The following is a 54722-nucleotide window of genomic DNA, read 5'->3' on the forward strand; positions in this document are numbered from 1 at the left end:
TGCCCAAGGTAGCCTGAGCACAACCGCACAAATTGCACCCACCGATTGAGTCCGCCTAGGGAATTCGCAGAGCTTGAAGCCTAAAGCAGGGCGGCGCGGAACGGGCGGCGCGGCACGGAGGGCTGGACCTGGGGCGGGCCTGCCTACCGGGCCTCGCAGATCGCCTTGATCTCGGCGATGCACGGCTCGTTCTGCAGCGAGGTGGTGTCGCCCAGGGTGCTGCCCTCGAACAGCTGGGTCAGCAGCCGGCGCATGATCTTGCCGGAGCGGGTCTTGGGCACGTCCGGGACGAACACGATCTCGCGCGGCTTGGCGATCGGGCCGATCTGCACCGCGACGTGCTCGCGCAGGGCGGCCACGGTCGCCGCAACCCGCTCTGCGGGCGCATCCGGGCCGATCAGCGACTTATCCAGCGGCACCACGAACGCGGTGGCGGCGTGGCCGGTCTTGGCATCGAACGTCGGGCACACACCCGCCTCCACCACGGCCGGATGGGAGACCAGCGCGGACTCGATCTCGATGGTGGAGAGCCGGTGCCCGGAGATGTTGATGACGTCGTCCACCCGGCCCAGGATCCACACGTCCCCGTCCGCGTCGAAGCGGGCGCCGTCCCCGGCCAGGAACCAGCCCTGTTCGGCATACTTGCGCCAGTAGGAGTCCAGGTAGCGCTGCGGGTTGCCCCACACGGTGCGGGCCATCGCCGGGCCGGTCTTGGTGACCACGATGTAGCCCTGCACGTTGGCAGGCACGGTGCTGCCGGCGTCGTCGACAATGTCCACGGCCAGGCCCGGCAGGGCCCGGGTGGCGCAGCCGGGCTTGAACGCTGCGTCGTCCTGGCGCGGCGAGAGCACGGTGGCGCCGGTCTCGGACTGCCACCAGGTGTCCACCATCGGCACGCCGCCGGACGTGTCGCGGCCGACCTGGCTGCGCAGCCACTTCCACGCCTCCGGGTTCACCGCCTCGCCGACGGTGCCGCAAAGCCGGATCGAGGACAGGTCGTGCTCCGCCGGAATGCCCTCGGGGAACCAGCCCATCAGCGAGCGGACCAGGGTGGGCGCCGTGTAGTACGAGGTCACCTTGTAGCGTTCGATCACCTCGAAGTGCCGGCCCGGATGCGGGGTGTTCGGCGTGCCCTCGTAGATGACCTGGGTGACGCCGTTGGAGAGCGGGCCGTAGATCTCGTAGGTGTGCGCGGTGACCCAGGCCAGGTCGGCGGTGCACCAGTGCACGTCCTGCTCCCGCCGGGCCGGATCCGGGTGCGAGAAGAGGAATTCGTGGCTCCAGGAGGCCTGCGTCAGGTAGCCGCCCGAGGTATGCACCAGGCCCTTGGGCTGGCCGGTGGTGCCGGAGGTGTACATGATGAACAGCGGGGTTTCGGCGTCGAACGCCTCCGGTTCGTGCACGTCCGGGGCGGGGCCGACGACGTCGTCCCACCACAGGTCCCGGCCCTCGACCCAGTTGACGTCCTTGTGGCCGGTGCGGTTGATGACCAGCACGTGTTCGATGGCGTTGTCCCCGGAGACCGCCTCGTCCGCGTTGGCCTTGACCGGGACGGCCGTTCCGCGGCGGAACTGGCCGTCGGTGGTGACCAGCAGCTTGGCGCGGGTGTCCTCGACGCGGAACTTCAGTGCCTCGGCCGAGAAGCCGCCGAAGACCAGCGAGTGCACGGCGCCGATCCGGGCGCAGGCCAGCGTGATGACAATCGTCTCGACGATCACCGGCAGGTAGATGATCACCCGGTCGCCCTTGCCGATGCCCAGGGCGAGCAGCGCGTTGGCGGCCTTGGCGACTTCCTTCTGCAGGTCCGCGTAGGTGACGGCGCGTCGGTCGCCCGGTTCGCCCTCGAAATACAGGGCAACCTTGTCCCCGCGGCCGGCGGCCACATGGCGGTCCACGCAGTTGTAGGCCACGTTGAGCTTGCCGCCGGCGAACCACTCGATCCGGGGAATCGTGTACTCGGCGTCTTCGTCGGACACTTCGGGGCCGCTCAGCCGGCGGGCCGGCTCGAAGGTGTGCGCGGTGTGCCACGGTTCGGCCCAGTCCAGCCGGCGGGCCGCGTCCTCCCAGAACGCAATGCGTGCCGCCTCGTCCGGTGTCTGAACCTCTGCCGCTGCTTCGATGCCGGCAATTGCGCCCATGTGTATTCGACCGCCCATTTCCTCTAGCCGTTGACTGTGTCCCGAAGCTGCCGGTGAAGCAGTCGGTCCCTGCGCGCGGGCCGCAGAAGGGCCCGCCGCGGCGGCCGGAAAGTCTCCATCGATCCTGGCGGTAGCACCCTCGCTCCCAAGGGGAGGGGTTGCTGCGGCGTCGCGGAGCCAGGTCTCTTAGCCGCTCGGGATGGTTCCCTCAAGGAAACGGCATGCTGCGGCCGATGGTCAAACCGGTTCCTCACGCACCGTAACAAACGGCCGGTCCGCGTATAGCAGGATAGAGGGTGTGCCGGCCCGGTGTTCCCCGGGGCGGCCGGCAACGGGCTGGAGGGTGCGGATGGGCAGGGGGCAGTCCGGAATTTTCCGCGCCGGGGAAATCGGGGGACAACGACGCCGGTGACCGCCCTCCAGTATCTCTCCGTCGTGGTCCTGACCGCCTTGGGCGGCTTCGACCCCGCGCCGGCGCTGATCGCGGCGGCCGCCCTGGCCGCCGGCTTCCGGCGCCGGCACGTGCTGGGGTTCGCGGCCCTGCTCATTGGCGGCACCGCCGCGTGGGGCCTGGTGCTCACCGTGATCGGCGGCGCGCGCCTGGGCCGCGTGGACTGGCATGCCCTCGCCCGGGGCGGGGCCGTAGCCGCCTGGGTGGAGCTCGCCCTCGGACTCGGCGGCTGGGCCCTGTACCGGGCGCTGCGCCGGCGCCGCCCGGAGTCCAGCCGCGAGGTCCGCTCGCCCTGGGGGCTGTACGCGACGGCAGCGGGCTTCGTGGCCATCGTGGTCTTTGACCTGCCGTTCGACGTTATGGTGGTGGCCTCGGCCGGGCAGCCGCCGGTGCTGGCCGTCCCGGGCTGGGTGGCGTGGGCAGCGCTGTCCCAGGCCCCGCTGACCCTCCTGGGGGTGGCCGTGGCCGCGGGCCGGCACCGCAGCGCCGTAGCCCGCCTGAACCGGATCTGGTCCCGGTTCGCCCCGGTGGCGGGCACCGTGGCGACGGCGTGCCTGGCTGTAGCCGCGCTGGTGCTGCTCGCCGACGCCGCGCAGTTCCTGGTCCGGGGACACTTCCTGGTGCCGTAGGGGTCTGGCACTGTTCCGCATCCCGTGCGCTCTCTAGGCTGGCGGTATGGCACATGTCAATGATCCCGAAGTCATCCGGCGGCTGCTCACCACGCCGGCGCGCTGGGCCGTCGTCGGGCTCTCCGCGAACCCGCACCGGGTCGCCCCCGGCGTCGCCCGCTTCCTGCGCGACGGTCTCGGGATGGAAATCGTTCCGGTGAACCTCAGGGGCGAGGAGTTCGACGGGGAGGTCGGCTACCGGACGCTGGCGGAGATTCCGGGCGGCGTCGACGTGGTGGACTGCTTCGTGAACTCACAGAAGGTCGGTCCGGTCGTGGACCAGGCGATCGAGGCCGGCGCGAAAGCCGTCTGGCTGCAGCTGGGCGTGGTGGACGAAGCGGCGGCCGCACGCGCCGCGGCGGCCGGGCTCGACGTCGTGATGGACACCTGCCCGGCGATCGAGGCCCCGCGGATGGGACTTTAGCGCGCATACCCTACGGCACGGCGCCGGTGCGCCCGCTTTTTGTGGCGCCGCGTGACTTGTTTTGAAATGTGACGCAAACTGTTTCCCACTCCGGTCCCGGCCCGGGCAGACTGGCTGCGTAACCATCCAGAGCGGCTGAGAGACCTGGCTCCGTGACGCCGCAGCAACCGCCCCCTTGCGGGGAAGACGGTGCTAATGCCAGGGCCGATGGAGTCTGCCCAAGCCCTCCCGTTGGTCCCTGCCGTGCCCTGCGCGGCCGGCCCGGCTGTGCCTGCGGCATTCCTCGGTCATGACCGAGAGGAGCCTTCGATGGCTATTCAGGAATCCGAGGGGTCCCGTGCCCCGCGCCGCGTCCGCCGGCTGCAGGCCGCAGCGCTGCTGGGGGCCGCCGCGCTGCTGCTGACCGCCTGCGGCGGCAACGCCGGCGGTACCACCCAGTCCGCGGCCGGCAGCAGCGAGCCGGTGAAGGGCGGCACCCTGGTGTACGCCGAGGTCACGCCGATCAACAATTTCCAGACCCAGTCCGCGCGGTTCTACGAGAAGGCCAACGTACTCAACAGCGTGCTGGACCGGCTGACCTATTTCGACGCCGAGTCCGGCAAGCTGGTGCCGTGGATCGCCTCCTCCTTCAAGGCCAACGGGGACAACACCGAGTTCACCTTCGACCTGAAGCCGGGCGTGACCTTCAGCGACGGCACGAAGCTGGACGCCGCCGCCGTCAAGGCCAACCTGGACGCGCTGGGCAAGGGTGTCGAGAAGGCGCAGATCCAGCCGAACGTGGACTTCTCCGCGTACAAGTCCGCCGAGGTGGTGGACCAGGACACCGTGAAGGTGCAGCTGAAGAGCGCCGACGCCAACTTCCTGCGCGCCACCTCGTCGGTGGCCGCCGGTCTGGTCTCGCCCAAGACGCTGGAGCTGGACAACGCCGGGCAGTCGGACATCAAGCAGATCTCCGGTTCCGGCCCGTTCGTCTACGAGTCCGAAAAGCCGGACGAGGAGGTTGTGCTGGCCAAGCGCGCCGACTACAAGTGGGCGCCGGAGACCGCCAAGAACCAGGGCGCCGCCTACCTGGACAAGGTCGTGGTGAAGTACCTGCCCGAGGTCGCCCACCGGGCCGGCGCCGTGCAGAGCGGCCAGGTGGACCTGGTCCGCGGCCTGCAGCCGGCCGACGAAGCCGCCGTCGCCAGCAGCGGCAACCAGGTGCTGCCGGCACCGGGCATCGACCTGACCGCCAACACGGCGGCGGTGCGCATTGGCAGCGGCAAGCTCGCCGACGAGAAGGTGCGCCGGGCCCTGCAGGTCGGCATCGACCGGCAGGCGCTGAAGGACACCGTGCTCTCGGACAGCTACCAGATCGCCGGCTCCATCCTCAACCACAAGGCCCCCGGCTTCGTGGACCTCTCGGCCGACCTGGCCTACAACCCGGAGCAGGCCAAGAAGCTGCTGGACGAGGCCGGCTGGGTCCCGGGCGCGGACGGCATCCGGGCCAAGGACGGCCGGAAGCTGGAAGTCACCGTCACCACCTCGAACAACTCGGTGGTGATCAAGCCGGCGTTCGAGCTGATCGAGCAGCAGTGGCGGGCGATCGGCGTTAAGCTGGTCAACCGGGCGGCCGACAACACCTTCCTGGCCACCGCGCTGCAGGACCCCAAGGTCGAGTTCTTCGGCACCCGCCAGTTCGCCTACGGCGGCCTGGGCCCGGTCTTCGGCCCGGAGACCAACACCCAGACGCTGAACGCCGACAAGGAGCTTAACGCGCTGTTCGCCGACGAGCGTGCCGCCGCCGACGCGGACAAGCACAAGGAACTGGTGGCCGAGGAACAGCGCGCGCTGGTCACGGACAAGGCCCTGGCCCTGGTGCTGTGGGACGAGGTCCAGGTCTACGGCGCTCACGAGGGCACCCACGTCGAGTTCACCTCCGGCACCGCGCCGATCTTCCAGGGTGCCTGGAAGGCCAACGGGTAGGTAAGGCCATGGGACGCTACGTCGCACTACGGATCGGGCAGGCGCTGCTCGTTGTCTGGCTGGCCTACACCGTCATCTTCCTCGCCGTGCAGCTGTTGCCCGGCGACCCGGTGACGATCTTCCTGAGCACGGATGCCGCCGTGGACCAGGCCACCATCGACAACATGAAGCGCCAGTACGGCTACGACCAGCCGCTGCCGGTCCAGTACTTCGCCCAGCTGGGCGGCCTGCTCCACGGCGACGTCGGCTACTCCCTGGCCTCGGGGGAACCGGTGGCCGCGCGCATCGGCGGGGTCATCGGTTCCACCCTCGCGCTGGCGTTGTCCGCCTTCGCCACCGCCGTCGGGCTCGCCCTGGCGGTGGTGGCGGCGGCCACGCTGACCCGCTCGGCGGCGCTGCGGAAGCTGCTGACCAACCTGCCGCCGCTGTTCGCTGCCGTGCCGGTGTTCTGGCTGGGGCTGGTGCTGCTGGAGCTGCTCTCCATCCGCTGGGGCGTAATGTCCCTGTTCCCGGACGGGTCCTTCCTGTCCCTGGCGGTGCCGGTGTTCGTCCTCGGCGTGCACGTTTCGGCCCCGATCGCCCAGGTGCTGCTCAAGAGCATCGACACGGTCTACAACCAGCCGTTCATCGATGTGCTGCGGGCCAAGGGCGCCTCGGCCGCCTGGATCTTCTTCCACCATGCGCTGAAGAATGCGGCCGGGCCGGCGGCGACGATCACCGGCATCACCGTCGGGACGCTGCTGGCCGGCTCGGTCATCACCGAGACCGTCTTCGCCCGCTCCGGCCTCGGCGCCGTGGTGCTGCAGGCGGTGACCACCCAGGATGTGCCGCTGGTGCAGGGGCTGGTGCTGCTGACCGCCACCGTCTTCGTCGCCGTCAACCTCCTCGTGGACCTGCTCTACCCGCTGCTTGATCCGCGCATCCTCAAATCCAACGGCCAGGGCTCCCCGCGGGCCCTGGGCGTCTGAGCGAAGCGAGCCCGCCATGACCCTGCAGTTCAACGAAACAGAAACAACAACGACGACGACGGCGGGTCCCGTCCGCGGCGCCGCCCGCCGTGCCGGCGCCGGCCGCGCCCGTCTGTGGCTGACCGCGGTACCCCTGCTGCTGGTGCTGTGCTGGGCCCTGTTCCCGGCCCTGTTCAGCTGGCAGGACCCGATCGCCGGGGTCGGCGCCGAGAAGTTCCAGCCGCCCAGCGGCGGACACTGGTTCGGCACCGACCACCTCGGCCGCGATGTCTACACCCGGGTGGTGCACGGCACCTCGCAGACCCTGCTGACCGCCGGGCTCGCCGTGCTGGTCGGCCTGGTCGCGGGCACCGCCGTCGGCCTGGCCGCTGCCACCGCCGGGCGCGCCGCCGACGCGGCGACCATGCGGCTGGTCGACGTGCTGCTGGCCGTACCCGGCTTCCTGATCTCGCTGATCGTGGTCACCGCGTTCGAACCGGGGCCGGTCTCCCTCGGCGTCGGGGTGGGGATCGCCTCGATCGCCTCCTTCGCCCGCGTGGTCCGGTCCGAGGTGCTGCGCGTGCGCAACCTGGACTTCGTCGAGGCGGCCTTCCTCAGCGGCGGCACCTACCGCACCGTGATCCTGCGGCACATCCTGCCCAACGCCACCGGGCCGGTGCTGGCGCTGCTGGCGGTGGACCTGGGCGCCGCCATCCTGGCCATCTCCGGCCTCGGCTTCCTCGGCTTCGGCGCCCCGCCGCCGACGCCGGAGTGGGGCCTGCTGATCGCCGAAGGCCGCCAGTACCTGGGCAGCGCCTGGTGGATGACCAGCCTGCCGGGCCTGGTCATTGTCGCCACCGTCGTCCTGCTGGCCGGGCTCGGCCGCCAGCTGCTGAAAATTTTCCGGTTCTAGGAGGACCCATGGGCACCATCACCACCGAGCCGGCCGCCCCGCTGCTGGCCGTGCGCGGGCTGCGCGTCGAGTACGAACCCGGTCGCGCCGCCGTCGACGGCGTCGACCTGGACCTGAAGCCGGGGGAGATCGTGGCGCTGGTCGGCGAGTCCGGCTCGGGCAAGACCACGCTGGCCAGGTCCATCCTCGGCCTGCTGCCGGCCACCGCCCGGATTGCCGCCGGCAGCATCGACTTCGACGGCACGGACCTGGCCGGGCTGACCGAGAAGCAGCTGACCCGGATCCGCGGCCGGCGGATCGGGCTGGTGCCGCAGGACCCGGGTGCCTCACTGGACCCGGTCCGGACCATCGGCTCCCAGGTGGCCGAGGTGTTCCGGCTGCACCGGGACGGGCGCCGCCGGACCCGGCGCGAACTGCGCGCCGAGGTCATCCGGCTGCTCACCATGGTGGGGATCGACCGCCCCGAGGAGCGGCTGCGGCAGTACCCGCACGAACTCTCCGGCGGCCTGAAGCAGCGCGTGCTGATCGCCATCGGGTTCAGCCTGCGCCCGCAGGTGCTGATCGCCGACGAGCCGACGTCGGCGCTGGACGTCACCGTCCAGCGCACCGTGCTGGAGGTCTTCGACCGGCTGGCCAAGGAATTCGGCACCGCGGTCGTGTTCGTCACCCATGACCTGGCCGTCGCCACCGACCATGCGGACCGCATTGTGGTGATGCGCGGCGGGCGCATCCGCGAGGACCGCGCCGTGGCCGAGATCCTCAGCCGGCCCGAGGACGAGTACACCGTGCGGCTGTTGGCGGAGGCGGCCCCGGCCCGCGCCGCTGCCCCGGCCGCGTCCGCGGAGGAGGGCGGGCCGGCCCCGGCCTTCGCCCTCGAGGCGCGCGGGCTGGTGAAGGTCTTCGGCCGCGGCGGCATCGAACATCGCGCCGTCGATGCGGTGTCCTTCGGCGTCCGGCCGGGCACCACCTTCTCGCTCGTGGGCGAGTCCGGGTCCGGGAAGTCCACCACCGCCCGCATGCTGATGCGGCTGCTGGACCCGACCGAGGGCAGCGTCCTGGTCGACGGGCGCGACGTGACCGGGCTGGACGGGCGCGGCAAACGCGACCTGTGGCGCACCCTGCAGCTGGTCTACCAGAACCCGGACTCGGCGCTGGACCCGCGGCTGCGGATCCGCGACATCATCGCCGAACCGCTGCTGAACTTCGGCCTGGGCGACCGGGCCGCCCGGCGGGAGCGGGTGGCCGAACTGCTCGAACAGGTCAACCTGCCCGACCATGCCGCCGCAGCCCGCCCGATGGAGCTCTCCGGCGGTCAGCGCCAGCGCGTGGCCATCGCCCGCGCGCTGGCGCTGGGCGCGAAGGCGCTGGTCCTGGACGAGGCCCTCTCCGCGCTGGACGTGCTGACCCAGGCCCAGATCCTGGCCCTGCTCCAGGAACTGCAGCGCGAACTGAAGCTGACCTACCTGTTCATCTCGCACGACCTGCACGTGGTCGAACGCATCTCCGACCAGGTCGGCGTCATGCGCGGCGGCCGGCTGGTCGAGACCGGGCCGACCGCCGGCATCTTCGGCGACCCGCAGCACGAATACACCCGTCTGCTGCTGGATTCCAACCCGGGCCACCGGCTGCGCGGCCTCGCCGGCGCCACCAACCATTGAAAGGACCACGTATGAGCACCACCGTCACCGAACCGGCCACCCGCCCCGCCGCAGCACCCGATGAGGCCCGCTACGCCGCCCTGGCCCAACGCTTCCGCCCGGTCTTCGCGCGCATCGCCGCCGGTGCGCTGGAGCGCGAGCAGCAGCGCATCCTGCCGCACGAGCAGGTCCGCTGGCTCAAGGAGGCCGGCTTCACCACACTGCGGCTGCCGGCCGAATTCGGCGGCGACCCGGTCAGCCACGAGCACCTGTTCCGGCTGCTGATCGAGCTGGCCGAGGCCGATTCCAACGTCAGCCACCTGCTGCGCTCGCACTTCTCCTTCGTGGAGACCATCGCCCTGCAGCCTCGCGCCTTCCAGCAGCGCTGGTTCCCGCGCGTAGCGGCCGGCGAGATCTTCGGCAACGCCGCCACCGAGCGCGGCGGCAACGCACTGGGCAGCACGCAGACCAAGCTGCGCCTGGTGGACGGCCGCTGGCTGCTGGCCGGGGAGAAGTACTACACCACCGGCTCGATCTTCGCCGACTGGGTGGTGGTCATGGCCAGCACCGAGGGCGTGGAGGGCCGCCAGTACGCGCTGGTCCGCACGGACGATCCGCGCGTGCGGATCCTCGATGACTGGGACGGCTTCGGCCAGCCGTTGACCGGCACCGGCACCGCGGTGTTCGACGACGTCGAGGTGGCCGCCGAGGACATCATCGCGCGCAAGGTCTCCAGCACGCTGGAGCCGGCCTTCTTCCAGCTGTGCCTGCTGGCCGTGCTGGTGGGCATCGGCCGGGCCGCGCTGAATGACGCCGCCGGGCTGGTCCGCCACCGCACCCGCACCTTCAACACCGGCTCCGGCCAGCTGTTCCGCGACGACCCGCTGATCCAGGAGCACGTGGGACTGCTGGCGGCCAAGGTGTACGCCGCCGAGGCGGTGGTCACCGCCGCCGCCCGCGACCTGGATGCCGCCGTCGACCCGCAGTTGGGGCTCGACGCCGAGGCCGCCTTCCTGCGTGCCGAGCTCGGCGTGCAGCAGGCCCACGTCACGGTGCCCTCGCTGGTGCTTGCCGCCACCGGCGAGCTGTTCGACGTCACCGGTGCCTCGGCGACCAGCCGCGGCAAGGCCCTGGACCGGCACTGGCGCAACGCCCGGACGGTGGCCACCCACAATCCGGTCGCGTTCAAGGCCCGCTCGGTGGGCGACTTCCACATCAACGGCACCATCCCCACCGGGCTGAACAGCATCGGCGAGGCCCCGGCGTCGCACGCCGGACGTGACGGGGGAGCGGCCTGATGGCGGACGCACGGCCCCGGCTGCTGCTCAGCGCCTTCCTGATGAACACCTCCAGCCACATCCTCGGCGGGCAGTGGCGGCATCCGGAGGCGCAGCAGCACCGCTTCCACGAGCTGCCGTTGTGGACCGACCTGGCCCGGCAGCTGGAGGACGCCAAGTTCGACGCGATGTTCTTCGCCGACGTCGTCGGCCTCTACGGCAACCACGAGGGCGGCTGGGCCTCGCTGGTGCGCAAGGGCATGCAGGTCCCGGCGCACGATCCGCTGGTGCTGTGCTCGGCGCTGGCCGCGGTGACCCGCGAGATCGGCCTGGCCATGACCAGTTCCGTGATCCAGTCCGACCCGTTCCAGCTGGCCCGCCAACTCTCCACCCTGGACCACCTGAGCGGCGGCCGGGCGGCCTGGAACATCGTCACCAGCGTGCTGGAGAACTCGCACCGGAACTTCGGCGCCGACGGGCTGGCCGCGCACGACGACCGCTACGACTGGGCCGACGAATACGTGGAGGCCGCCTACAAGCTCTGGGAAGGCTCCTGGGCGGACGATGCGGTGCTGGCCGACAAGGCCAGCGGCATCTACGCCGACCCGGCGAAGGTGCACAAGATCCACCACCGCGGGGCGCGCTACTCGATCGAGGGCCCGCACCTGGCCATTCCCAGCCCGCAGCGCACGCCGTTCCTGTTCCAGGCCGGCAGCTCCACCCGCGGCCGGCGCTTCGCCGCGGCCAACGCCGAGGCGACCTTCCTCTTCGCCCCGCACACCGACTACGTGCGCAAGCAGGCCGCGGCGGTCCGCGCGCTGGAGGCGGAAGCGGGCCGGACGCCGGGCGACGTGAAGATCTTCGCCGGGCTGTCCTTCGTCGTCGGCAGCACCGAGGCCGAGGTCCGGCGCAAGGAGGCCGAGTACGACGAGTACCTGGACCTGCACGCGATCATCGCCCACATCGGCGGCGGCATCGGCGTCGACCTCGGCGGCCTGCCGCTGGACACGCCGCTGGGCGAGGTGGCCACCGAAGGCGCCCGGGGCGTGCTGGAGGCCGCGATCGCCTCGGTGCCCGGCGGCAAGCCGACCATCGGGGACCTGGCCCGCTACCGGGCCAAGGCCCAGCAGATCGCCGGCACCCCGGAGCAGATCGTGGATGAGCTTCAGCGCTGGCAGGACGCGGGGATCGACGGCGTCAACGTGATGAACCAGATCCTGCCCGGCTCCTACACCGATTTCATCGAGGGGGTGCTGCCCGAACTGCGCCGGCGGGGCCTGGCCCAGACCGAGTACCGTCCGGGCACGCTGCGCGAGAAAGTCTTCGGCCGCGGGCCGCTGCTGGAGGACTCCCACCCGGCGGCCAGGTTCCGCGGGGCCTTCGGCCAGTACGCTGCCGCCGCCACCGAACGGCCGCCGGCAGCCGCCGGAGCGGGTTACCGACTGTGACATCGGATTTCGTGTCCGCCCCGGTCAGGGTGTCCAATGAAGAGGTAACCATCCCGAGCGGCTGAGAGACCTGGCTCTGTGACGCCGCAGCAACCCCCTCCTTCACCGGAGCAAGGGTGCTACTGCCAGGACCGATGGAGAAGCACGAACTTTTCGTTGGTCACCGCGGCACCTTCGGGTGCCGCGGAACCGGCGTGCAGGCTCTTCACGGTCGGATCAAGAGGAGTCTGACATGACAGCAGCGGCAGCCCAGCGCCACGTCCGTTTCAACGCCTTCGACATGAACTGCGTCGGGCACCAGTCCCCGGGCCTGTGGCGCCACCCGCAGGACAAGTCCGCCGACTACAACACCATCGGCTACTGGACCCATCTGGCCAAGGTGCTGGAGAAGGGCCTGTTCGACGGGCTGTTCATCGCCGACGTGCTGGGCACCTACGACGTCTTCGGCGGCACCAACGAGGTGCCGCTGCGCACCGCCGCCCAGGTCCCGGTCAACGATCCGTTCCTGCTGGTCTCGGCGATGGCCGCGGTCACCGAGAACCTCGGCTTCGGCGTCACCGCGGGCACCGCCTACGAGCACCCGTACCCGTTCTCCCGCCGGCTGGCCACCCTGGACCACCTGACCAACGGCCGCGTCGGCTGGAACGTGGTCACCGGCTACCTGCCCTCGGCCGCGCGCAACATGGGCCAGGAGGACCAGCTCGAGCACGACGAGCGCTACAACCACGCGGACGAGTACATGGAGGTCGTCTACAAGCTCCTCGAGGGCTCCTGGGAGGACGACGCCGTGGTCAAGGACCGCGAGCGCGGGATCTTCACCGACCCGGCCAAGGTCCACGAGATCCGCCACGAGGGCAAGTACTTCAAGGTTCCCGGCATCGCGATCACCGAGCCGAGCCCGCAGCGCACCCCGGTGATCTTCCAGGCCGGCGCCTCCCCGCGCGGGATGAAGTTCGCCGCGCAGAACGCCGAGGCCGTCTTCGTCACCTGCCCGACGAAGGAAATGCTCGCCGCCACGGTGAAGAAGATCCGCGACGCGGCCGAGGCAGCCGGGCGCGACCGCTACGACATCCGCATCTACACCATGCAGACCGTGGTGACCGGCCCGGACAGCGCCACCGCGCAGGCGAAGTTCGAGGACTACAAGTCCTACGCCGACATCGACGGCGCGCTGGCCCTGATCTCCGGCTGGATGGGCGTGGACCTGTCCACCTACGGCCCGGACGACGTGATCGGTGACAACGTGAAGTCCAACGCCATCCAGTCCTCGGTGGAGACCTTCCAGAAGGCGTCCGGCGACACCGGCAAGCCGTGGACGATCCGCCAGCTGGCCGAATGGGTCGGCGTCGGCGGTTTCGGCCCGATCACCGTCGGTTCCGGTGCCGAGGTGGCCGCCAAGCTCGTCGAGTGGGTCGAGGAGACCGACGTCGACGGCTTCAACCTGGCCTACGCGATCACCCCGGGCACGTTCGAGGACATCGTCGAGTTCGTGGTGCCCGAGCTGCAGAAGCTGGGCGCCTACCCGACCGAGTACGCCCCGGGCACGCTGCGGAACAAGCTGTTCGGCCGCGGCGACAAGCTGCCCGAGAACCACCGCGCCGCCAACTACCGCCTCGAGGCCCTGGCGAAGCTCTAACGGCACCCCGGCTCCGGGCCCGCTTACATCTTGCCGTAGCGGGCCCGGGCGCCCAGGTACAGGCCGTAGCAGATCAGTCCCAGCGCCACCACAATCAGCGCGGCGTCGCCGAAGGGCTGGTCCCGCAGCCCCTTGAGCGCGCCGTCCAGCCCGGTCGCCTGGGCCGGATCGTGCCTGACGGCGGCCACCGCGAAGAGGATGCCCAGCACGACCAGGGCCAGTCCCTTGCCGATGTAGCCGGCCGTTCCGGTCCAGGTCACGGCCCGGCCCAGGGTCCCGGCCGGCAGCTGCCGCAGGTCGTCACGGAACTTACCCCGTGCACCCTTGACTACGTAAAAGACGCCGGCGGCCGCGATCCCGGCGCCGACCAGGAACAGCAGCACCGCGCCTGCGGGCGCCTGCATCAGGGCCGTGCTGGCGTCCTGGGTCTTTTCCCCGCTGTCGGTGCCGCCGCCCAGGGCAAAGCTGCCGAAGGTCGCGGCCAGTAGGGCGAAGACGACGGCGAGGCCCGCCGACTTGACCCGGTACTTCAGCCGGTCCCGGCCCTCGAACCGTCTGCCGCCGAAGACCGCCTCGCTGACCTGCCACAGCGCCAGCGCGGCCCCCGCGGCCAAACCGGCCCACAACAGGACCACGCCGCCCGGGGTTGCGGCCAGCTGGCCGACGGCGCCGGACTGGTCCGCCTCGCCGGCGTGGCCGAAGGCCAGCCGGAGCGCGATGTAGCCGATGAGCAGGTGCAGCAGGCCATTGGCCGCCCAGCCGCACCGGGCCACGGCCTGGAAGGCCTTGGACTGCTTGGCCCGCTCTGCCGCGCCCGAGACCTCGCGGGCTGCCTGCATGCCCCGCCCTTCGGCACCCTCCGTGGCATCGTCCACGCCGATCCTCCATCCGCCTGCCGCTGTTGTCCCCGCGGCACCATCGTCCCACTTCAACGTCCCGCTGGACAGCCGGTCCGGGTACCGGCCGGCACGGTGCGGGAGTACCCTCGAACTGTGGACGGATCCTCCCTTCGCTCGTTCTGCCTGTCGCTGCCGGGCGCCTTCGAGGACTTTCCCTTCGGCCCGGACGCCTCGGTCTTCAAGGTCCGGGCGGGGGCCTCGGCCGCGCGCATGTTCGCCCTGTCCGACCTGGGTGCCGAGCCATTGAGCGTGAGCCTGAAGTGCGAGCCGGCCCTGGCCCAGCAGCTGCGTGCGGCCCATCCGGAAATTACCGGCGCGTACCACATGAACAAGACCCACTGGAACGGGGTGCGGCTGGACGGGAAGCTGCCCGACGGCATGGTCCGTGACCTGATCGAAGACTCCTACGACCTGGTGGTCGCCGGCCTGCCGCGGCAGGACCGCGAGGCCCTGGGCTGGCAGCGGCTGGCCGAGGAGGGCCGGTGATTCCCCAGGAACGGCTGAACGAACTGTGGGATTCCTCGGATCCGCACGGCACCGAGCAGCGGCTGCGGGACGCGGACACCAACCAGTTCGCGCTGCGCTCGGACCGGAACGAACTGGCCACCCAGATCGCCCGCGCGCTGGGGCTGCAGGGCCGCCACGACGAGGCCCTGGACATGCTGGCGCGGATCGACGACGACGCTCCGGTGGTGCGGCTGCGGGTGCTGCTCGAGCGCGGCCGGATCCTGCATGCCCTGGGCAGGCACAGCCAGGCCCTGCCCCTGTTCGAGGAGGCAGCCCGCCGGGCCGGGGACTTCGGCCATGACTTCCTGGCGGTGGACGCGCTGTCCATGGCGGCGCTGGCGGACCCGCACCGGGCCGGGGAGCATACCGCTGCGGCGCTGGCCGTCCTGTACCGCTCGGACGACGAGCGGGTGCGCCGGCTGGCCATCGGACTGTATGCGAACCTAGGCCAGGTACTGCTGGACAAGCACGACTACGTCGGCGCCCACGAGCAGTTCCAGCTGGCCGAGGACGCGGCCCGCGCCCACGGCGGCGAGGACGAGCTGCACCGGGCCCGCTGGGCGGTGGCGCGCAGCCTGCGCGCGCTGGGCCGGCATGACGAGGCGCTGGCCATCCTGCACCACCTGGCCGAAGCCCGCCCGGATGATCCGGACGTGCAGGAGGAACTCCGCCTCCAGGAGCACCACCCCTCCTAACCGACCTGACACTTAACGCCCTTTTCACCGCTGAAACGGTCGTTAAGGGGCAACCCGGTCCGGGGTAGGCTCGGAGGATGGAAGGATCCGGCCTGACCTATACCGAACAGGGCCTGACCCGGCAGCACCAGGCACCGGACGGCTACCGGGTCGCCCGGCACCGCATCGCCGTCGGCCGCGGACCGCGGGCCTATGCAGCGTTGGCCGAGGGCATCATGGGCTGGCAGCTGCACCGGCTGGCCGGGCTGCGGGTGGACCCGGCGACGCCGCGCGCGGCGGCGGGCGTGCGCATGGCCTCGCGCTTCGGTCTGGGTCCGCTCCGGCTGCGGATTCCCTGCCAGGTAGTCTGGGCCGAGAATGACGAGCGGTCCGGAGCGAGCCGGCGCACCGGCTTCGGCTATGGCACTCTGCCCGGGCACCCCGAACGCGGGGAGGAAAGCTTCGTCGCGGTAATGGAACCGGACGGCACGGTCTGGTTCGACCTGTTTGCCTTCAGCCGGCACGCGAACTGGTTCTTCCGGGCCGGAGCCCCGGTGGCCTCCGCCTGCCAGGCACTGGCCACCCGCCGCTACCTGCAGGCCGCCCGGCTCCTGGCATCTGGCAGGATGGAGCCATGATTTTCATCGTGGTCAAGTTCAAGGTCCAGCCCGAATACGCCGACAACTTCCCGGAGCTGGTGCGGGAGTTTACCGAGGCCACCCGCGCCGAGCCCGGGAATCTTTGGTCAGACTGGTCGCGCAGCGTAGAGGACCCCAACGAGTACGTGCTCGTCGAGGCCTTCAAGGACGACGCCGCCGCGGCGCACGTCAACAGCGCGCACTTCAAGAAGGCGATGGCCGAGCAGCCGCAGTACCTGCAGGCAACCCCGCGGATTATCAGCCGCCAGATCGAGGGCGAAGGCTGGGACGAGATGGGCGAAATGACGGTGGCGTAGGCCCCTCGAATCGTACCAGTGGATTGATCCGTGCGGTGGGCCTTTGACGCCCACCGCACGGATCATATTCCTTGTAGGGCAAGCGGGTAGAGGCTAGGCTACTCAAAGTCCAAATCAAAATTTTGATTTGGAGCAAATTTGGAGTTGGAGGACCCCGGGCATGAAAGCGGCGGCGGCCCCTTCGCAAAGGGGCCGCCGCCGTTACCTGTTCCTGAAGCGGAAGGTTAGGCGAAGTACTTGGGCAGGGTGCCCTCGTGCGCTTCCTTCAGCTCGGCCAGCGGCAGGCTGAACTGGCCCTGGAAGTCCAGCGCCTCGTTCTGCGTGTCCACCACGCCGATCCGCAGGTGCGCGAAGCCCCGGGCAGTGCACATGTCCTTGAACCGGACCTCTTCGCTGCGGGCCACGGCGACGACGGCGCGGGCCTGGGATTCGCTGAACAGCGCGGTGAACAGGTCCACGCCGTCGCGTTCGCACAGCTCGCCCAGGCCGATCCGGGCGCCGACGCCGAAGCGCAGGGCCATCTCGGACAGGGCCGCGGCGAGGCCGCCCTCGGACAGGTCGTGCGCGGCGTCGATCATGCCGTCGCGCGAGGCGTTGATCAGCAGCTCGCCGAGCAGCTTCTCGGCCGCCAGGTCCAGCACCGGCGGCTTGCCGCCGAGGTGCCCGCGCAGGTTGGCCCATTCGGAGCCGTCCAGTTCGTCCCGGGTGGTGCCCATCAGGTAGATCGCCTGGCCGTCCTCGCGCCAGCCCGACGGCGTGCGGCGGGCGACGTCGTCGAACTTGCCCAGCACGCCGACCACCGGGGTCGGGTGGATGGCCACGCCGCCGGTCTGGTTGTACAGCGAGACGTTGCCGCCGGTGACCGGCACGCCCAGCGTCATGCAGGCGTCGGAGAGCCCGCGCACGGCCTCGGCGAACTGCCACATCACCTCGGGGTCCTCCGGGGAACCGAAGTTCAGGCAGTCGGTGACCGCCATCGGCACGGCGCCGGCGGTGGCGACGTTGCGGTAGGACTCGGCCAGCGCCAGCTGGGCGCCGGTGTACGGGTCCAGGTAGGCGTAGCGGCCGTTGCAGTCGGTGGACAGCGCCACGCCCATGCCGGTGGTTTCGTCCACGCGGATGACCCCGGCGTCGTCGGGCATCGCCAGCGCGGTGTTGCCGCGCACGTAGCGGTCGTACTGGTTGGTGATCCAGTCCTTGGCGCACATGTTCGGGGAGGCCATCAGCTCCAGCACCGCAGCCTTGAGCTCCTCGCCGGAGGCGGGACGGGAGGCGTCGGCGGCCGAGCCGGCGAAGGCGTCCGCCTGCACGCCGTCGAGCCACTCGGGGCGGTGGTATGGGCGCTCGTAGACCGGGCCCTCGTGGGCCACGGTGCGCGGATCCACGTCCACGATGGTCTCGCCGTTCCAGTCGATGATCAGCCGGCCGGTGCCGGTGACCTCGCCGAGCCAGGAGTACTCCACGTTCCACTTGGCCAGGATCGCCTCGAACGCCTCGACGTTCTGCGGCGTCACCACGGCCATCATGCGTTCCTGCGACTCGGACATCAGGATTTCGCCCGGGGTCAGGGTCGGGTCACGCAGCAGCACGGAGGTCAGCTCGATGTGCATGCCGCCGTCGCCGTTGGAGGCCAGTTCGGAGGTGGCGCAGGAGATGCCCGCGGCGCCGAGGTCCTGGATGCCTTCCACCACGGAGGCCTTGAACAGCTCCAGGCAGCACTCGATCAGCACCTTCTCGGCGAACGGGTCGCCCACCTGGACGGCCGGGCGCTTGGCCGGCTTGGAGTCGTCGAAGGACTCCGAGGCCAGCACCGAGGCGCCGCCGATGCCGTCGCCGCCGGTGCGCGCGCCGAAGAGCACCACCTTGTTGCCGGCGCCGGAGGCGTTGGCCAGCCGGATGTCCTCGTGCCGCATCACGCCCACGGCCAGCGCGTTCACCAGCGGGTTGCCCTGGTAGACCGAGTCGAAGACCACTTCGCCGCCGATGTTGGGCAGGCCCAGGCTGTTGCCGTAGCCGCCGATGCCGGCCACGATCCCGTGGACCAGGCGGGCGGTGTCCGGGTGGTCCACGGCGCCGAAGCGCAGCGGGTCCATCACGGCCACCGGCCGGGCACCCATCGAGATGATGTCGCGGACAATGCCACCGATGCCGGTGGCGGCGCCCTGGTAGGGCTCCACGAAGGACGGGTGGTTGTGGGACTCGACCTTGAAGGTCACGGCCCAGCCGTCGCCGAGGTTGGTGACGCCGGCGTTCTCGCCGATGCCCACCAGCATGTCCTTCTTCATCTCCTCGGTGACCTTGTCGCCGAACTGGCGCAGGTGCACCTTGGAGGACTTGTAGGAGCAGTGCTCGCTCCACATCACCGAGTACATCGCCAGCTCGGCGGCGGTGGGGCGGCGGCCGAGGATCTCGACCACGCGGTTGTACTCGTCTTCCTTCAGGCCCAGTTCGGCCCAGGGCAGCGGGGTGTCCGGGGTGGCCGCGGCGTGTTCGACCGTGTCGATGTTGAACTTGCGGCCCTCGATATGTTCGACGGCGTCGGCCGGGCCGCCGAGGTGGTGCCCGTGCTCGTTCCGGGCCTCGGCGGGGGTCTCCAGCCGGCTCTGGACTCGCTGGTTAAGGTCGCTCATCAGTTGGCCCCCACGATCTTCTTCAAAACAGAGGTGAACATGCCCAGTCCGTCGGTACCGCCGCGCACGCCGACGGGGCCGAAGGCCGAGGAGTCCGGGCCGTAGCCGGCCTCCACCGCGTGCTCGGGGTGCGGCATCAGGCCGACGACGTTGCCCGCGGCGTTGGTGATGCCGGCGATGTCGCGGCGGGAGCCGTTGGGATTCACGTCCACGTAGCGGAACACCACGCGGCCCTCGCCCTCGAGCTCGTCCAGGGTCTTCTCGTCCGCGACGTACTGGCCGTCCTGGTTCTTCAGCGGCACCACGATCTCGGACCCGGCGGCGTACTCGGCGGTCCAGGCGGTGGAGTTGTTCTCCACCCGCAGCTTCTGGTCCCGGCAAACGAAGTGCAGGTGGTTGTTCTTGATCATCGAGCCGGGCAGCAGGTGCGCCTCGGTGAGGACCTGGAAGCCGTTGCAGATGCCCAGCACGGGCAGCCCGCCCTTGGCGCCGTCAACGACCTGTTCCATTACCGGCGCGAAGCGGGAGATGGCGCCGGCGCGCAGGTAGTCGCCGTAGGAGAAGCCGCCGGGCAGGATGACCGCGTCCACGCCCTGCAGGTCATGGTCGCCGTGCCAGAGGCTGACCGCGGTGCCGCCGGCCAGCCGCACGGCGCGGGCGGCGTCGGCGTCGTCGAGCGTGCCGGGGAAGGTGATGACGCCGATCCGGGCGCCGGACAGGCCCGCGTCGGGGGCGGGCGAGAAGTCGCCGATCAGGGGAGTCTCGCTCATTACTCGCTGACCCCGATGGTGGCGTCCTTGACGACCTCGACCCGGGTGACGTCCTCGATCACCGGGTTGGACAGCAGCGTGACGGCCGCGTGGCGGGCCTGCTCGAGGACCTCCTCGGTGACCTCGCCGTCCACGGTCAGTTCGAACCGCTTGCCCTGGCGGACGGCGCTGAAACCCGTCTGGCCCAGGCGCTGCAGCGCACCGGCAATGGCCTTACCCTGCGGATCGAGGATTTCGGGTTTGGGCATGACATCGACAATGATCCGGGGCATCCGGTAACTCCTGTGCGTGGGGCAGTGTGGATCTTCCAGGGAAGCTGGGCAGTCCCATTCTACCGGGCCTACCATAAGGCCATGGCCGAGAGACCTAAGTCACTTCTGCTCCCTATCCTGGCCGCCGCCGTGGTGGCCGGCCTGGCCCGGATGGTGATCCAGAAGATCAAACAGGACCGCCGGCTGCGCCAGGCAGGACGCTAGACGCCGGGACCGAAGTCCCCGAACAGCGCCTGCATGGCCTGCCATTCGGCGATCCGGCAGCCGTCGGTCAGGGAGAACACCTTGTCCACCGGCTTGCCGTTCAGTGTGCCGGTGACGCGCGCCTGCTGCGGTCCGCCGTACTGCTGCGTGCAGGCCCGGTTGGGGTTCGGCGGCGCAAAGAAGACCGCGTCGCCGGACTTGGCCAGCGCGGCGCACGCGGCCTCCGGGTTGCTGACGGTGGACTTGGCCGTGGGCCGGGAGTCCACGCAGACCAGCACCTGCTCCTGGCTGCCGGCCACCCCCTGGGTGGACATCACGATCTTCAGGCTGGCATCGGTCACGGCGGCTCCCTTGGTTGGTCCCGGGCTCGACGGCGGTGTGGCCGGGGGCGGGGTTCCCGGCGCCGGCTGCGTGGCCGGCGGCGGTGTGGTGGCCGAGGGCGACGGCGCGGGCCCGCCGGGACCGCCGCAGCCGGCCAGCAGCAGGGCGATCCCGGCCGCCGCCGCGGCGGCCTTGGGGAGTACCCGGAGGAATGTGTGGTGCCGGCACTGCGTCATGGTCATTCACCCAATCGGTTCATCCGGTAGGTCCGGGCCGCGTCCGGGCTTCGGTTCCTGCACCGCGTCCAGTGCCCGGAGCAGCCTGCCGCGCAGTACCTGTGCCTCGGCGGCGAAGGCCCGCTGTGCCGCAGCATAGCGCGCCCGCCCCGGCGCCGTCTCGATCTCGATCGCGTCGTAGCCCCAGCCGGACAGATCGTACGGGGAGGCCTGCATGTCCATTTCCCGGATCCGCCAGGCCAGCTCGAAGCAGTCCAGCACCAGTTCGCCCGGCAGCGCCGGGGCGAGCTTGTAGGCCCACTTGTACAGGTCCATGTTGGCGTGCAGGCAGCCGGGCTGTTCCATCAGGCGCTGGTTCTCCCGGGTGGGCCGCAGGGTGTTCAGCGGCACCGCCTGCGGGGCATAGAAGCGGAAGGCGTCGAAGTGCGAGCAGCCGATCCGGCTGGCCTCCACCACCGCGTCCGTCCCGTCCGCGCCCAGCCGCAGGTCCAGGTAGTCGTGCCGGATCCCGTTGGCCGCGGACTTGTAGGCCATCGCCCACTCGTGCAGCCCGAAGCAGGAGAACCGGGCCGGCCGGGCGGCGGTGCCGGCCAGGATGATCCGGACGAAGTCCACCGTGGCGGACCGGTCGGCCAGGAACGCCGCGGTGTCGAAGGCGGCCGCGGCGGTATCCGGGGCCAGGCCGGCGTCGAGCCGTTCGCCGTCGGTCAGGCCGCGGTAGTACTTCCAGCCGGCCCGTTCGGCCGCCGCGGGACCGGCCACCACCGTGCCGGCCCCGGGGTGCCAGCGCTGCAGCTGGCCCGGCTTGTGGTTGTAGTAGGTGAAGAGGAAATCCTCCACCGGATGCCGGCGGCCGGCCGAGCGGCGCTGCAGGTACGGTTCGGTGAACCTGCCGGCCCGCCGCCGGTGGGCCTCGGCGCGGGCCAGCCACTGCCGCTCGGGCAGGACGGCCGGCCGGACGGACGGGGTCTGACGCATGCCCCTATTATCGCAGCACGGCGCGCTTTGCAGCAGGCAGACCCATTATCATCCGCGCCCGCAGTGGTCAATGGTTGCATATGGAAACAGGCCAAGCGCTGCTGGTGAATTCGGCCCCAACACGCCGTTGACATGGCCCAATAGCTTCATAGGGATTCCCGGATGGAGTATTTTTGGCTCAAACTAGGTCTGCGCGATGAGGCCGAGTTGGTCTGGCTCTGAAACAGGTGAAAGGCGGCTCCCTCTCATGAAAACGCAAGGCATAGGCTTTGTGCGCAGGCCGCGGCTGCGCGCCGCCCTGACGCTGGCCTTAGGCAGTGCCCTGATGTTCTCCTCCGGCGCCGCCGCCACCGCCGTACCCACGCAGGATGGGAAGACCGCCCCGGCGGACCCGAAGGTGGACCCCGGGGCGGTGCCCGAGCCGTACGAGGACGGCCGCTACATCGTGATGCTGGACGCGGATCCGCTGGCCACCTACGACGGCGGCGTGGCCGGGCTGCCGGCCACGAAGCCGGCCGAGGGGGAAGGGCTCGACGACGAGAGCCCCAACGCCGTCAAGTACCGGCAGCACCTCGAGCGCGAGCAGCAGCAGCTGGCGCAGTCCGAAGGCGTCAAGATCAGCGCCAGCTTCACGACGGCCGTCAACGGTTTCGTGGCGAACCTGAGCGGGCTGCAGGCTGCCGCGCTGACCAAGGCCGCCGGGGTCGCCGTCGTGGCCAAGGACCAGAAGTTCCAGCCGGACTATTCGAGCACCGAGTTCCTGGGCCTGCCCGGCGGCAAGGGCGTCTGGAAGCAGCAGTTCGGTTCGGAGAAGAAGGCCGGGGCCGGCACCGTCGTCGGCGTCCTGGACACCGGCTACACGCCGGACAACCCGTTCTTCGCCGGGGACAAGGTTGAGCCGCTCAAGGGCAAGCAGCGGCCCGTGGTCGGGGCGCCCTACCTCAACGCGGACGGCGAGATCGCCATGCTCAAGGCGGACGGCTCCGTATTCAAGGGCAAGTGCCAGGCCGGCGAGTCCGGTTCCGGGTTCAACGGCACCGAGTGCAACAGCAAGGTGCTCGGTGCCCGCTACTACGCCGAGGAGTTCCTCACGGACCCGCAAACCGGCGGCAAGGGGCCCAAGGAATCGATCTCGCCGCTGGACACCGAAGGGCACGGCACCCATACCGCCAGCACCGCGGCGGGCAACTTCGGGGTGAAGACCGAAGTGGGCGGGCGCAACTTCGGCATCGGCTCCGGCGTGGCGCCGGCGGCGAAGGTTGCCGTCTACAAGATCTGCTGGACCGGGGCGAACCCGGGCGCCAGCGGCTGCTACACCTCCGCCGCGGTCGCCGCCATCGACCAGGCGGTCCGGGACGGCGTGGACGTGCTGAACTTCTCCATCTCGGGCGACAACACCACCATCAGCGACCCGGTGGCGATGGCCTTCCTGTCCGCCGCGCGGATGGGGATTTTCATCTCCGCCTCGGCCGGCAACGAAGGCCCCGCGTCCGCCACGGTCAACCACAGCGCCCCGTGGATTACCACCGTGGGGGCCAGCACCTTCTCCAATGCGCTGCAGGGCACCGTGGAACTCTCCGACGGCAGCAAGTACCGCGGCGCCTCGATCATGAACAAGGAAGTGAAGAAGGCGGGCATCCTGCTTTCCAGCGACGCCCCGGTGGCCGACGACGGCAACCCGGCCACGGACGAGGTCAACGACGCCCGGCTCTGCATCCCGGGCAAGCTCAACAAGGCCAAGGTCAAGGGCAAGATCGTCGTCTGCGTCCGCGGCGTCAATCCCCGCGTGGACAAGTCCGAGGCCGTCAAGCAGGCCGGCGGCGTGGGCATGGTGCTGGTCAACCTGACGCCGAATTCGCTGGATCTGGACCTGCACGCGGTGCCGACGGTGCACATCAACGACCCGGGCATCGTGGACAAGGTCGCCGGCAATCCGAAGCTGACCGCCGCGCTGGTGGACCACGACACGACCGGGAAGAAGGAGCCCCCGCTCCCGCAGATGGCCGCCTTCTCCTCGCGCGGCCCGTCCAACGCCGTGAATTCGGACCTGCTCAAGCCGGACTTGGCCGCCCCGGGCGTCGGGGTGCTGGCCGGGGTGTCCCCGATCAACGGCGGGGAGGAATTCGGTTTCCTCTCGGGCACCTCCATGGCTGCTCCCCAGGTGGCGGGCCTCGGGGCCCTGCTGCTGGCCAAGAATCCCGACTGGTCGCCCGCGATCGTCAAGTCGGCGCTGATGACCACCGCGGCGGACGTGGTCACCGATAACGGCTCGGTCAACCATGACAACTTCGCCACCGGGGCCGGCGAGGTGGACCCGGAGCGGATGGCCAGCCCCGGGCTGGCCTACGATGCCAGCCTGAGCGACTGGGCCGGCCTGCTGCAGGGATCGGGCATCAACCTAGGCATGGACCCGAAGATCAACATCGCGGCCAAGGACGCCAATGTGCCCTCGTTCGCGCTTGGGACGCTGGTCGGCGAGGTATCGGTGAAGCGGACCGTGACAGCCCTGGAAGCCGGCCGCTACACGGTCTCCGCGGACGTGCCGGGCATCGAGGTCCGGGTGGAGCCGGCCGTGCTGAAGCTGGACAAGGGGGACAAGGCCAGCTTTACCGTGACCTTCAAGAACGCGGGCGCGGCCTTCGGTGAATTCGCCATGGGCGAGCTGATCTGGTCGGGCGCCGGCCGGACGGTGACGTCGCCGGTGGCGGTCCGGCCGGTGGCCGTGCGGGCGCAGCAAAGCGTCGTCGTGCAGTCCGAGGGGACCAAGGGCGAGGCTGCCATCAAGGTGCAGTCGGGCACCAATGACCCGCTCGACCTCACCGTGGCCGGCCTGGCCAAGGCCGATGCCCTGACCGGCGAGCGGACGCCGGAACCCGGGCTGATCAACGATGCCAGCGCGCTGGTGTCCCGGCTGGTGGTTCCCGAGGGTGCCGCGCTGGCGCGGATGGGCATCGATGCGGCGACGAAGGGTGCGGACTGGGACCTGTACGTGGTCACGCCGACCGGCGAGATGCTGCAGTCCACCGCTGCGGGGTCCAAGGAAGAGGTGCTGATCACCGCCCCCGAGCCTGGAGTCTACGGCGTGTACGCCCACCTGTACGCAGCGCCGGAGGGGGCCACGCAGGCCAGCGCGACGCTGCACACCGCCGCGGTCACCTCGGACGCGGGCAACCTCGGAGTGGATCCGGATCCGCTGGAGCTGGCCAACGGGCAGTCCGGCGAGGTCCGGGCCCACTGGAACGGACTGGACAGCGGCAGCTGGACCGGGCTAGTCCGGTTTGGGGACAGCGCGGGCACCGCCCTGACGGTGAACATCCCCTGAGAGTGGGGCGCTCCCGCCCACTCTCAGGGGGCGCCTGAGCCGCTCAGTCGGCGGCCAGGGCCAGTTGGGAGGCGCGGATCAGCTCCCGCATGGAGCCGTTCAGCTCCCGCAGCGCATCGCGGTCCAGGCCCAGCCGCTGAAGCATGGTGCCCGGCACGGAGAGCGCCTGCTGGCGCAGCGCGGCGCCGTCGGCGGTCAGCCCGACGGCGAGTGACCGCTCGTTGCCGGCGACCCGGCTGCGCGTGACCAGGCCCGCGGCCTCCAGCCGCTTGAGCATGGGGGAGAGGGTGGCCGGTTCCTGCAGCAGCGCCTCGGAGAGGTCCTTGACCGTGCGCGGGCTCTGCTCCCACAACGCGAGCATGACCAGGTACTGCGGATGGGTCAGGCCCAGCTCCTCGAGGACCGGCCGGTAGGCGGCCACCACGCTGCGTGAGGCCACCGACAGAGCGAAACACAGCTGGTGCTCCAGCAGGAGGTCTTCTTCGCCTGCAGGCTGGGTCATGGGATCACATCCGTTCAAATAGTTAATGCACTAACAGTTAGCGTAATATGGCAATGTCGGGGAGTCCACCGGCGGACAACTGGAAGAAAGGGCCGCGTTATGGCAGAGAAGAAGTCGTTGTCGCAACGGTTTATGGACCTCACGGGCAAGCTGCGGATGATCTTCGGGCCGGCCCAGAAGAGCGGCGTGGACCATCCGATGACGGAGGCGAACCAGGAGCTGCTCAAGCAGCGCGAGGCCGAGGCCTCCCAGTGGGAAACCGTGAAGCGGCCGGACGGCAGCACGTACATCGTGCCCAAAAAGCTGTAGCCCGGGCCGGCGTGAGCATCCCCATGGCGGCCAAAGCGAGCTAGAATATGGCCATCGCAGCCGCCTGATGGAGGGTGATTCGAATGGCCGGAAAGGCTGATTTCCTTCGGCGCTTCATGACGATGACGGACAAGACCAGGAAGGTCTGGGGCCCGGCGGACCGGGGCGCCATGGATGAGCCCGTTCTCCACAAGCATGACGATTTCGAGGCCGCCTCGCAGGCCGAGCTCTCCGAATTCGAGATCGAGCGGGATGCGGATGGCCATGCCTATGCCCACCGCAAGCGCCACGAGGCCACCGGGGCTGATGCCGCCGCGACACCGATACCGCCGGGGACAACGCCCGAGGCCGGTCCGAACAATTAAAGGGCAAACAATTAAAGAGCAAAACGGCGGTGCCGGCGCGAAGCCGGACACCGCCGTCGTTGTTTTAAGGCGCCTGGCCGGCCGTCAGCGGCCGGTGCCGCCGTAGATGGTGGCGTTGCTTTCGCCGTCGAGGTCGAAGGCCGCATGCACGGCTCGGACGGCCTTGTCCAGCAGGTCTGCGTGGGTCACGATCGAGATGCGGATCTCCGAGGTGGAGATCATGTCCACGTTCACACCGGCGTCGTGCAGCGCCTGGAAGAACTTGTAGGACACGCCCGGGTTCGAGCGCATGCCGGCGCCGATCAGGGACAGCTTGCCAATCTGGTCGTCATAGTCGATGTTCTCGAAGCCCACCTGCTCCTGGGCGGCCTTCAGGGCCTCGATGGCGTCCCGGCCTTCCACGATCGGCAAGGTGAAGGAGATATCCGTCTTGCCCGAACCCTTGGTGGACACGTTCTGGACGATCATGTCGATATTCGAGTGCGCACCGGCGACGATGCCGAAGATTTCCGCCGCCTTGCCCGGAATGTCGGGCACGCCGAGGATGGTGACCTTGGCCTCGGAACGGTCGTGGGCAACGCCGGAGATGATGGGCTGTTCCAAGGGTTCTCCCTCTTGAATCTTGATCTTGTCGTCGGGGCTGGGCAGGACCCACGTTCCCTCGTTGGTGCTGAAGGAGGAGCGCACGTGCAGCGGTACTCCGAACCGGCGCGCGTACTCCACGCACCGCAGGTGCAGGATCTTGGCACCGGAAGCTGCCAATTCCAGCATCTCCTCGCTGGAGATCCTGTCAATCTTTTGGGCGCTGGGAACCACCCGGGGGTCGGCAGTAAATACCCCGTCCACGTCCGTGTAGATCTCGCAGACGTCGGCATCGAGTGCCGCGGCCAGGGCCACGGCCGTGGTATCCGAGCCGCCGCGGCCCAGCGTGGTGACGTCGTTGCTGTCCTGGGTCATGCCTTGGAAGCCGGCCACGATGGCGATATCCCCGCGCTCGATACAGGTCTTGATGCGGTGCGGGGAGACATCGATGATGCGCGCCTTGCCGTGGATGGCGTCGGTGATCATGCCGGCCTGGCTGCCGGTGAAGGACTGGGCCGTGGCGCCTTCCTCGTTGATCGCCATGGCCAGCAGCGACATCGAGATGCGCTCGCCGGAACTGAGCAGCATGTCCATTTCGCGGGCCGGGGCGCTGGCGGTGATCTGCCCGGCGAGGTCCAGCAGTTCGTCCGTGGTGTCACCCATGGCGGAGACGACGACGACGACCTCGTTGCCGGCCGCCTGCGTCCGGGCCACGCGTTTGGCCACGCGCTTGATGCCTTCGGCGTCCGAAACGGAGGAACCGCCAAATTTCTGCACTATCAAGCTCATGCGTCCACGTTCTTTCAACATCTCCTGGCTTGGGCCATCCGGCATTGCTGGGGCTCCAGTCATGCCGTGCGGGCGCCGGTAGGGGCCGGACAAAGGTTTGCGGGGGCCACGGCATCCGGCGCGGCCGACAAGAAGAGTTTAGCCCGTGACCATGGCGCCTCCGAATCGGCGGCGCCGTTGTGACGGCGGGATGCCGGCCGCCGGGGCTGGGTGGAGGTGCCGGGTAGAAGAATGTGGTCAGCCTGCTTATGGTTAAGGAGTCTTGGGGGATCCATCTGCCAGACCGGGAGGGGCACATGACCAATCCAGCCGAGGAGCCAACGGTTTTGCCGGACGTGCAGGATGCGGACAGGTTTGAGCAGCAGTTGCCGGTGTCGCCGGACGAGGACGGCATGCTGGACGCCGAGACGCCGGGCCCGCTTGAGGGATCCGAAGCGGACCGGATGGAGCAGCGGCTGCCGGAAACACCCCCGGCGGGCCGCGGGATACCGCCGTCCGGGCAGCCGGAGGAGGGATCCGAAGCGGACCGGATCGAACAGGCGACGGGAATTCCCGGCGCCGACGATGAGGACTACCCGTACGGCTCGGCCGGCTGAGGCGCGCAGGGCCGGAACGGCGCCTAGGTGAGGTTCCGGCGGCCCTCGAAGGCCCGGCCGAGGGTGATTTCGTCCGCGTATTCCAGGTCCCCGCCCACCGGCAGGCCCGAGGCCAGCCGGCTGACCGTGATCCCGATGGTCTTGAGCATCCTGGCCAGGTAGGTGGCGGTGGCCTCGCCCTCGAGGTTGGGGTCCGTGGCGATGATGATTTCCTGGATCTGCCCGTCGGAGAGCCGATTGAGCAGCTCCCGGATGCGCAGCTGTTCCGGGCCGATGCCGGCAATCGGGTTGATCGCCCCGCCGAGCACGTGGTAGCGGCCGCGGAAGGACCGGGTGCGTTCGATCGCGACGACGTCCTTGGACTCCTCCACCACGCAGATGGCGGTCGGGTCCCGGCGCGGATCGCGGCAGATGCTGCAGGTTTCCTGCTCGGAAATATTTCCGCAGATGCTGCAGAACTTGACCCGCTCCTTGACATGGACCACCGCGTCCACCAGCCGCTTCATGTCCTCGGGGTCCGCTTCCAGGATGTGGAACGCGATGCGCTGGGCGGACTTGGGGCCGATGCCGGGCAGGCGGCCGAGCTCGTCAATCAGCTCCTGGACGGCGCCTTCGTACACTGAACCTCAATCTCCTGACCGGTTAGGACGCATCGAGGCTGCGTTCCTCGATCAGGCGCCCGCCCAGAATGCGTTCGATGGCGGCACGTCCCACCAGAATCGAGTCCTCGATCGACTCATCGTCATCGCTGGGAATGTCCTCGTCGTAGCTCAAGTTTAGGCCACGTCCGGACGCGTCCCGCACGGCGGGGGCCGCCGGGGCCTGCCGGGCTTCGGCAGCCTTGGCCTGGTTGAGCAGCTGCTGGTAGCGGCTCACGGTCCGTCCGCTGCCGGGATCCGGGGGGGTCTCCCATTCGTCGGCCGGTTCCTCGTCCGAGTACGGGATGTCCTCGTAGGGCGAGGCCGGCCGCGGGCCGGCAGGCTGGGGTGCCTTGGCGGGCGACGACGACGGCACGGGCGGCGCGGCCTGGACAGGCGGCGCCGCTACGGCGGCGGCAGGTGCCGGGGTTGCCGCTGGCGCTTGAGTTGCCGGTGCCGCCGGCGGCGTGGCCACCGGAGCGGCGGGGGCCGGTCCGGCAGCTTCCGGGGCGGGGCCCCAGACCTGCCCGGCCGGTGACGGCGCGGCCAGATGGGCGAAGACCGGCTTCTCCGGATCGGCCGGACCCCAGGCGGCAGGGGCCGGCTGGGGCGTGTTGGACACGGCAGGACCCCAGGCCGCGGGGGCCGGCGCGGGTGCTTCCGGCGGGGAGGCCGGCCTCGGTGCCGGAACGGTGCGTTCGGCTACCCCGGGTTCCGCCGCCGGGGCCCTTGCCGGCTCCGGCCGGCTAGTTGGTGCTTTTGGGCCGGACTCACCCGCTGCCGCGGAGGAGCCGTCGACGGTGCGGATCTGGCAGTCGATGCCGAGCACCTTGTGGATCGCCCGGCGCAGGTTCTCGGCGTGGTCGCCGCGCTCGAAGTTCGTGGCCGAACCCTGGTTCTTGAAGCCCAGGGCCAGGACCGTGCCGTCGAAGCCGGCCGGCGTCGCGTTGGTGCTGACGTTCATCCAGGTCACCTTGCGGATGCTGCCAAGCTCCTCGAGGATCTCCGGCCAGGCCCGGCGGATCATTTCGATCTGGCCGGTGGCGGCAGCCGGCTGCGCGGCCTGCGGATGCTGCGGTGCTGGCTGCTGCGCAGGCTGGGGTGCGGGCCGCTGCTGCTGGGCCGGTGCCTGCTGGGCGGCCGGTCGCTGCGCGGCAGGCTGCTGCGCGGCCGGTCGCTGGGCGGGTGCCTGCTGCGGTGTGGGCTGCTGGGCTGCCGCGGGGCGGGCCGGCTCCGGGCGGGGCGGCGCGGAAACGCCCCAGCCGCCGCCCCAGTCTGCGGTGTTGCCGGCGGGGACGCCGTCGCCGGAAGCCGCGGCCCGGGCTGCTGCGGGCTCGGCCGGACCGGATGCCGCCGGACGGGGGGACGCGGCGGGCGCACCGCTGGCGCCGGGCAGGGCGTCTTCGCGCGGCCAGTCGGCGGTGGTCACCCGGGGCGCGGTCACGCGGTCGGGGCTGCTGGCCGGGGACTCCTGTGTGGCCGGGGCCTCCGGCGCGGCAGGGGTCGAGGCTGTGGGAGATGCGGCGGGAACGGCGTCGGCCACGGGGGCGCCGCCGTAGCTGAGCCGGCGTTCGATCCGGTCCACCCGCGCCGCGATGCCGCGTTCGGCCTGTTCCGCTGCCGGCAGCAGGATCCGGGCACAGAGCAGTTCCAGATGCAGCCGGGGCGAGGTGGCGCCGGTCATCTCGGTCAGGGCCTGGTTGGTGATGTCCGCGGCGCGGGAGAGCTCGGCCGAGCCGAGCTGGTTGGCCTGGGTCTGCATCCGGATGATCTGGTCCTCCGGGACGCCGCGCAGGATGGCGTGCGCACTCTCGGGCATCGCCTTGACGATGATCAGGTCGCGGAAGCGCTCCAGCAGGTCCTCCACGAAGCGCCGGGGGTCGTGGCCGGTCTGGATCACCCGGTCCACGGCGCTGAACACCGTGGGTGCGTCGGCGGCGGCGATCGCCTCCACCACGTCGTCCAGCAGTGAGGCATGCGTGTAGCCCAGCAGCGAGACGGCCAGTTCGTAGTCCAGGCCCGCGGCCCCGGCGCCGGCCATCAGCTGGTCCAGCACGGAAAGCGAGTCGCGCACCGAACCGCCGCCGGCCCGGATCACCAGCGAGAGCACGCCGGGGGCCACTGCCACCTGCTCCTGCCCGCACAGCTGCTCCAGGTACTTCAGCAGCGGCTCCGGCGGCACCAGCCGGAACGGATAGTGGTGGGTGCGGGAGCGGATGGTGCCGATGACCTTGTCCGGCTCCGTGGTGGCGAAGATGAACTTGATGTGTTCCGGTGGCTCCTCCACGATCTTCAGCAGCGCGTTGAAACCGGCCGAGGTGACCATGTGGGCCTCGTCGATGATGAAGACCTTGTAGCGGTCCCGGACCGGGGCGAAGGTGGCGCGCTCACGCAGGTCGCGGGCGTCGTCGACGCCGCCGTGGCTGGCGGCGTCGATCTCGATCACATCCAGGCTGCCCGGGCCGCCGCGGCCCAGCTCCACGCAGGAGTCGCACTCGCCGCACGGGGTCGGCGTCGGGCCCTTGGCGCAGTTCAGGCAGCGGGCCAGGATGCGGGCCGAGGTGGTCTTGCCACAGCCGCGCGGACCGGAGAAGAGGTAGGCGTGGTTCACGCGGTTCTTCTGCAGCGCGGCCATCAGGGGGTCGGTGACGTGTTCCTGCCCGATAACGTCCGCGAAGGTATCCGGCCGGTAACGGCGGTAAAGGGCTGTACTCACGATGAAAACACTATCCGTTGAGGCCTAGGGTCCGCACCCGGCACGCACAGACCGGGGAACGGACGGGGATGCACGTAAAAGACCCCTCATGCACCTGCCAGAGCCCGCTTACCCTTGCTACCTTCCGGTCCTGGGGGAGTTCACAGGATGACACCACATGAGGGGCCGCCCACTAGCTTACCCGATGTTCCCGGCGGCTTCCGAATCCGGCCGATCGTTCCGGCCGATCGCCCTGATCTGCTCGAGGGTCAGTTCCGCGGCGGCGGCCAGGTCCTCGGCCTGGATGCCGGCCGCCAGCGCTTCGCGCACCGCATCACGCAGGTCCGCGTCAGCATTATCCAGCTGGAACTCCTGCCATTCCTTGTCTGCGGCAGCGCTGCGGACCCTGATAAGGCGTTCGTCCACCGGGGATCCCCTTCCAAAGGAACTTTCACCGGCTAAATCTCACCGCAAGAATAAGCCTGCCGACTAGGCATAACAATAAGAATGCTTAGCAAGGGCCGGGTGCCGGTCCGGGCCCTTGCAGAGCCCGGATGCGGCGCGCAGGATGCTGGCATGGCCTTCACACCCAGGACCGCGATTGTCACCGGATCGGACTCCGGGATCGGCCGTGCTGCAGCCGTGGCCCTCGCCCGCGCCGGCCTGGATATCGGCATCACCTGGCACACGGATGCGGCCGGCGCGGAGCAGACCGCCGCCGAGGTCCGCTCGCACGGCCGGAGGGCGCAGGTGGCCCGGCTGGACCTCACCGACCTGCCCGGCTGCGCCGACGTGGTCGACGAGCTGGCCGACGCCCTAGGCGGGCTCGACGTGTTCGTCAACAACGCAGGCACCGGCGAGCAGGTCAAGTTCCTGGACCTGGACTACCAGCGCTGGCGCACCACCCTGGCCACGGACCTCGACGGCGCGTTCGTGTGCCTCCAGCGGGCGGCCCGTCGGATGGTCGCCGCCGGCGTGGGCGGGCGGATCATCGCCGTCACCAGCGTCCACGAGCACCAGCCGCGGGTGGGCTCCGCCGCCTACGATGCGGCCAAGCACGGGCTCGGCGGGCTGATCAAGACGATGGCGCTGGAGCTGGGCCGGTACGGCATCACGGCCAATTCGGTGGCCCCCGGCGAGATCGCCACGCCGATGACTGGGCAGACGGACCAGGATCCGCGCGGCACGCAGCGTCCCGGCGTGCCGCTGGGCCGGCCCGGCGACGCCCGCGAAGTGGCAGCGGTGATTGCCTTCCTGGCCTCGGCCGAGGCCGGCTATGTGACCGGAGCGTCCTGGACGGTGGACGGTGGCATGCTCCAGATGGGCCCGCAGGCCGGCTCGCATCTCAAAGAGCAGGATTGGCGCGACGTGTAGGGCTAGTCCTGCAGCTCCGCCTCCAGCTCTTCTTCCAGCGCAACGTACCGCTCCAGCAGCTCGCGCGCGTGCCCGCCCGCAGGGCCTTCGGCGTCGAGCCCCGCCGCATCGACCCGGCCTTTTCCGCGCCCGCCGGAAACGGCGGCAGCAGCGGAATGTCCGGGTCGGTGACGGCCTCGAGGACGAAGGGCCGGTCCGCGGCCAGCGCCCATTCCCAGGCCTCGCCCAGCTCTCCGGGTTCCTCCACGCTCATCCCGTCCAGACCCAGCAGCCGCCCGTAGTCCGCGTAGCTGAAGTCCGGCAGCGCCTGGCTGTCCGGGAACCTCGGCTCGGCTTCCATCTCGCGCTGTTCCCAGGTCACCTCGGCCAGTTCGCGGTTGTTGAGCGGAAGCAGGAGGCCCGGGCAGCGTCGTCTCAGGCTTGCTGCCCGGGCCGAGGTGAGGTCCGCAGGCTGCTGCGGGATCAGTAGGTTGAGTTAGGCGGCTGTTGCTGCTGGACGTTGGTCCGGGCCTCTTCGGCGCGCAACTTCACGTCTTCGGCCGCCATGCTGCCCTCGGCCTTGACCCGGTCCGTGGCGTCCTGGGCGCTTGCCTTGACTTCCTCGGCGGCCTGGCGTGCCGGCTCCTTCATGTCCTCGCCGATCTGCCGGGCGGACTCCTTGACCTCCTCGACCAGCGGCTGCGCCTTTGCCTTCAGGGCCGCGGCGGCCTGCTGTTCGGCCTCGGTGGGCGGCACCAGCGTGGAAACCAGCCAGCCAACGCCGAAGGCGATCAGTCCGGCGGCGATCGGGTTGCCGCTGGTCCGGCGGGCGATCCGGTGGGGAACCTCGCCGACGGTGTCGCCGACGTCGTGCGCGGTGGACTGGAGCGAATGCCCGGTCTCCTGCGCCGAGCCCATGACGCGCTCCTTGGCCTGCTCGAACTTGGTCTTCACCTTGTCCGTCTGCCGATGCATGATCCTGGACGGGGTGACCTTATCGGCTACGGCGTCCACGTCGCTGCCCAGCCGGCCGCGGGTCGCTTCGATGTCGGCGCGGATCTCTTCGGGTGTCTGGCTCATCGTGTTTCCTCACTTGGCTTCAGGGTTTCGGGAATCTCCTTGACCGTTTCCACGGTGCGCGGCATGCCGCGGACGGTCTTCATTTCCTTCTTGCCGGAGGCGTAAAGGATGGCGGCGATGATGGCCCAGATGACCGCCACGATCACGGCCGACCATCCTCCGCCCAGGAGCAGGCCGAGGCCCCACCACAGGGCCACCGACAGGAACAGCAGGACAAAATGCCCGGCCACCCCGGCGCCGGCGAGCAGGCCCACGCCCTTGCCGGCGCGGCTGGTGGACTCCTTGAGTTCGGCCTTGGCCAGCTCCACTTCCTGGCGCATCAGCACGGAAATGTCGCTGCTGACCTGTGCCAGAAGGTCACCCAGCGAACTGGTCTCGGCCTTGGCCTCGGCCCGGGTGGGCGGCGTCTGCGGGAACTCGGAAGGGGAGGGCTGGGTCACCAGCGTTCACCTCCTTCGCCCGGGGCCCGGGGCGGCAGGTCCGTGGCCGGCTCGGTGCCGGCCGGAGGGACCGGGGGCTGGGCCGCTCCGCTGTCCGCGGGGTAGGTGCCGGCGCCCGGCGTCGTCGCGTAGGTGTCCGCGCCCGCGGTGCGGTAGGTGTCGCCGCTTTCGGGGACGTGGGAGGGCGGCGGCGGGACCGTGCCGGTATTCGCCGGCCGCCGTCCCGGGGTTCCTCCAGCCTCGGCGGCCATGCCGCGGGTCAGCCGCCCGGCCAGCAGGCCCGCTCCGGCAGCAAGGGCCAGGAAGGCGCCGGGCCGGCGCCGGGCAAAGGATTTGATCTCGTCCAGCAGGTCACCCGGTTCCCGCTTCTCCAGCCAGGCGGCGATGCCGCTGAACCGCTCCGCCGCCTGGTTCACCAGGTTCAGGGCGGTGCCGGACTGCGGCTGGCCGTTGGCCATCGAGGTCAGCTCGTCGCTCAGGGAACGCAGCTTGGAGGCGGCCCGCTGCTGCTGGGTGCTGGCCTGGCCGCTGAGGTCGTCGCTGAGCTGGGACATGAGGTTCGTGGCCTGGTACTTGGCCTCCCGGGCCACGTTGCCGGCTTCTTCCTTGGCGGCCTCGGCCACGTGCTGGCCGGCGGCAACGCCTTCGCGGCCTACTTCCTTGGCCTCCTCCGTGGCCGTGCCTGCGGCGGGCGGAGTGGTTGAAGGCGTGGTCGCCACCGGTTCCGCCGGCCTGACCGGGGGAACCGTCGTCTCGCCCAAGACTGTCTCTCCGAAGGGAGCCTCCGGCATGCCGGTGCGGGGAGGCAGATCCTCGTCGTAGTTGCCGGTGTTCGGATTTATGCTCATCTCAGCTCCTTATTTCTGGAATCCGTTGGGCCGTGTCGTGGCCAGGTCAGTGTGGGTTGGCGGGCTGCCGCCCCTCGACGTCGTCCTCCGTCCAGCGGGTGTTGCCGGACTGCACGCGCAGCAGGCGGCCGCGCGCGACGTCGTCCCGGGCCTGCTGCTGCTGTTTCTCGCTGCGGTGGGTGTCCCGGGGCGGCAGCTGCAGGGTCTCTTCGGCCCGGATGCCGGCCTGCAGTTCGCGGCCGCGCTCGGTTTCGGCGTCGAACTCGGCGCCGAAGAGCAGGGACAGGTTCGCCAGCCACAGCCACAGCAGCATCACAATGACGCCGCCGATGGCCCCGTAGGTCCGGTTGTAGTGGCCGAAGTTGGCCACGTAGAAGCCGAAGCCCGCGGTGGCGACCGCCAGCACGAGCAGGGCGATGAAGGCGCCCATGCTGATCCAGCGGAACTTGGGCTGCTTCACATTCGGGGTGGCGTAGTACAGCAGGGCGATCGACACCACGGCGGCCAGGATCAGCACCGGCCACTTGACGATATTCCAGGCGGTCACCGCCGCCTGGCCCATGCCGATCAGCCCGCCGATGGCCGCGGCGATCGGGCCGGAGACCACCAGCAGGACCAGCATCAGCGCCGCCAGCACCACCAGGATGACGGTCAGCAGTATCATCATCGGACGCAGCTTCCAGAACGGCCGGCCCTCGTCCACCTCGTAGATGCGGTTCATCGCGCGGCCGAAAGCCCCCACGTAGCCGGAAGCCGACCAGAGGGCGCCGACAATACCGACGACAAGAGCCAGGCTGGCCGTGCCGGGGGCGGAGAACTGCTGGATCGGCTGCTCCAGCGCCTTGGCCGCGTCACCCGGAGCGAGCTGGTTGACCAGAGCCAGCATGGCGGCGGTGCCCTCTTCGCTCTGCCCGAAGAGCCCCAGCAGGGATACCAGGGCGAGCAGCCCGGGGAACAGGGACAGCACCATGTAGTAGGTCAGCGCGGCCGCCAGGTCCGTGCACTGGTCGGAGGAAAATTCCCGCCGGGCCTTCCGGAAGATGTACATCCAGGAAGGCTTCTTCAGGTCGGTTGGGGAAGCGGGCTTGTACGGGCTGTCCGGGGCCGGAGCCGTCCGGACTTTGTCGGTACTTTTTTGGGTTGCCATGCCTGTCTCCTCGGTGGGGGAGCCGCATCAGTAGATCCGGTTTCACGCTAACACTAAGCATGCTTACCAACAACCGGGTCGGGCGGCAAGGTCGCCCGATTCGGCAGATCGGCAAAACTTCGGTATTCTGGTATCCGCTCGCGAAGAGTGAACAACTGGAGGATTCGCCTAGCGGCCTATGGCGCACGCCTGGAACGCGTGTTGGGTTAACAGCCCTCGGGGGTTCAAATCCCCCATCCTCCGCCACATTGCACAAGCGGCCCCGCCCGGTACCGGGCGGGGCCGCTTGTCTTTTGTCCCGCACCTCTAACCGTCCAGCCCCAGCCTGCGGCGGCGCCGCCGGGCCGCGGCCTCGCTGGGACCCATCCGGCCCAGGCCGAGGCGGACGACGGCCAGCACCACGCGCGTGGCCGTGCGCACCGGCAGCGGAACCGGGCCCAGCGCGGGCACGTCCAGGCCGAGCAGCCGCCGGTACTTCGGCTCCAGCGTGGCGACCGCACCGGCGAAGAGGATGCGGTAGCCCAGCCGCTGGGAGGCCGGCAGCGGCGGGGACTTCAGCAGCGCGACCACCTCGGCCACCCGCTCACCGGCGGCCAATTCGCCGTCGAAACCGGCCAGCTGCCGCTTCAGCTGCGCCGCATCGCGGGGAGGATCCGGCACGCCCATCAGCCCGGCCGCCACCGCCCACTCGGCCACATAACGGTCCGGCCCGCCCGGGATCGGCCCGCCGTAGGCGCACTCGGCGGCTAGGAACGCGTCGGTGAAGGCCAGATGCACCCAGCGCAGCAGGTCCGGATCGTTGGCGCTGTAGGTGCGCGGTGCGCCGTGGGCGTCCGTATAGCCGCCCCGGACACGCTCATGCATCCTCAGCACGCGGTCGCAGCCGGCCCGGGCGGCGGCCGTGTCCCCATAGGTGACGGTGAAGATCCAACGGATCGTGCGGGCCAGCCTCCCCAGCGCGTCGTCTCTGTAGGCCGAAAAGTCGTGGACGCCCGCCAGCGCCCCTGGATGCAGGGACTGCACCAGCAGTGCCCGGATGCCGGCCACGAGGGTGGTCATCGATCCGTGCACCGCCCAGACCGCCGAGTCCGGACCGAAGTAGCCGCCGTCCGTGCCGTCGGCGAAGTCCTGCGGCCACTGCGGCGGCCGGTCCGTGCCGGTAAAGGTCCAGCGAAGCTCGTCCCGCCAGCCTGCTACGACTCCCACGGCATTATTAATACCGCTCCGCCGAGCCCGTCGGTACCCCGCCCGGCCGGCTAGAACCGGTAGGTCCAGGCGGAGGTGCCGGAAAGCCGGTGCGACGGCGAGGATGCCTTGGCGGTGAAGGTCAGCTTCCGCCCGTTGCCAGCCTGGTAGGTCCCGGCGGGCTTGTACCTGCCGTTGACGTAGTACTTCACCCCGGATTTCCGGGGAATGGTGTAGCTGTTTTTCGTGCCGTTGAAGGACGGTTTGGCCGCCGTCGTCTTCGTCCGGAAGTCGTACTTCCACGCGGCGGTGCCCGACAGCCTGTAGCCGGCCAGGGCCTTCGCGCTAACGGTCACGAGCCTGCGGTTTGCCGGGTAGGTGCCCGCCTTCGCCTGCTTGCCGCCGACGTAGTAGCGGACCCCGGCGGTGCCCGGAATGGTGTAGGTGCCGGACTTCTTGCCGAACGTCACCGCCGCCGGGACCACCCGGACCGGCGCGAAGTCGAAACTCCACGCCGTGGTGCCGGACAGGACGTAGCCGGCTGCTGCCTTGGCGGTGACCGTAACCTTGGCCCGGTTTCCGCTGTAGCTGCCGGCCTTCACCGGCTTGCCGTTGGCGTAGTACTGTACGCCGGCCTTGGCCGGAATCGTGTACCGGTCGGCCGACCGGCTGAACGACGGCGCCGCCGGGGTGGTCTTGACGGCTGCCGGAGTGAAATCGAAGGTCCAGCTGGCCGGTCCGGACAGCGCATAGCCAGCGTGCGCCGTGGCGGTGACCGTCACCTTGGTGCGGTGGCCACTATGGCTGCCCGCGCCCTTGTCCACGCCGTTGACCGAGTAACGGACGCCGGGGACGTCCGGCACGGTGACGGTGCCCGCGGATTTGTTGAAGCCCGGTGCGGCGGCGGTGACCATGGCGATGGCCGGGGTGAAGTCGAAAACCCAGGTGGTCGGGCCGGACAGAGCATAACCCGCGAGGGCAGTGGCGGTGACTGTCACATTGGCCTGGTAGCCGCCGTAGCTGCCCGTGGCCTTGTCGAGGCCGTTGACCGAGTAGCGGACGCCGGGGACCTCGGGCACGGTGACGGTGCCTGAAGACTTGTTGAAGCTCGGCGCGGCGGCGGTGACCATGGTGATGGCCGGGGAGAAGTCGAAGGACCAGGTGGCTGCCTTCGACAGGACGAAACCGGGCAGGGATTTCGCAACGATGTTGATTTTCTGGCCGTTGGCGCTGTATGTGCCGGAAGCTCTTGCTGAGCCGTTAACGAAGTATTCCACCATTCCAGGCATGGATTTGATGCTGTAGGTTCCGTCAAGCGGACTAAACGTAGGCCACGCGGGCGGGATCGCGATCAGCGATGAGTCCCCCTGAAGGCGCCATTCCGTGAACATTCCGCAGCTAAAGTAATGCCCAGGTGCAGGTTCAATAATGATCTTCGTGCCATTAAGGCTAGCTGTCGGATGCAGGCCAGGTGGAACAGCAGCTTTAGCCCCCGACTGATCGACGACGAAATACGACGCATTGTTCACGATGGGGAGTGCGATGTACCCGGGCATTCCGGGAGGATCGAATGTAGGCGCAACTGGTACAACATCCGTGTCAAAGATCTGGCAAGCATCCGTCAGCGGCTGGATGGCCATGTTTGCCGGAGCCGGTCCGGCTGCGTGGGCAACGGTGCCGAGTGCAGTCAACGAACCGAGCGACAGCGCGGGCGCGAGGAGCGCAGCCCCCATTACATGTGCAATTTTCAATGTTTCCCCCGAGGAATGAACGTGGCTTAGAGCAGAACTTCCTATCAGGGGCAGCCTAAGGGCGCTCAGTTAAAGCTTTCGTGGCAGGCGGGTTACCAGCCGGTGAAATAACTGGATCGAAATGGGGACAAAGGCGCCGGATGCTTGCCAAATTCGTCGCAGCGTGCGGTGGTTCTTTCCGGCCGGTGGGCGCCGCAACGCCCGGAAAATCTAGGAAATCCGGCTGAAGAAAGTCCGGACCGTGCACGAAAAAGTCCATTCCATGTCCGGGCAGCGGATGGCAGCGTCCAGGAAATAGATGGAAGGCCGGGACCTGCCCCCTGCGCCGCTAAGCCCCTGTCCTTGGCATTAAACAAAAACGACGGCGGGTGGCCGGATCTCCACGGGCAGGCTGCCCAGTAGAGCTCCGGCGGTCACCCGCCGTCGTCAGGGGTTACTGGACCACCAGGTCCGGGTAGTACTTCTCTGTCACGTCCGGGTGCGCGCGCAGCCGGCCCTTGAGCATGTTCTTGCCGAAGCTGGAGAGCATCGGGTTGTTCGGGTCGTCAGAGAGGCCGCGGGCCTGGGCCTTGAGTTCGGCCGACAGGGGGACCGGGTCGATCACGGCGTCCAGGCGCGGGGACCAGAAGAACGGCACGGAGTAGCGGTCCACGCCCGGCGGCGGTGCGGTGACGCGGTGGATAGTCGCGGCGATGTAGCCCTCGGTGGCGACCTCGAGCATTTCGCCCAGGTTCACCACCAGGGCGCCCTCGATCGGCTCGACTTCCAGCCACTCGGTGCTGCCCGGAGGCAGGACCTCCAGGCCGCCGACCATGTCCTGCAGCAGCAGGGTGACGAAGCCGTAGTCCGCGTGGGAGCCCACGCCCTGGTCGCCGGCTTCCTCGACGACGCCGCCGACGTAGTGGACCAGCTTGCCCATCCAGTGCGGGGTGCCGCGGAAGGGCTCGTCGAAGTAGTCCTCGGGCAGGCCCAGGCCCACGCCGATGGCGGAGAGCAGCTCGGCGCCGACCTTGGACATGAGCTCGGCCCATGCCATGGCCTTGTCCTTCAGCTCCGGCAGGGCGGTGTCCGGCCACTGGTTGGGGCCGCGCAGCAGCCAGTACGGCTCGTCCGCCGGGTAGTCCCCGACCGGTTCGCTCTCGGGGGAGTAGTCCAGCTGCTCGCGGGCGTCGGCCCGGCCGGCCGTCATTTCGGTGCCCATCCGGGTGTAGCCGCGGAAGTGGGGCGAGTTGCGGTTGTCCAGGGCGAGACGGTCCTCGAGCGGCAGGTCGAAGAAGCGCTTGATCACATCGAACAGTTCCGCGGGCTGGCCTTCGGCGGCGCCGTAGCCGACGATCTGGAAGAAGCCGACCCGGTGGGCGGCATCGCGCAGCTGCTCGATGAAATCCGAGTTGAACGACCCGTCCGAATTCCGGGCGGTGCTGAGGTCAATGATGGGGATTGATCCGGAGGTATTCGGCATGCTGGCACACTAGCACCGGGGCGGGCGATCAGGCCCGCCGCTGTTACGCTATATGGCTTGGTTCCAGGGTGCCGGCGATGGCGGCCCAGGCGCGCAGGAAGGCGGCGCCGGCTACTTCGTGGATGGCGCGCGGCAGGCCCATGTGCGCGGCGGTGAGCACCGGGTAGGGTTTCAGCGGCACTCCGTCCTCCGGCCGCACGTCAACATGCACGACGGCGTGGCCGTGGTGGTGCAGCCAGTCCGCCATGGCGTAGTCGGTCCGCGAGTCCCCGAGGGTCCGCCAGGCGTGGGGGACCACCCCGTCCGCGGCCAGCAGTTCCAATGCCCGCTCGGCGCCCAGGTCCTTGCCCAGCTGCACGGACTCGATGTCGGTGGAAATGATGGTGGGGTCCAGCCGGTAGTCCACCCGGTCGTCGCTGTTGGGCACGTGCCGGTCCAGCCGGCTGGCGCCCAGGTTGAACCGGCCCATCAGGGCCAGCGCCTCGGCGTCGAAATCCTGCTGCACGCGGCGGTATTCCTGGTTGCTGACCTCAATGACCTGCTCCACGGACACCATGGCGCGCTTGGTCTCGTCGAAGAACATGTGGCTGGAGTAGTTCTGCTGGACCAGGACGCGGACCTCGGAGGCATAGTCCTGGGGAACGGAGAGCTCGTGGTCCACATGCAGCGTCCCCGGCCCGGCGGAGCCGAAGCTGAACCAGACGGCGCCCTTCTCGCAGACGGCATGGAAGCGGACGTGCTCCGGAATGCCGGCCTCCATCAGCGGCTGCATGATCTGCTCGCGGATGAAGGTGTCGGAACGGCCGGTGTTGAAGACCACGGGCCAGCCGTGCGAGGCCAGCTGCAGCAGCGCCTCGAGGATTTCCGGCGGGACCGAGCGGGTGACCGGGCTGGCGATGGGACCGTCCACGTCCAGCAGCAGGCCGATCGGCGGCTGGGCGGGCCGTACATGCTTGGCGGGAGCGACTGCTGGGAACGTCATACCTCATTATCTGCCGGATCGACGACGGCGGGCGGACCCATCCGCGGAAACCGGCCCCGTGTCCGGGCGCGGGGCGCGTAACCTTTTGGCCACGACCGCGGAGGGGCGCGGCGAAACTTATTCAATTGGCTGTCCGGGGAAACTAGGCTGGGGACGTGATCTTCAAAGCTGTAGGCGATTCCCGTCCGTACCCGGAACATGGCTGTGTGAGCCCCAGGGACTGGGCGTCCGTGCCACCGCGCCAGGTGCGGCTGGATGAGCTGATCACAACTAAAAGCACCCTGGATCTGGGGGCACTGCTGGCCGAGGATTCCACTTTCTTCGGTGATCTGTTCCCCCATGTGGTGCAGTGGCGCGGCAACATGTACCTTGAGGACGGACTGCACCGGGCGGTGCGCACCGCACTGCACCAGCGGGCCCTAATGCATGCGAGGGTGTTGGTGATAGATGACTGAATCTGGCACGATCCCGCCGAACGCGAATCCGAATCCGGAGCGGGACCCGGAGGATGCTCCGGACGATGAGTACCACCTGCAGGGCCGCCGGATCATCACCGAGGATGATCTGGACGAGGTCTTCGAGGACGACGGCGTGGAGCCCTCCGAGCGGTACCTCCGCCGGCGGATCCTGCATGGGGTGGTCCTGACGCTTTTGGTGGCCCTGCTGGGCGCCGCCGTCCTGGTGGCCTTTGCGGTGTCCCGCGGGGACCTGCAGGTCCCCGGTTGGGAGCCCCGGCCCGAGGCTCGGATCACCTGCCCGCCGGACACCTATAAGTATCCGGCCAACCATTCCTTCGTGACCAATGTCTACAACAGCACGACCCAGGGCGGTCTGGCCCGCCAGACCTCCGAGGCACTGGCCAAGCGCGGCTACAAGATCGGGGTGGTCGACAGCAAACGGATCAACTACTACGGGCTAAGCGCCATCATCGTCTCCGGTCCCAAGGGTGAAGCGAACGCCATGAACCTGCAGCGGAATATTGCCGGCACGGAATATGTGGCTGACGAGCGCACCGACAGTAGTGTGGACGTGATCCTCGGCTCGCAGTACAAGAACCTGGTGCCGGCCAAGAAGGTCAATAAGAAGGCCGGCACGCTCAGCTGTCCGCGGCTCGAGCAGCAGGGCACGACGCCGTCGGCGAACGCGACGAAGTAGCCCGTGACGAATCCGTCGTGGCTGGGCGGAGACGGCGAGGGTTAGATTGAGACGGTGTCCGACCAGCAGCCCGTGACCGTCTCGATCGCCCGCACCGTCCTGCCCGGCTACGGACGGCAGGCCACCGCCTGGGCGCAGGCCGGCCAGGAGCTGGCCCGCGAATGGCCCGGCTACCTGGGCTCGGGCTGGGTGCGCACCGGTCCGGATTCAAACGAGTGGCACATGCTCTATCGATTCGCCGACGCCGAATCGCTGCGCCGGTGGGAGGAGTCGGGGGAGCGGCGCTGGTGGATCGAAAGTGCGGCAGAACTCATGGAGATCACCCGGGTGGAGCGGCGCACCGGCATCGAGGGGTGGTTCTCCCAGCCGGGCGACCTGAACCTCGCGGTTCCCCAGACGGTGGTTCCGCCGCGGTGGAAGCAGGCCGTCAGCATCTTCCTGCCGTTCCTGCCGCTGAGCCTGCTGGCCAACTTCCGGCTCCGGCCGCTGATCGGCGGCTGGCCGCTGGTGTTCCAGGTCCTGCTGGTCACCTGCCTGCTGACGCCGCTGATGACCTACATCTTCCTGCCGGTCACCACCCGGCTGCTCAAGTCGTGGCTGCAGGCGCCGCGGCGGACCACCTAAGGTTCCGGAGGGCGCTGAGCGCACCGGGGCCCGAAGGCACCGGTGCGCTCAGCAATGTGTCCGGCCGCGTCAGCGGGCAGCCGCAAACGCGGTATCGCCGTCGTCCACCGAGATCGGCAGCGTGCGGATCGGGGAGAACGACGCCGGATACATGACCTTGTTCTCCATCGTCTTGATCATCGGCCGGATGATTTTCAGGCACCGCTGCCACTCGGGGTCCGCGGCCAGCTTCTCGCGGCGGATGCGGCGGTCCTCCAGATCGGCGTAGCCCCACAGGTGGGTCAGCTGGTTGAGTGTGCCGATCTCGGTGATGAAGTAGCCGATGAAGCCGCCGAGGATCGGCTTCTGGGCCGGCAGTCCGATGGTTTCATACGCCTCGAGGTATTCGTTCAGGTCGGCGCCGGTGTGCAGGACGTAGGTGCGCTCTTCGACAATCATGCTAGGTGCCTTTCGTGGAGTCGGTGGGGGTGGCGGCTCAGCGGAAGTGCTGCGGCGTGCCTTCGAGGGTCTTGCCGTCGCGCATCAGGTACAGGTTCACCAGAGCGGCGGCGATGATCACGACCCAGGTGATGGTGACCGGCGCGGTTCCGCTGCCCAGCCCCATGAGCCAGGAGGCCAGGAGCGGGGCCGGGGCGGCGAAGATCAGGTTGGCCCCGGTCAGGGCCAGCGCCGAGCCGGTGTAGCGCAGCTTGGTCGGGAAGGCTTCGGCGTACAGGGCGGCCTGGCCGGCATTGCCGAACTGGGCACCGCACAGTGCGATGCTGACGATTGCCAGGGTCAGCGGGAAGTTGTGCAGGTCGACCACCGGGAAGAAGACCAGCCCGGCGGCCAGGCAGAACCCGCCGCCGATCAGGAGCACCTTGCGCCGGCCGATGACGTCGGCGACGCGGCCGCCCCACGCGATGGCTCCCACGGACAGCAGGTTTGCCACCATGACGATGGCGAAGGTCTGGCTCTGGTCGAAGCCGGCGTTCTTGGTCAGGTAGCTGATGCCGAAGACCGAGACCACGTAGAAGGTGACCACGATGGGCGCGAACGCCAGGATCAGCCGGGCGATCGTCAGGCCGTGTGACTTCAGCACGCTCAGCGGGCTGACCTGCGGTTCCTCGGAGTCCTCGACCTGCTGCTGGAACAGCGGGGTCTCTTCGACCTTGAAGCGGATGTAGATGCCCACCACGACCAGCAGGATGCTCAGCAGGAACGGCAGCCGCCAGCCCCACTGCAGGAAGGCGTCCTCGTCCAGGGACATCGAGAGCAGCACCAGGGAGAGGTTGGCCAGCACCTGGCTCAGCGGCGAGCCCATGGCCATGAGCGCGCCGTAGAAGGCCCGGCGGTCCTGCGGGGCGTGCTCCATGGTCATCAGCTGCGCGCCGGTGGCCTCCCCGCCGAGGGCGAAGCCCTGGATGAAGCGCATCAGGACGAGGATGAGCGGAGCGGCCAGGCCGATCGCGGCGTAGGAGGGCAGCAGGCCGATCACCAGCGAGGCCAGCCCCATGGTGATGAAGGTGACCAGCAGGATCCGGCGCCGGCCGAACCGGTCGCCGAGGTGGCCGAAGATCATGCCGCCGAGCGGCCGGGCGAAGAAGCCGACGCCGAAGGTCGCGAAGGAGGCCAGGATCCCGACCGCCGGGTCCAGCTGGTGGAAGAAAAGCTGGGGGAACACGGTGGCCGACAGTGCGCCGTAGATGGCGAAGTCGAACCATTCCAGGGCCGAGCCCAGGGTTCCGCTGGCCAGGGCGCGGCGGGCTTCCGGAGTTGCGGTCGCGCGGGCCTTGAGCTGGCTGTCGGCCGGTGGCGCACTGAGGTGTTGTTGCACTGAGGACTCCTTTGGGCTGGTGGGTGATCCGTGTCACTTTCCAAAAGAATCTCATCATGCGGGATATTTTGTAAAGATCTATTGAAAGAAATCCCAAAATATGGGATTACTTGTTCAAGTGCTTCACATCACACACTTCACCAGCCGTACGACGGAAGGACCGCAATGACGCTGACGACCATGGAACCGCCCCGGCAGGAGGCCGGCAGCCGCTGCGACGTGCTGGTCCTGGGCTCTGGCATCGCCGGTTCCAGTGCAGCCTGGGCCGCTGCCCGCTCCGGGGCGCGCGTGGTCATGCTGGAAAAGCTGGACACCCCCGGCGGGTCGGCGGCCCTGTCCGCGGGTATGTTCTGGACCGCGCCCAACTTCGAAGCCCTCCGGGACCGGATCCCCCTGGGCGACGCGGACCTGGGACGGCAGCTCGTCGCGGACTATCCGGCGGCGCTCGCCGACATCCGGGCCACCGGCATCCGGGTGGCGGCCGAACCGCAGCACGGCATCATGACCTACGGGATCGGCTACTCGCTGGATATCCAGGCCCTGCTGGCGCATTGCCGCGAACAGGTGCTGGCCGCGGGCGGCGAGGTGGTCGCCGGCGCGCGGGTGCTGCGCCTGAGCCACGACGACGGCGGTGTTTCCGGCGCCGTCGTGCGGTACGACGACGGCACAGTAACCGAATACCGGGCAGCCGCCGTCGTGCTGGCCACCGGCGGCTTCCAGGGCGCCCCGGACGAACTGACCCGGCACATCGGGCCGAACGCGGACCGGCTGGTGCTGCGCTCCAACCCCGGCAGCACCGGCGACGGGCTGCGCCTGGCCCGGGCCTGCGGCGCCGGGGGAACCAAGGCGATGTCCACCTTCTACGGGCACCTGCTGCCGCATCCGCTGCGCCGCTTCGAAGCGGAGGACTTCCTGCCCTATTCGCAGTACTACTCGGACTACTCGATCCTGGTGAACCGTCAGGGCCGCCGGTTCATCGACGAAACGCAGGGCGACGAGATCCTGAACCAGGCGCTGACCTTCCAGCCGCAGGCCCGAGGCGTGCTGATCTTCGACGACCATGTCCGCCGCACCTACGGCACCGCCGAACCGTTCCCCGGGCTGGGCCTGATCGACCGTTTCGCCGTGGCGGTCGAGGCCGGCGGTCGGCACGCGAGCGCGGACAGCCTCGACGAGCTCGTCGCGCAGGTCGCGGACTGGGGCATCGACCGGCAGACGCTGGAGGACACGGTCTCCGGCTACGGTGCGGCGGCCCAGGCCGGCGGTGGGTTGGCCCACGGCGTGCCGGTGGCGGCCTCCGCCCGGGCGCCGCAGACCGGACCGTTCTACGCGCTGGAAGTCCAGCCCTCGATCACCTTCACGTTCGGCGGCATCCGGATCAGCGCCGCCGGACAGGTCCTGGATCCGGACGGGGTCCCGGTGCCCGGCCTGTTCGCGGGCGGCGCCGACATCGGGGGCCTGTCCAACTACGGCTATGCCGGCGGCCTGGCCCCGGCCTTCATCACCGGCCGCTGGGCCGGTACCTCCGCGGCGGCCCGCGCGGCCGCCCTGTCCATATCCAAGGAGAACTGACCATGACCGAAGCAACCGCCGAAACGTTCGATGCCGTGGTCGTCGGGGCCGGGATTTCCGGCCTGTCCGCCGCGTTGAGCGCCGTGGAGGCCGGCCTGCGGGTCGCCTTGGTGGAGAAGACCGCAGCGATCGGCGGCAGCAGCGCCATGAGCGGCGGCTGGTTCGCGTTCTCCGGCACCGCGGAGCAGGCCGCCGCCGGTGTGCGGGATTCGGCGGAGCACTTCCTGGCCGACCTGCTCGAGGTCGGTGGCCACGCCAACGACCGCGCGCTGCTGCAGGCCTATCTGGACAACCAAGCCGAACTGTACGCCTGGCTCAAGGGCAGGGGCGTGGTCTTCCAGGAGTTGGAGATCAGCTCCGGGCAATCGGCCGCGCGCAGCCACCTGACGCCGATCAAGGAGGTGCTCAGGTCCTTCGCCGACGCGTTCGTCGCGGCCGGCGGGACGCTGCTGCTGGACAGCCGCGTGACGGACCTGGTGCGCGACGGCGGCCGGGTGTCCGCCGTCGTTGTCGACACCCCGGACGGCAGCCGGACGCTGGAAGCCGCCGGCGGCGTCGTGCTTGCCTCCGGCGGGTTCAGCCGCGGCACGGACCTGCTGAGGATCTTCGCCCCGGAGCAGCTGGCGGGCATCCCGTACGGCGGGCTGGGCAACACCGGCGACGGGCTGAAGCTGGCCTGGAAGCTGGGGGCCGGCATGGCGGACATGTCCTACATCTCCGGCACCTACGGATCGCACCCTGAGACCGGGATCGAGTTCCACGAGCTGCTCTGCGCCTACTACCTGGGCGCGATCATCGTCAACAAGGACGGCAAGCGGTTCGTGGACGAATCCGTGTCCTACAAGACCTTGGGCTCGGCCTGCCTGGACCAGCCCGAGGGCCTGGGCTTCGAGATCTTCGATGCCAAGGTGCGGGCCAAGTCCCAGCGCGGCGTGCCGCTGAAGGACATGGACACGCTCGAGGACCTCGGCCACGTGTTCAAGGCGGACAGTCTCGAGGAACTGGCCCGGATCGCCGGGATCGACGCCGGGGCCCTGGTGGACACGGTCGGGCGCTACAATGCCGTCGTCGCCGGCAGAGAAGAGGACGAGTTCGGCCGGACCGGCCTGTGCACCGGCGTCGGTGAACTGCTACCGATCGACCAGGCCCCGTTCTATGCCTATCCGGCCAAGACCCTGATGAACAGCACCTACTGCGGCATCACCATCAACCCGCAGGCGCAGGTGCTGGACGTGGCCGGCGAGGTGATCGAGGGCCTGTACGCCGCCGGCGAGGTCACCGGCGGCTTCCACGGCGCCGCCTACATGACCGGCACCTCGCTGGGCAAGGGAGCGCTCTTCGGCCGGCTGGCCGCCCGAAGCATCGCCGCCCGCGTCGGCGTGCCCGCCTGAGACCGCAACCAACAAGAGGAGAGAGATGATCTACACGGCAGACGTCCTGGTGATCGGCGGCGGCGGATCCGGCATGAGCGCGGCCATCTCGGCGGCCACCAGCGGGGCTTCGGTGATCCTGCTGGAGAAGTGCGCCAAGGTCGGCGGCAGCACCGCGCTGTCGGTCGGCTCGTTCACCGCGTCCAATACTTCCTACCAGTACCGGGCCGGGGTGAATGACAGCATCGAGCTGTTCATCGAGGACATGAAGGTGGCCAACGGGGAGCGCGAGGAGCTGGAGAACCAGGAGCTGCGCCGGGTGCTGGCCGAGAACGCCGGTCCCACCATCGAATGGCTCTCCAGCATCGGCGTGCAGTTCCTGGGACCGACCCCGGAACCGCCGTATGAAAAGCCCCGGATGCACAACATCATCCCGAATTCCCGTGCCTATGCGGACGCGCTGCTGCGCGAATGCCGCAAGCGCGGGGTGCAGGTGCTCACCGACATGCGCGTGGAACAGCTGCTGCGCAACGCCGCCGGCGAAATCATCGGGGCCAGCGTCAACGGGATGAACTACTTCGGCCGCAAGGGCGTTATCCTGGCCACCGGCGACTACTCGGCCTCGGCCGAGATGAAGGCCAAGTACGTGTCCGAGGCGGCGGCGAAGATCCCGCCGGTCAACCCGAACAACACCGGGGACGGCTTCAAGCTCGGCACCGAGGCCGGCGGCGTCATGGTGCAGATGGACCGGCTCTACGAGGGCCTGCGCTTCTTCCCGTCGAAGAAGCCTGACCCGATCAAGATCCTTCCCTCCCACCCGGCACTGTCGCGGATCATGCGCCTGGTCGCCGAGCGGCTGCCCAAGAACCTGCTCGCCTTCGTGGCCCGCGGCGCGCTGACCAGCTGGGTGGCGCCGAACAACACGATGTACCGGGCCGGGGCGATCCTGGTCGGCAGCGACGGCCGGCGGCTGGCCAACGAGGACTCGGACAAGGAACTGGCCCGCGGGGTAGCGGCGCGTGGGTCCAATGAGGCCTACATGGTCTTCGACGAGAAGGTGGCCCACCAGTTCTCGCGCTGGCCGAACCCGGTCTCCACCTTCCCCGGCGTGGCCTACGCGTACGTGCAGGACTACAAGAAGTACCGTCCGGATGTGTACTTTGCCGCGGACAGCATCGAGGAGCTCGCGGCCAGGATCGGCGTCGACCCGCAGGCGCTGGCGGACACCGTAGCGGACTGGAATGCCACGGTCGACGCCGGCGAGGACCGGGACTTCGGCCGCCGGCACCTGGGCGAGGGGGTGCGGCGGGGACCGTTCTATGCGCTCGGCCCGCTCGGTGCCTTCGTCACCCTGGCCGACGGCGGACTGGCCGTGGACACCCAGCTGCGGGTCGTGGACGAGGCCGAGGCTGTGATCCCCGGGCTGTGGGCCGCCGGGTCCACCGGCCAGGGCGGCCTGCAGCTGCTCAACCACGGCCTGCACATCGGCTGGGCCATGATCTCCGGACGGATCGCCGGCCGGAACGCGGCCCAGGCGCCGGACCGGACGGACCTGGTGCCCGCGGCCGCACCGGTCGGTGCACGGACGGCTTCCTAAGAACCTACCGAGTGGAGAAGAGATGAGCATGAAGAACCAGACAGCCATCGTGACCGGCGGGGCCGGCGGCATCGGCCGGGTAATCAGCCGCAGGCTGGCCGAGGCCGGCTACCAGGTGGTCGTGGCGGACGCCAATGAAACGGCCGCCAAGCAGACGGCGGCCGACCTGCCGGGCGCCGTCGCGCACTCCTGGTTTGCCGGGGATCTGACCGACAGCGGGACCAACCGGGAGTTGGCGGCGCAGGCGGCCGGGCTGGCCCCGATCGGGGTGATCGTCAACGCCGTCGGCATCTCGCCCAAGGACAACGGGCGCAAGCGCCCGTTCTGGGAGATCGGCGACGAGGAGTGGGACCTGGTCATGGCGGTGAACGTGCGCGCCCCGTTCCTGCTGGTGCGCGAGGCCTTCCGGCAGATGCCGTCCGACGGCAGCGCCAGCATCGTGAACCTGCTGTCCATCACTTCGAAGCTGGGCACCGGCGGCGCGCCCGACGCCGCGTTCCCGCCGTATCTGCCCTCCAGCGTTGCCTATGCGGCCTCCAAGGCGGCGCTGCAGAACCTGACCGCGAGCCTGTCCCGGGAGCTGGCCGGGTTTAACATCCGGGTCAACGGGGTGGCGCCGGGCTTCGTGGCCACCACGATGACCGGCGGCATGCCGGACGAGGCGAAGATGCTCGCCCAGGTTCCGGCCGGACGCTTCGGCCGCCCGGAGGAGATTGCCGACGCGATCGAGTTCCTGGCCAGCGACAAGGCGTCCTACATCAACGGAGCCAGCCTGGACATCAACGGTGGCTGGCTGACTTGCTGACGGAACGGGCCGGTTCCCGGGCGGTTCGTCCGGGAACCGCGGCGTCGCCGTCCTCGCGTCTCCTACACTGGCAAGTGCAGGAGACGCGAGGAGGGAGGGCCATGGACAGCCTGGGACGGATGCTGAGCATCTTCGACCTGCTCACCGAAGACACGGCGGAGATCACTCCGGAGCAGGTTGCGGCGCACCTGGACTGTTCCCGGACCACTAGCTACCGCTACCTGAAGGCCCTGACCGAGGCGGGCTTCCTTGCCGGGCATTCCGGCGGCCGCTACGGCCTCGGCGTGCGCATTGTCCAGATGGACCGGCAGATGCGGCTGACCGATCCGCTGCTGCAGCGGGCCGAGGACCTGCTCATGCCGCTGAGCCGACAGATCGGCGAGAACCTGCTGCTCAACGGCCATTACGGCAAGTCCCTGGTCTGCATTGCCCAGGCCTGGATCAACCAGCAGCAGCTGACCAACTACGGCCGCGGCCAGTCCGTGCCGCTGTTCCGGGGCGCCGCGGGCAAGGTCATCCTGGCGCACCTGCCGGCACACCAGCTCAAGGCCATCTACAAGAAGTACCCGCAGGAGATCGCCGCGGCCGGGCTGGGCGAGTTCTGGCCGCAGTTCCGCGACCGGCTGCGTGCCATCCGCCAGCGGGGGTACGACGTCACCCATGCCGAGGTCGATCCCGGTATCGCCGGCGTCGCCGCCCCGATTTTCGACGGCGACAACGGCATCCTGGGATCGCTGGCGATTGCGATCCCGGTGGAGCGGCTGCCGGAGGACCTGACCGTCCTGGTGGCGCCGCTGAAGGAAACGGTGCAGAAAATCACCGACCGCGGCCGCGCCTAAGCGTCCCGGCCGGGGCCGGCGGTCGATCACCGGGTGCGGTGGGCTGTTCCATTGTGGCCGGCTTTCGGGCACGACGACGGCGTGTCCCGGACCTTCCGCACTCCCACGGCGGCCAAACCCGGACACGACGGACCGGGCGCAGGCCTTAGTTGCAGCCCTCCGGGCCGCAGGCCGGGCCGTCGGGGGAGCCGGAGAGCACGGTCAGCGGGCTGCGCTCGGCCCAAGCCTGGGCGAGTGCCTGGCTGAACACCTCGGCCGGCTGGGCGCCGGAGATGCCGTACTTGCGGTCCAGCACGAAGAACGGCACGCCGGTCACACCCAGCGCGCGGGCCTCGGCGATGTCGGCGCGCACCTCGTCGGCGAAGCGGTTGCCCTGCAGCGCCTCGCGGATTTCCGCCTCGTCCAGGCCGAGTGCGGCGCCGGCGCGGGCCAGGTAGTCGATGCTGCCGATGTCCTCGCCGTGCTCGAAGTGTCCGGAGAGCAGGGCTTCCTTGGCCTGGTCCATAAGGCCGTGTTCCTTGGCCAGGTGCAGGAAGCGGTGCGCGGTGAAGGAGTTGGCCACCACGATCTTGTCGAAGTCATAGTCCAGGCCCTCGCCGGCGGCCTGGGCCGTGACGTGGTCGAACATCTGCCGGACCTGGGCCTGCGGCATGCCCTTGATCTGGGACAGGTACTCGGTCTCGGTGCCGTCGTAGTGCTCCGGCAGGGTGGGGTCCAGCTGGTAGCTGCGCCATTCGACCTCGATCCCGTCCCTGTGCTCGAAGTTCCCGAGGGCCGTTTCGAAGCGGCGCTTGCCGATGTAGCACCAGGGGCAGGCAATGTCGGACCAGATCTCAACCTTCATGATCATTGCCAACGGCAACCAATGGCGGCCTATTCCCGGGCTGCCGGCGCGGACACAATGGAAAGGTCGACAGGAGGGCACCGATGAGCGCAGAGTACGAGCCGGCCCGCACGCCGGAGGACATCACCAGGCTGTTCGTGGAACGCTCCAATGCCGGGGACGCGGACGGCGTGGCGGCGCTGTACGAGGAGGATGCCGTGATGGCCTACCCGCCGGGGCAGACCACGGTGGGCCGGGCCGCGATCCGCGAGCTGTGGGCGTCGGTGCTGGCGCACGCGCCGACGTTCAGCCAGGAGGATCCGCTGCCCACCCTGGTCTGCGGCGACATCGCCCTGACCTCCACCGCGCCGAAGGACGACGCCGGAGCCCGGGCCCAGGTGGTGCGCCGGCAGCCGGACGGGAGCTGGCTGCGGATCATCGACCAGCCGGAGTTCAAGCCGGTCGAACCGCCGGCCTAGGCGTGCCGCCGGCAGGAGCGGAGGCTCAACCCTCGCCGTCGTTGGCGGCACCGACGACGGCGCCCGCCGGCGCCGTCGTCCCGGCCCGGCGGGCGTGCGGCTTCCGGCCGTGGACCAGGTGGTACACGCCGATGCTGAGCACCACCAGCGCGCACAGGGTCGCATACATGCCCGCGTAGCCGGTCAGCGGCAGGAATGCGCCGAGCAGCACCGGGCCGAAGCCCACCCCGACGTCCAGCATCAGGTAGTAGGTGGAGGTGGCGACGCCGAGCCGCGCCTCGCCGGCGGCGGTCACGGCGATCGCCTGCGCGCTGGGCATCATCGCGCCGAAGCCGAGGCCGGCGAACACCGCGGACAGCACCATCGTGGTGATGGACGGCTCCAGTGCCAGCAGGGCCATGCCGACGGCGAAGACCGCCAGCACCGGGTACATCACGGTGTTGTCCCCACGGCGGTCCTGGATCCGCCCGACGAACAGCCGCGAGACCAGCACCGCCGCCGCGTAGACCAGGAAGAACAGGCCGGCCGCAGACTCCAGCCCCTGCGCGCGGGTGTAGGAGATCAGGAACGCGACGATGCCGGAGTAGGCAAAGCCGCCCAGCAGCGCGACGGTGGCGATGGGCAGCGCGGACGGATCGATGATCGAGGCCAGGCTGAACCGCCGGGCCTTGGACTTCCGGGCCGGGACCGGTGCCGGCCCGGCGGGATCCTCCGGTGCCGGCACGGGCAGCCCGGCCGCGGGCCGGTGCTCGGGCAGGCGCATCACCAGGGCGATCGCGAGCGCGGCGATCGAGGAGGCGGTGCAGAACCAGAAGATGCCGTCATAGTGGCCGCCGGCGGAGAGCCAGACGGCCAGGAACGGGCCGACGGCGGTGGACAGCGTCGTCGAGAGCCCGTAGTAGCCGGTGCCCTCGCTGCGCCGGGCCCGCGGAATGAGCCCCTGCACTGCGGCGGACAGCGCGGTGGTGCCGGCCGCGAACGCCACGCCGTGCAGCAGGCGCAGCGCCAGCAGCATTCCCAGTGAGCCGCTGGGCAGGTAGAGCCAGGACAGCACCGTGAACAGCGTCAGGCCGGCCAGCAGCAGCCGCCTGCGTCCGACGGCGTCAACCAGTCGTCCGCAGAACAGCCTGCCGACCACTGCGCCGACGATGAAGGAACTGGACGCGAAGCCGGCGGCGCTGTCCGAGGCCTGGAAGCGCTCGACAGCGTACAGCGCCATGGAGGTCATCAGCAGGTAGTAGACCATGGAGATGAACAGGTTGGTGGTGATCGCGAGGATGAAGTCCCGGCCCCAAAGTCGTCCCGGTAGTTGCACGCCCGCACCCACGTTTGTTTCCTCTCCTCGGCATCGGCCGGGAAACTGCCTCCGGCCAGCATCCCATTATCCCCCTCGCAACGGGGGCCGATGACGCCCGGCTGGTGCGCTGGGAACCCGGCTACCGGCCGTTGTCGCTCAGCAGCTCCGTCCGGATGCCGGTGGCGTAGGCAGTGGCGATTCCCGGTGCCGCTGCCTGAAAAACGGTGCCCCCGCCGGGCAGGACCAGGTAGGCCAGGAACTCTTCATCGAAGGTGGCAATGCCCGCGGCGACGGCCTCCAGCTTCGCCCGGATCAGCACGGATAGCTTCTGCCAGCGACGGCGGGAAGC

Annotated in this window: 54 protein-coding genes, 1 tRNA gene, 1 other RNA gene and 3 riboswitches (1 of these 59 running past the window's edge); of the genes, 29 read left to right on the forward strand and 27 right to left on the reverse strand. The window is 69.5% G+C overall.

Annotation, left to right across the window (positions count from 1 at the left end; genetic code table 11):
- Positions 1-143 precede the first annotated feature (143 nt).
- Complete coding sequence (gene acs, locus LVY72_RS15620) at positions 144-2138, reverse strand: acetate--CoA ligase (protein ID WP_237822528.1); 1995 nt, start codon at positions 2136-2138, stop codon at positions 144-146.
- Between the two features lie 112 nt (positions 2139-2250).
- Positions 2251-2344: riboswitch (SAM riboswitch) on the reverse strand.
- Positions 2345-2546: 202 nt separating this feature from the next.
- Between acs and LVY72_RS15625 the strand changes: the two genes are divergently transcribed.
- From LVY72_RS15625 to LVY72_RS15665, 9 genes are all read left to right on the forward strand, one after another.
- Complete coding sequence (locus LVY72_RS15625; protein ID WP_237822530.1) at positions 2547-3218, forward strand: hypothetical protein; 672 nt, start codon at positions 2547-2549, stop codon at positions 3216-3218.
- Between the two features lie 46 nt (positions 3219-3264).
- Positions 3265-3681, forward strand: a complete 417-nt coding sequence (locus tag LVY72_RS15630; protein WP_237822533.1) for a CoA-binding protein — start codon at positions 3265-3267, stop codon at positions 3679-3681.
- Between the two features lie 119 nt (positions 3682-3800).
- Positions 3801-3895, forward strand: a riboswitch (SAM riboswitch).
- Between the two features lie 95 nt (positions 3896-3990).
- Positions 3991-5646: an ABC transporter substrate-binding protein gene (locus tag LVY72_RS15635; protein WP_237822535.1), complete on the forward strand. Its 1656-nt coding sequence runs from the start codon at positions 3991-3993 to the stop codon at positions 5644-5646.
- 8 nt (positions 5647-5654) lie between these two features.
- A complete protein-coding gene (locus tag LVY72_RS15640) occupies positions 5655-6614 on the forward strand; it encodes an ABC transporter permease (RefSeq protein ID WP_237822537.1) in 960 nt (319 codons plus the stop codon).
- Between the two features lie 16 nt (positions 6615-6630).
- Positions 6631-7506, forward strand: a complete 876-nt coding sequence (locus tag LVY72_RS15645) for an ABC transporter permease (RefSeq protein ID WP_237822539.1) — start codon at positions 6631-6633, stop codon at positions 7504-7506.
- Positions 7507-7514: 8 nt separating this feature from the next.
- On the forward strand, positions 7515-9164 hold the full coding sequence (locus LVY72_RS15650) for an ABC transporter ATP-binding protein (protein ID WP_237822541.1): 1650 nt from the start codon (positions 7515-7517) through the stop codon (positions 9162-9164).
- 11 nt (positions 9165-9175) lie between these two features.
- Positions 9176-10441: an acyl-CoA dehydrogenase family protein gene (locus tag LVY72_RS15655; RefSeq protein ID WP_237822543.1), complete on the forward strand. Its 1266-nt coding sequence runs from the start codon at positions 9176-9178 to the stop codon at positions 10439-10441.
- Positions 10441-11868 (forward strand): NtaA/DmoA family FMN-dependent monooxygenase, encoded by a 1428-nt coding sequence (locus LVY72_RS15660; protein ID WP_237822546.1) that lies wholly within the window; start codon positions 10441-10443, stop codon positions 11866-11868. The genes LVY72_RS15655 and LVY72_RS15660 overlap by 1 nt, the downstream gene beginning before the upstream one ends.
- 45 nt (positions 11869-11913) lie before the next feature.
- A riboswitch (SAM riboswitch) is annotated at positions 11914-12009 on the forward strand.
- Between the two features lie 91 nt (positions 12010-12100).
- Complete coding sequence (locus tag LVY72_RS15665; protein ID WP_237822548.1) at positions 12101-13504, forward strand: LLM class flavin-dependent oxidoreductase; 1404 nt, start codon at positions 12101-12103, stop codon at positions 13502-13504.
- A 23-nt stretch (positions 13505-13527) separates the two neighbouring features.
- Here LVY72_RS15665 and LVY72_RS15670 read toward each other — a convergent pair whose 3' ends face one another.
- Positions 13528-14379 carry a DUF1206 domain-containing protein gene (locus LVY72_RS15670; protein ID WP_237822550.1) on the reverse strand — a complete coding sequence of 284 codons (852 nt, stop codon included), beginning with the start codon at positions 14377-14379 and terminating at the stop codon, positions 13528-13530.
- A gap of 117 nt (positions 14380-14496) precedes the next feature.
- Between LVY72_RS15670 and LVY72_RS15675 the strand changes: the two genes are divergently transcribed.
- From LVY72_RS15675 to LVY72_RS15690, 4 genes are all read left to right on the forward strand, one after another.
- On the forward strand, positions 14497-14889 hold the full coding sequence (locus LVY72_RS15675) for an MmcQ/YjbR family DNA-binding protein (protein WP_237822552.1): 393 nt from the start codon (positions 14497-14499) through the stop codon (positions 14887-14889).
- On the forward strand, positions 14886-15605 hold the full coding sequence (locus LVY72_RS15680; RefSeq protein ID WP_237822553.1) for a tetratricopeptide repeat protein: 720 nt from the start codon (positions 14886-14888) through the stop codon (positions 15603-15605). Before LVY72_RS15675 ends, LVY72_RS15680 begins: the two co-directional genes overlap by 4 nt.
- 77 nt (positions 15606-15682) lie before the next feature.
- Entirely contained in the window at positions 15683-16222 is a 540-nt protein-coding gene (locus tag LVY72_RS15685; RefSeq protein WP_237822555.1) for a DUF1990 domain-containing protein, read from the forward strand.
- The gene (locus LVY72_RS15690; RefSeq protein ID WP_237822558.1) at positions 16219-16539 is read left to right on the forward strand and encodes a putative quinol monooxygenase; all 321 of its coding nucleotides are present in this window, start codon (positions 16219-16221) and stop codon (positions 16537-16539) included. Before LVY72_RS15685 ends, LVY72_RS15690 begins: the two co-directional genes overlap by 4 nt.
- Before the next feature lie 224 nt (positions 16540-16763).
- Here LVY72_RS15690 and purL read toward each other — a convergent pair whose 3' ends face one another.
- From purL to purS, 3 genes are read right to left on the reverse strand one after another with little or no spacing between them, the layout of a single operon-like run.
- Entirely contained in the window at positions 16764-19169 is a 2406-nt protein-coding gene (purL, locus tag LVY72_RS15695; protein ID WP_237822560.1) for a phosphoribosylformylglycinamidine synthase subunit PurL, read from the reverse strand.
- Entirely contained in the window at positions 19169-19939 is a 771-nt protein-coding gene (purQ, locus tag LVY72_RS15700; protein WP_237822562.1) for a phosphoribosylformylglycinamidine synthase subunit PurQ, read from the reverse strand. The genes purL and purQ overlap by 1 nt, the downstream gene beginning before the upstream one ends.
- Positions 19939-20211, reverse strand: coding sequence for a phosphoribosylformylglycinamidine synthase subunit PurS (gene purS, locus LVY72_RS15705; RefSeq protein ID WP_237822564.1), 273 nt, complete (start codon positions 20209-20211; stop codon positions 19939-19941). Before purS ends, purQ begins: the two co-directional genes overlap by 1 nt.
- An 81-nt stretch (positions 20212-20292) precedes the next feature.
- Between purS and LVY72_RS24435 the strand changes: the two genes are divergently transcribed.
- On the forward strand, positions 20293-20415 hold the full coding sequence (locus LVY72_RS24435; RefSeq protein WP_269092605.1) for a hypothetical protein: 123 nt from the start codon (positions 20293-20295) through the stop codon (positions 20413-20415).
- On the opposite strand, the gene LVY72_RS15710 is transcribed toward LVY72_RS24435, so the two are convergent.
- On the reverse strand, positions 20412-20978 hold the full coding sequence (locus LVY72_RS15710) for an SSI family serine proteinase inhibitor (RefSeq protein WP_237822566.1): 567 nt from the start codon (positions 20976-20978) through the stop codon (positions 20412-20414). The two genes, LVY72_RS24435 and LVY72_RS15710, sit on opposite strands and share 4 nt — an antisense overlap.
- Complete coding sequence (locus LVY72_RS15715; protein WP_237822568.1) at positions 20979-21950, reverse strand: 3-methyladenine DNA glycosylase; 972 nt, start codon at positions 21948-21950, stop codon at positions 20979-20981.
- Between the two features lie 247 nt (positions 21951-22197).
- Between LVY72_RS15715 and LVY72_RS15720 the strand changes: the two genes are divergently transcribed.
- The gene (locus tag LVY72_RS15720; RefSeq protein ID WP_237822570.1) at positions 22198-25272 is read left to right on the forward strand and encodes a S8 family serine peptidase; all 3075 of its coding nucleotides are present in this window, start codon (positions 22198-22200) and stop codon (positions 25270-25272) included.
- A gap of 43 nt (positions 25273-25315) precedes the next feature.
- Here the strand turns inward: LVY72_RS15720 and LVY72_RS15725 are convergent, their stop codons facing one another.
- Positions 25316-25774 (reverse strand): MarR family winged helix-turn-helix transcriptional regulator, encoded by a 459-nt coding sequence (locus tag LVY72_RS15725; protein ID WP_237822572.1) that lies wholly within the window; start codon positions 25772-25774, stop codon positions 25316-25318.
- 99 nt (positions 25775-25873) lie between these two features.
- Between LVY72_RS15725 and LVY72_RS15730 the strand changes: the two genes are divergently transcribed.
- A complete protein-coding gene (locus LVY72_RS15730) occupies positions 25874-26083 on the forward strand; it encodes a hypothetical protein (RefSeq protein WP_237822574.1) in 210 nt (69 codons plus the stop codon).
- An 83-nt stretch (positions 26084-26166) separates the two neighbouring features.
- Complete coding sequence (locus LVY72_RS15735) at positions 26167-26448, forward strand: hypothetical protein (RefSeq protein ID WP_237822576.1); 282 nt, start codon at positions 26167-26169, stop codon at positions 26446-26448.
- Between the two features lie 84 nt (positions 26449-26532).
- On the opposite strand, the gene LVY72_RS15740 is transcribed toward LVY72_RS15735, so the two are convergent.
- A complete protein-coding gene (locus tag LVY72_RS15740; RefSeq protein WP_237822578.1) occupies positions 26533-27819 on the reverse strand; it encodes an aspartate kinase in 1287 nt (428 codons plus the stop codon).
- 296 nt (positions 27820-28115) lie between these two features.
- Here LVY72_RS15740 and LVY72_RS15745 point away from each other — a divergent pair, with 296 nt between their 5' ends.
- Positions 28116-28415 carry an Rv3202a family protein gene (locus LVY72_RS15745; RefSeq protein ID WP_237822580.1) on the forward strand — a complete coding sequence of 100 codons (300 nt, stop codon included), beginning with the start codon at positions 28116-28118 and terminating at the stop codon, positions 28413-28415.
- 23 nt (positions 28416-28438) lie between these two features.
- On the opposite strand, the gene recR is transcribed toward LVY72_RS15745, so the two are convergent.
- The 4 genes from recR to LVY72_RS15765 form a co-directional block, all read right to left on the reverse strand.
- Entirely contained in the window at positions 28439-29035 is a 597-nt protein-coding gene (gene recR / locus LVY72_RS15750; RefSeq protein WP_237822582.1) for a recombination mediator RecR, read from the reverse strand.
- A gap of 22 nt (positions 29036-29057) precedes the next feature.
- A complete protein-coding gene (locus tag LVY72_RS15755) occupies positions 29058-31769 on the reverse strand; it encodes a DNA polymerase III subunit gamma and tau (protein WP_237822584.1) in 2712 nt (903 codons plus the stop codon).
- Positions 31770-31843: 74 nt separating this feature from the next.
- Positions 31844-31939, reverse strand: an RNA gene (ffs, locus tag LVY72_RS15760) — signal recognition particle sRNA small type.
- A 7-nt stretch (positions 31940-31946) separates the two neighbouring features.
- A complete protein-coding gene (locus tag LVY72_RS15765; RefSeq protein WP_237822586.1) occupies positions 31947-32174 on the reverse strand; it encodes a hypothetical protein in 228 nt (75 codons plus the stop codon).
- A 150-nt stretch (positions 32175-32324) separates the two neighbouring features.
- Between LVY72_RS15765 and LVY72_RS15770 the strand changes: the two genes are divergently transcribed.
- Positions 32325-33122, forward strand: coding sequence for an SDR family oxidoreductase (locus LVY72_RS15770; protein ID WP_237822588.1), 798 nt, complete (start codon positions 32325-32327; stop codon positions 33120-33122).
- On the opposite strand, the gene LVY72_RS15775 is transcribed toward LVY72_RS15770, so the two are convergent.
- From LVY72_RS15775 to LVY72_RS15795, 5 genes are all read right to left on the reverse strand, one after another.
- Entirely contained in the window at positions 33094-33483 is a 390-nt protein-coding gene (locus LVY72_RS15775; RefSeq protein ID WP_372463718.1) for a hypothetical protein, read from the reverse strand. The genes LVY72_RS15770 and LVY72_RS15775 overlap by 29 nt on opposite strands.
- A gap of 101 nt (positions 33484-33584) precedes the next feature.
- Entirely contained in the window at positions 33585-34181 is a 597-nt protein-coding gene (locus LVY72_RS15780) for a DUF3618 domain-containing protein (protein ID WP_237822590.1), read from the reverse strand.
- Positions 34178-34621 carry a phage holin family protein gene (locus LVY72_RS15785; RefSeq protein ID WP_237822592.1) on the reverse strand — a complete coding sequence of 148 codons (444 nt, stop codon included), beginning with the start codon at positions 34619-34621 and terminating at the stop codon, positions 34178-34180. Before LVY72_RS15785 ends, LVY72_RS15780 begins: the two co-directional genes overlap by 4 nt.
- On the reverse strand, positions 34618-35469 hold the full coding sequence (locus tag LVY72_RS15790) for a hypothetical protein (protein WP_237822594.1): 852 nt from the start codon (positions 35467-35469) through the stop codon (positions 34618-34620). Before LVY72_RS15790 ends, LVY72_RS15785 begins: the two co-directional genes overlap by 4 nt.
- Before the next feature lie 46 nt (positions 35470-35515).
- Entirely contained in the window at positions 35516-36616 is a 1101-nt protein-coding gene (locus LVY72_RS15795; protein ID WP_237822595.1) for a YihY/virulence factor BrkB family protein, read from the reverse strand.
- Positions 36617-36773: 157 nt separating this feature from the next.
- Here LVY72_RS15795 and LVY72_RS15800 point away from each other — a divergent pair.
- Positions 36774-36862: transfer RNA gene (locus LVY72_RS15800), tRNA-Ser, on the forward strand.
- A gap of 60 nt (positions 36863-36922) precedes the next feature.
- On the opposite strand, the gene LVY72_RS15805 is transcribed toward LVY72_RS15800, so the two are convergent.
- The 4 genes from LVY72_RS15805 to LVY72_RS15820 all read right to left on the reverse strand — a co-directional run bounded on the left by LVY72_RS15805 (position 36923) and on the right by LVY72_RS15820 (position 41996).
- Positions 36923-37822, reverse strand: a complete 900-nt coding sequence (locus tag LVY72_RS15805) for an oxygenase MpaB family protein (protein WP_237822597.1) — start codon at positions 37820-37822, stop codon at positions 36923-36925.
- Between the two features lie 50 nt (positions 37823-37872).
- Entirely contained in the window at positions 37873-39090 is a 1218-nt protein-coding gene (locus LVY72_RS15810) for an InlB B-repeat-containing protein (RefSeq protein ID WP_237822599.1), read from the reverse strand.
- Positions 39091-39985: 895 nt separating this feature from the next.
- Positions 39986-41014, reverse strand: a complete 1029-nt coding sequence (locus LVY72_RS15815) for an isopenicillin N synthase family dioxygenase (protein ID WP_237822601.1) — start codon at positions 41012-41014, stop codon at positions 39986-39988.
- Positions 41015-41057: 43 nt separating this feature from the next.
- The gene (locus LVY72_RS15820) at positions 41058-41996 is read right to left on the reverse strand and encodes a Cof-type HAD-IIB family hydrolase (RefSeq protein WP_237822603.1); all 939 of its coding nucleotides are present in this window, start codon (positions 41994-41996) and stop codon (positions 41058-41060) included.
- Positions 41997-42151: 155 nt separating this feature from the next.
- Between LVY72_RS15820 and LVY72_RS15825 the strand changes: the two genes are divergently transcribed.
- Genes LVY72_RS15825 through LVY72_RS15835 form a run of 3 tightly spaced genes read left to right on the forward strand, consistent with a single transcriptional unit; the run spans position 42152 to position 43775 of the window.
- Complete coding sequence (locus LVY72_RS15825) at positions 42152-42451, forward strand: type II toxin-antitoxin system VapB family antitoxin (protein WP_237822605.1); 300 nt, start codon at positions 42152-42154, stop codon at positions 42449-42451.
- Positions 42444-43151 (forward strand): LytR C-terminal domain-containing protein, encoded by a 708-nt coding sequence (locus LVY72_RS15830; RefSeq protein ID WP_237822607.1) that lies wholly within the window; start codon positions 42444-42446, stop codon positions 43149-43151. The genes LVY72_RS15825 and LVY72_RS15830 overlap by 8 nt, the downstream gene beginning before the upstream one ends.
- 54 nt (positions 43152-43205) lie before the next feature.
- On the forward strand, positions 43206-43775 hold the full coding sequence (locus LVY72_RS15835; protein WP_237822609.1) for an antibiotic biosynthesis monooxygenase: 570 nt from the start codon (positions 43206-43208) through the stop codon (positions 43773-43775).
- A gap of 69 nt (positions 43776-43844) precedes the next feature.
- Here LVY72_RS15835 and LVY72_RS15840 read toward each other — a convergent pair whose 3' ends face one another.
- Entirely contained in the window at positions 43845-44213 is a 369-nt protein-coding gene (locus LVY72_RS15840) for an NIPSNAP family protein (protein ID WP_237822611.1), read from the reverse strand.
- Positions 44214-44250: 37 nt separating this feature from the next.
- Positions 44251-45591 carry an MFS transporter gene (locus tag LVY72_RS15845; RefSeq protein ID WP_237822612.1) on the reverse strand — a complete coding sequence of 447 codons (1341 nt, stop codon included), beginning with the start codon at positions 45589-45591 and terminating at the stop codon, positions 44251-44253.
- Positions 45592-45756: 165 nt separating this feature from the next.
- On the opposite strand from LVY72_RS15845, the gene LVY72_RS15850 reads away from it, so the two are divergent.
- The 5 genes from LVY72_RS15850 to LVY72_RS15870 all read left to right on the forward strand — a co-directional run bounded on the left by LVY72_RS15850 (position 45757) and on the right by LVY72_RS15870 (position 51774).
- Positions 45757-47163 (forward strand): FAD-dependent oxidoreductase, encoded by a 1407-nt coding sequence (locus tag LVY72_RS15850; RefSeq protein ID WP_237822614.1) that lies wholly within the window; start codon positions 45757-45759, stop codon positions 47161-47163.
- 2 nt (positions 47164-47165) lie between these two features.
- Positions 47166-48554 carry an FAD-dependent oxidoreductase gene (locus LVY72_RS15855; RefSeq protein WP_237822616.1) on the forward strand — a complete coding sequence of 463 codons (1389 nt, stop codon included), beginning with the start codon at positions 47166-47168 and terminating at the stop codon, positions 48552-48554.
- Positions 48555-48579: 25 nt separating this feature from the next.
- A complete protein-coding gene (locus tag LVY72_RS15860) occupies positions 48580-50130 on the forward strand; it encodes an FAD-dependent oxidoreductase (RefSeq protein ID WP_237822618.1) in 1551 nt (516 codons plus the stop codon).
- 28 nt (positions 50131-50158) lie between these two features.
- Positions 50159-50935: an SDR family NAD(P)-dependent oxidoreductase gene (locus tag LVY72_RS15865; protein WP_237822619.1), complete on the forward strand. Its 777-nt coding sequence runs from the start codon at positions 50159-50161 to the stop codon at positions 50933-50935.
- Positions 50936-51036: 101 nt separating this feature from the next.
- Entirely contained in the window at positions 51037-51774 is a 738-nt protein-coding gene (locus tag LVY72_RS15870) for an IclR family transcriptional regulator (protein ID WP_237822621.1), read from the forward strand.
- Between the two features lie 145 nt (positions 51775-51919).
- Here LVY72_RS15870 and LVY72_RS15875 read toward each other — a convergent pair whose 3' ends face one another.
- On the reverse strand, positions 51920-52618 hold the full coding sequence (locus LVY72_RS15875; protein ID WP_237822623.1) for a DsbA family oxidoreductase: 699 nt from the start codon (positions 52616-52618) through the stop codon (positions 51920-51922).
- An 83-nt stretch (positions 52619-52701) separates the two neighbouring features.
- Between LVY72_RS15875 and LVY72_RS15880 the strand changes: the two genes are divergently transcribed.
- Entirely contained in the window at positions 52702-53076 is a 375-nt protein-coding gene (locus LVY72_RS15880) for a YybH family protein (RefSeq protein ID WP_237822625.1), read from the forward strand.
- 25 nt (positions 53077-53101) lie between these two features.
- Here the strand turns inward: LVY72_RS15880 and LVY72_RS15885 are convergent, their stop codons facing one another.
- On the reverse strand, positions 53102-54403 hold the full coding sequence (locus LVY72_RS15885; RefSeq protein WP_237822627.1) for an MFS transporter: 1302 nt from the start codon (positions 54401-54403) through the stop codon (positions 53102-53104).
- A 109-nt stretch (positions 54404-54512) separates the two neighbouring features.
- On the reverse strand, positions 54513-54722 hold the final stretch of the coding sequence (locus LVY72_RS15890; RefSeq protein WP_237822629.1) for a hypothetical protein. It continues 258 nt past the right edge of the window; 210 of the gene's 468 nt are visible here — the last part of the coding sequence; its start codon lies beyond the right edge, outside the window — the gene reads right to left on this strand; the stop codon is at positions 54513-54515.

This window comes from Arthrobacter hankyongi, assembly GCF_022012395.1.
Lineage (GTDB): Bacteria > Actinomycetota > Actinomycetes > Actinomycetales > Micrococcaceae > Crystallibacter > Crystallibacter hankyongi.

Bases quoted from the DNA above. Each gene is read 5' to 3' on its own strand.
- acs (WP_237822528.1), bottom strand. From the start codon at position 2,138: ATGGGCGCAATTGCCGGCATCGAAGCAGCGGCAGAGGTTCAGACACCG.
- LVY72_RS15630 (WP_237822533.1), top strand. From the start codon at position 3,265: ATGGCACATGTCAATGATCCCGAAGTCATCCGGCGGCTGCTCACCACG.
- LVY72_RS15635 (WP_237822535.1), top strand. From the start codon at position 3,991: ATGGCTATTCAGGAATCCGAGGGGTCCCGTGCCCCGCGCCGCGTCCGC.
- LVY72_RS15640 (WP_237822537.1), top strand. From the start codon at position 5,655: ATGGGACGCTACGTCGCACTACGGATCGGGCAGGCGCTGCTCGTTGTC.
- LVY72_RS15645 (WP_237822539.1), top strand. From the start codon at position 6,631: ATGACCCTGCAGTTCAACGAAACAGAAACAACAACGACGACGACGGCG.
- LVY72_RS15650 (WP_237822541.1), top strand. From the start codon at position 7,515: ATGGGCACCATCACCACCGAGCCGGCCGCCCCGCTGCTGGCCGTGCGC.
- LVY72_RS15655 (WP_237822543.1), top strand. From the start codon at position 9,176: ATGAGCACCACCGTCACCGAACCGGCCACCCGCCCCGCCGCAGCACCC.
- LVY72_RS15660 (WP_237822546.1), top strand. From the start codon at position 10,441: ATGGCGGACGCACGGCCCCGGCTGCTGCTCAGCGCCTTCCTGATGAAC.
- LVY72_RS15665 (WP_237822548.1), top strand. From the start codon at position 12,101: ATGACAGCAGCGGCAGCCCAGCGCCACGTCCGTTTCAACGCCTTCGAC.
- LVY72_RS15685 (WP_237822555.1), top strand. From the start codon at position 15,683: ATGGAAGGATCCGGCCTGACCTATACCGAACAGGGCCTGACCCGGCAG.
- LVY72_RS15690 (WP_237822558.1), top strand. From the start codon at position 16,219: ATGATTTTCATCGTGGTCAAGTTCAAGGTCCAGCCCGAATACGCCGAC.
- purL (WP_237822560.1), bottom strand. From the start codon at position 19,169: ATGAGCGACCTTAACCAGCGAGTCCAGAGCCGGCTGGAGACCCCCGCC.
- purQ (WP_237822562.1), bottom strand. From the start codon at position 19,939: ATGAGCGAGACTCCCCTGATCGGCGACTTCTCGCCCGCCCCCGACGCG.
- purS (WP_237822564.1), bottom strand. From the start codon at position 20,211: ATGCCCCGGATCATTGTCGATGTCATGCCCAAACCCGAAATCCTCGAT.
- LVY72_RS24435 (WP_269092605.1), top strand. From the start codon at position 20,293: ATGGCCGAGAGACCTAAGTCACTTCTGCTCCCTATCCTGGCCGCCGCC.
- LVY72_RS15710 (WP_237822566.1), bottom strand. From the start codon at position 20,978: ATGACCATGACGCAGTGCCGGCACCACACATTCCTCCGGGTACTCCCC.
- LVY72_RS15715 (WP_237822568.1), bottom strand. From the start codon at position 21,950: ATGCGTCAGACCCCGTCCGTCCGGCCGGCCGTCCTGCCCGAGCGGCAG.
- LVY72_RS15720 (WP_237822570.1), top strand. From the start codon at position 22,198: ATGAAAACGCAAGGCATAGGCTTTGTGCGCAGGCCGCGGCTGCGCGCC.
- LVY72_RS15725 (WP_237822572.1), bottom strand. From the start codon at position 25,774: ATGACCCAGCCTGCAGGCGAAGAAGACCTCCTGCTGGAGCACCAGCTG.
- LVY72_RS15730 (WP_237822574.1), top strand. From the start codon at position 25,874: ATGGCAGAGAAGAAGTCGTTGTCGCAACGGTTTATGGACCTCACGGGC.
- LVY72_RS15735 (WP_237822576.1), top strand. From the start codon at position 26,167: ATGGCCGGAAAGGCTGATTTCCTTCGGCGCTTCATGACGATGACGGAC.
- LVY72_RS15740 (WP_237822578.1), bottom strand. From the start codon at position 27,819: ATGAGCTTGATAGTGCAGAAATTTGGCGGTTCCTCCGTTTCGGACGCC.
- LVY72_RS15745 (WP_237822580.1), top strand. From the start codon at position 28,116: ATGACCAATCCAGCCGAGGAGCCAACGGTTTTGCCGGACGTGCAGGAT.
- LVY72_RS15770 (WP_237822588.1), top strand. From the start codon at position 32,325: ATGGCCTTCACACCCAGGACCGCGATTGTCACCGGATCGGACTCCGGG.
- LVY72_RS15780 (WP_237822590.1), bottom strand. From the start codon at position 34,181: ATGAGCCAGACACCCGAAGAGATCCGCGCCGACATCGAAGCGACCCGC.
- LVY72_RS15790 (WP_237822594.1), bottom strand. From the start codon at position 35,469: ATGAGCATAAATCCGAACACCGGCAACTACGACGAGGATCTGCCTCCC.
- LVY72_RS15795 (WP_237822595.1), bottom strand. From the start codon at position 36,616: ATGGCAACCCAAAAAAGTACCGACAAAGTCCGGACGGCTCCGGCCCCG.
- LVY72_RS15810 (WP_237822599.1), bottom strand. From the start codon at position 39,090: ATGCCTGGAATGGTGGAATACTTCGTTAACGGCTCAGCAAGAGCTTCC.
- LVY72_RS15815 (WP_237822601.1), bottom strand. From the start codon at position 41,014: ATGCCGAATACCTCCGGATCAATCCCCATCATTGACCTCAGCACCGCC.
- LVY72_RS15820 (WP_237822603.1), bottom strand. From the start codon at position 41,996: ATGACGTTCCCAGCAGTCGCTCCCGCCAAGCATGTACGGCCCGCCCAG.
- LVY72_RS15830 (WP_237822607.1), top strand. From the start codon at position 42,444: ATGACTGAATCTGGCACGATCCCGCCGAACGCGAATCCGAATCCGGAG.
- LVY72_RS15840 (WP_237822611.1), bottom strand. From the start codon at position 44,213: ATGATTGTCGAAGAGCGCACCTACGTCCTGCACACCGGCGCCGACCTG.
- LVY72_RS15850 (WP_237822614.1), top strand. From the start codon at position 45,757: ATGACGCTGACGACCATGGAACCGCCCCGGCAGGAGGCCGGCAGCCGC.
- LVY72_RS15855 (WP_237822616.1), top strand. From the start codon at position 47,166: ATGACCGAAGCAACCGCCGAAACGTTCGATGCCGTGGTCGTCGGGGCC.
- LVY72_RS15860 (WP_237822618.1), top strand. From the start codon at position 48,580: ATGATCTACACGGCAGACGTCCTGGTGATCGGCGGCGGCGGATCCGGC.
- LVY72_RS15865 (WP_237822619.1), top strand. From the start codon at position 50,159: ATGAAGAACCAGACAGCCATCGTGACCGGCGGGGCCGGCGGCATCGGC.
- LVY72_RS15870 (WP_237822621.1), top strand. From the start codon at position 51,037: ATGGACAGCCTGGGACGGATGCTGAGCATCTTCGACCTGCTCACCGAA.
- LVY72_RS15875 (WP_237822623.1), bottom strand. From the start codon at position 52,618: ATGAAGGTTGAGATCTGGTCCGACATTGCCTGCCCCTGGTGCTACATC.
- LVY72_RS15880 (WP_237822625.1), top strand. From the start codon at position 52,702: ATGAGCGCAGAGTACGAGCCGGCCCGCACGCCGGAGGACATCACCAGG.